The 57,671-nt window shown below is 56.2% G+C and carries 52 protein-coding genes, 2 tRNA genes, 1 rRNA gene and 1 riboswitch (2 of these 56 running past the window's edge); of the genes, 26 read left to right on the plus strand and 29 right to left on the minus strand.

The window, feature by feature from the left end; genetic code table 11:
• Positions 1 to 1,391, minus strand: partial view of an acetolactate synthase 2 catalytic subunit gene (gene ilvG, locus FHC51_RS04840; protein WP_220435006.1) — the 5' portion only. It extends 256 nt beyond the left edge of the window; the window shows 1,391 of its 1,647 coding nt (coding positions 1-1,391); the start codon lies at positions 1,389 to 1,391; its stop codon lies beyond the left edge, outside the window.
• A 139-nt stretch (positions 1,392 to 1,530) separates the two neighbouring features.
• Positions 1,531 to 1,629 (minus strand): ilv operon leader peptide, encoded by a 99-nt coding sequence (ilvL, locus tag FHC51_RS04845; RefSeq protein WP_001311244.1) that lies wholly within the window; start codon positions 1,627 to 1,629, stop codon positions 1,531 to 1,533.
• Between the two features lie 342 nt (positions 1,630 to 1,971).
• On the opposite strand from ilvL, the gene FHC51_RS04850 reads away from it, so the two are divergent.
• Positions 1,972 to 3,492, plus strand: coding sequence for a YifB family Mg chelatase-like AAA ATPase (locus tag FHC51_RS04850; RefSeq protein WP_220435007.1), 1,521 nt, complete (start codon positions 1,972 to 1,974; stop codon positions 3,490 to 3,492).
• Between the two features lie 25 nt (positions 3,493 to 3,517).
• Here the strand turns inward: FHC51_RS04850 and FHC51_RS04855 are convergent, their stop codons facing one another.
• Complete coding sequence (locus tag FHC51_RS04855; RefSeq protein ID WP_039031246.1) at positions 3,518 to 3,856, minus strand: DUF413 domain-containing protein; 339 nt, start codon at positions 3,854 to 3,856, stop codon at positions 3,518 to 3,520.
• 118 nt (positions 3,857 to 3,974) lie between these two features.
• On the opposite strand from FHC51_RS04855, the gene hdfR reads away from it, so the two are divergent.
• On the plus strand, positions 3,975 to 4,796 hold the full coding sequence (gene hdfR / locus FHC51_RS04860; RefSeq protein ID WP_220435008.1) for an HTH-type transcriptional regulator HdfR: 822 nt from the start codon (positions 3,975 to 3,977) through the stop codon (positions 4,794 to 4,796).
• 99 nt (positions 4,797 to 4,895) lie between these two features.
• On the opposite strand, the gene FHC51_RS04865 is transcribed toward hdfR, so the two are convergent.
• From FHC51_RS04865 to btuB, 5 genes are all read right to left on the minus strand, one after another.
• Positions 4,896 to 4,971 (minus strand) — tRNA-Trp (locus tag FHC51_RS04865).
• A 50-nt stretch (positions 4,972 to 5,021) separates the two neighbouring features.
• A tRNA-Asp gene (locus FHC51_RS04870) sits at positions 5,022 to 5,098 on the minus strand.
• A 55-nt stretch (positions 5,099 to 5,153) separates the two neighbouring features.
• Positions 5,154 to 5,269: ribosomal RNA gene (gene rrf, locus FHC51_RS04875) — 5S ribosomal RNA — on the minus strand.
• Positions 5,270 to 5,946: 677 nt separating this feature from the next.
• Complete coding sequence (murI, locus tag FHC51_RS04880) at positions 5,947 to 6,798, minus strand: glutamate racemase (protein ID WP_220435009.1); 852 nt, start codon at positions 6,796 to 6,798, stop codon at positions 5,947 to 5,949.
• Positions 6,743 to 8,596, minus strand: coding sequence for a TonB-dependent vitamin B12 receptor BtuB (btuB, locus tag FHC51_RS04885; protein WP_220435010.1), 1,854 nt, complete (start codon positions 8,594 to 8,596; stop codon positions 6,743 to 6,745). Before btuB ends, murI begins: the two co-directional genes overlap by 56 nt.
• Positions 8,597 to 8,661: 65 nt before the next feature.
• Positions 8,662 to 8,837, minus strand: a riboswitch (cobalamin riboswitch).
• A gap of 103 nt (positions 8,838 to 8,940) precedes the next feature.
• On the opposite strand from btuB, the gene trmA reads away from it, so the two are divergent.
• Complete coding sequence (gene trmA / locus FHC51_RS04890; protein ID WP_103825227.1) at positions 8,941 to 10,047, plus strand: tRNA (uridine(54)-C5)-methyltransferase TrmA; 1,107 nt, start codon at positions 8,941 to 8,943, stop codon at positions 10,045 to 10,047.
• A gap of 78 nt (positions 10,048 to 10,125) precedes the next feature.
• On the opposite strand, the gene FHC51_RS04895 is transcribed toward trmA, so the two are convergent.
• Both FHC51_RS04895 and fabR read right to left on the minus strand, forming a co-directional pair.
• On the minus strand, positions 10,126 to 10,485 hold the full coding sequence (locus FHC51_RS04895) for a YijD family membrane protein (RefSeq protein ID WP_103177480.1): 360 nt from the start codon (positions 10,483 to 10,485) through the stop codon (positions 10,126 to 10,128).
• A gap of 10 nt (positions 10,486 to 10,495) precedes the next feature.
• The gene (fabR, locus tag FHC51_RS04900; protein WP_032615233.1) at positions 10,496 to 11,134 is read right to left on the minus strand and encodes an HTH-type transcriptional repressor FabR; all 639 of its coding nucleotides are present in this window, start codon (positions 11,132 to 11,134) and stop codon (positions 10,496 to 10,498) included.
• 196 nt (positions 11,135 to 11,330) lie between these two features.
• Here fabR and sthA point away from each other — a divergent pair, with 196 nt between their 5' ends.
• On the plus strand, positions 11,331 to 12,731 hold the full coding sequence (gene sthA, locus FHC51_RS04905) for a Si-specific NAD(P)(+) transhydrogenase (RefSeq protein WP_220435011.1): 1,401 nt from the start codon (positions 11,331 to 11,333) through the stop codon (positions 12,729 to 12,731).
• Here the strand turns inward: sthA and oxyR are convergent.
• From oxyR to argC, 4 genes are all read right to left on the minus strand, one after another.
• Positions 12,714 to 13,631 carry a DNA-binding transcriptional regulator OxyR gene (oxyR, locus tag FHC51_RS04910; protein ID WP_103825228.1) on the minus strand — a complete coding sequence of 306 codons (918 nt, stop codon included), beginning with the start codon at positions 13,629 to 13,631 and terminating at the stop codon, positions 12,714 to 12,716. The genes sthA and oxyR overlap by 18 nt on opposite strands.
• Before the next feature lie 291 nt (positions 13,632 to 13,922).
• Complete coding sequence (gene argH / locus FHC51_RS04915; RefSeq protein WP_114388288.1) at positions 13,923 to 15,296, minus strand: argininosuccinate lyase; 1,374 nt, start codon at positions 15,294 to 15,296, stop codon at positions 13,923 to 13,925.
• 74 nt (positions 15,297 to 15,370) lie between these two features.
• A complete protein-coding gene (argB, locus tag FHC51_RS04920; protein WP_220435012.1) occupies positions 15,371 to 16,147 on the minus strand; it encodes an acetylglutamate kinase in 777 nt (258 codons plus the stop codon).
• A gap of 6 nt (positions 16,148 to 16,153) precedes the next feature.
• Positions 16,154 to 17,158, minus strand: a complete 1,005-nt coding sequence (gene argC, locus FHC51_RS04925) for an N-acetyl-gamma-glutamyl-phosphate reductase (RefSeq protein ID WP_159340314.1) — start codon at positions 17,156 to 17,158, stop codon at positions 16,154 to 16,156.
• 88 nt (positions 17,159 to 17,246) lie between these two features.
• Here argC and argE point away from each other — a divergent pair, with 88 nt between their 5' ends.
• The 5 genes from argE to FHC51_RS04950 all read left to right on the plus strand — a co-directional run bounded on the left by argE (position 17,247) and on the right by FHC51_RS04950 (position 24,075).
• Positions 17,247 to 18,398, plus strand: coding sequence for an acetylornithine deacetylase (gene argE / locus FHC51_RS04930; protein ID WP_220435013.1), 1,152 nt, complete (start codon positions 17,247 to 17,249; stop codon positions 18,396 to 18,398).
• A gap of 247 nt (positions 18,399 to 18,645) precedes the next feature.
• Positions 18,646 to 21,297 (plus strand): phosphoenolpyruvate carboxylase, encoded by a 2,652-nt coding sequence (gene ppc, locus FHC51_RS04935; RefSeq protein WP_103825233.1) that lies wholly within the window; start codon positions 18,646 to 18,648, stop codon positions 21,295 to 21,297.
• A 100-nt stretch (positions 21,298 to 21,397) separates the two neighbouring features.
• Positions 21,398 to 22,168 (plus strand): AraC family transcriptional regulator, encoded by a 771-nt coding sequence (locus tag FHC51_RS04940; protein ID WP_114316392.1) that lies wholly within the window; start codon positions 21,398 to 21,400, stop codon positions 22,166 to 22,168.
• A gap of 128 nt (positions 22,169 to 22,296) precedes the next feature.
• On the plus strand, positions 22,297 to 22,959 hold the full coding sequence (gene fsa / locus FHC51_RS04945; protein WP_220435014.1) for a fructose-6-phosphate aldolase: 663 nt from the start codon (positions 22,297 to 22,299) through the stop codon (positions 22,957 to 22,959).
• Positions 22,960 to 22,971: 12 nt separating this feature from the next.
• On the plus strand, positions 22,972 to 24,075 hold the full coding sequence (locus tag FHC51_RS04950; protein WP_220435015.1) for a glycerol dehydrogenase: 1,104 nt from the start codon (positions 22,972 to 22,974) through the stop codon (positions 24,073 to 24,075).
• A gap of 112 nt (positions 24,076 to 24,187) precedes the next feature.
• Here the strand turns inward: FHC51_RS04950 and katG are convergent, their stop codons facing one another.
• The 4 genes from katG to metB all read right to left on the minus strand — a co-directional run bounded on the left by katG (position 24,188) and on the right by metB (position 31,197).
• The gene (gene katG / locus FHC51_RS04955; protein ID WP_220435016.1) at positions 24,188 to 26,359 is read right to left on the minus strand and encodes a catalase/peroxidase HPI; all 2,172 of its coding nucleotides are present in this window, start codon (positions 26,357 to 26,359) and stop codon (positions 24,188 to 24,190) included.
• Between the two features lie 144 nt (positions 26,360 to 26,503).
• Positions 26,504 to 27,394: a methylenetetrahydrofolate reductase gene (gene metF, locus FHC51_RS04960; RefSeq protein ID WP_032615268.1), complete on the minus strand. Its 891-nt coding sequence runs from the start codon at positions 27,392 to 27,394 to the stop codon at positions 26,504 to 26,506.
• Positions 27,395 to 27,601: 207 nt separating this feature from the next.
• A complete protein-coding gene (locus FHC51_RS04965) occupies positions 27,602 to 30,034 on the minus strand; it encodes a bifunctional aspartate kinase/homoserine dehydrogenase II (protein ID WP_103825238.1) in 2,433 nt (810 codons plus the stop codon).
• Between the two features lie 2 nt (positions 30,035 to 30,036).
• Positions 30,037 to 31,197, minus strand: a complete 1,161-nt coding sequence (gene metB / locus FHC51_RS04970; RefSeq protein ID WP_103177499.1) for a cystathionine gamma-synthase — start codon at positions 31,195 to 31,197, stop codon at positions 30,037 to 30,039.
• Positions 31,198 to 31,475: 278 nt separating this feature from the next.
• Here metB and metJ point away from each other — a divergent pair, with 278 nt between their 5' ends.
• Positions 31,476 to 31,793: a met regulon transcriptional regulator MetJ gene (gene metJ, locus FHC51_RS04975; protein WP_015966498.1), complete on the plus strand. Its 318-nt coding sequence runs from the start codon at positions 31,476 to 31,478 to the stop codon at positions 31,791 to 31,793.
• 48 nt (positions 31,794 to 31,841) lie between these two features.
• Here the strand turns inward: metJ and rpmE are convergent, their stop codons facing one another.
• A complete protein-coding gene (gene rpmE, locus FHC51_RS04980; RefSeq protein WP_103177500.1) occupies positions 31,842 to 32,054 on the minus strand; it encodes a 50S ribosomal protein L31 in 213 nt (70 codons plus the stop codon).
• Between the two features lie 201 nt (positions 32,055 to 32,255).
• Here rpmE and priA point away from each other — a divergent pair, with 201 nt between their 5' ends.
• The 8 genes from priA to FHC51_RS05020 all read left to right on the plus strand — a co-directional run bounded on the left by priA (position 32,256) and on the right by FHC51_RS05020 (position 41,328).
• Complete coding sequence (priA, locus tag FHC51_RS04985) at positions 32,256 to 34,451, plus strand: primosomal protein N' (RefSeq protein WP_220435017.1); 2,196 nt, start codon at positions 32,256 to 32,258, stop codon at positions 34,449 to 34,451.
• A 134-nt stretch (positions 34,452 to 34,585) separates the two neighbouring features.
• Positions 34,586 to 35,611, plus strand: a complete 1,026-nt coding sequence (cytR, locus tag FHC51_RS04990; protein ID WP_220435018.1) for a DNA-binding transcriptional regulator CytR — start codon at positions 34,586 to 34,588, stop codon at positions 35,609 to 35,611.
• A 93-nt stretch (positions 35,612 to 35,704) separates the two neighbouring features.
• Positions 35,705 to 36,679 carry a cell division protein FtsN gene (ftsN, locus tag FHC51_RS04995; protein ID WP_220435019.1) on the plus strand — a complete coding sequence of 325 codons (975 nt, stop codon included), beginning with the start codon at positions 35,705 to 35,707 and terminating at the stop codon, positions 36,677 to 36,679.
• Positions 36,680 to 36,773: 94 nt separating this feature from the next.
• Complete coding sequence (gene hslV / locus FHC51_RS05000; RefSeq protein WP_032615282.1) at positions 36,774 to 37,304, plus strand: ATP-dependent protease subunit HslV; 531 nt, start codon at positions 36,774 to 36,776, stop codon at positions 37,302 to 37,304.
• Between the two features lie 9 nt (positions 37,305 to 37,313).
• Entirely contained in the window at positions 37,314 to 38,645 is a 1,332-nt protein-coding gene (gene hslU / locus FHC51_RS05005; RefSeq protein ID WP_103177504.1) for an HslU--HslV peptidase ATPase subunit, read from the plus strand.
• 64 nt (positions 38,646 to 38,709) lie between these two features.
• Positions 38,710 to 39,636 carry a 1,4-dihydroxy-2-naphthoate polyprenyltransferase gene (menA, locus tag FHC51_RS05010; protein ID WP_103177505.1) on the plus strand — a complete coding sequence of 309 codons (927 nt, stop codon included), beginning with the start codon at positions 38,710 to 38,712 and terminating at the stop codon, positions 39,634 to 39,636.
• A 91-nt stretch (positions 39,637 to 39,727) separates the two neighbouring features.
• Positions 39,728 to 40,213: a ribonuclease E activity regulator RraA gene (rraA, locus tag FHC51_RS05015; protein ID WP_103825243.1), complete on the plus strand. Its 486-nt coding sequence runs from the start codon at positions 39,728 to 39,730 to the stop codon at positions 40,211 to 40,213.
• Between the two features lie 92 nt (positions 40,214 to 40,305).
• Positions 40,306 to 41,328, plus strand: coding sequence for an META domain-containing protein (locus tag FHC51_RS05020; protein ID WP_220435020.1), 1,023 nt, complete (start codon positions 40,306 to 40,308; stop codon positions 41,326 to 41,328).
• An 81-nt stretch (positions 41,329 to 41,409) separates the two neighbouring features.
• On the opposite strand, the gene zapB is transcribed toward FHC51_RS05020, so the two are convergent.
• Positions 41,410 to 41,649, minus strand: coding sequence for a septal ring assembly protein ZapB (gene zapB / locus FHC51_RS05025; protein ID WP_103177509.1), 240 nt, complete (start codon positions 41,647 to 41,649; stop codon positions 41,410 to 41,412).
• A gap of 401 nt (positions 41,650 to 42,050) precedes the next feature.
• On the opposite strand from zapB, the gene FHC51_RS05030 reads away from it, so the two are divergent.
• The 4 genes from FHC51_RS05030 to fpr all read left to right on the plus strand — a co-directional run bounded on the left by FHC51_RS05030 (position 42,051) and on the right by fpr (position 46,388).
• On the plus strand, positions 42,051 to 42,905 hold the full coding sequence (locus FHC51_RS05030; protein ID WP_103825246.1) for an MIP/aquaporin family protein: 855 nt from the start codon (positions 42,051 to 42,053) through the stop codon (positions 42,903 to 42,905).
• Positions 42,906 to 42,926: 21 nt separating this feature from the next.
• Complete coding sequence (gene glpK, locus FHC51_RS05035; protein WP_103825247.1) at positions 42,927 to 44,438, plus strand: glycerol kinase GlpK; 1,512 nt, start codon at positions 42,927 to 42,929, stop codon at positions 44,436 to 44,438.
• 96 nt (positions 44,439 to 44,534) lie between these two features.
• Positions 44,535 to 45,545, plus strand: a complete 1,011-nt coding sequence (glpX, locus tag FHC51_RS05040) for a class II fructose-bisphosphatase (protein ID WP_220435021.1) — start codon at positions 44,535 to 44,537, stop codon at positions 45,543 to 45,545.
• Positions 45,546 to 45,641: 96 nt separating this feature from the next.
• A complete protein-coding gene (gene fpr, locus FHC51_RS05045) occupies positions 45,642 to 46,388 on the plus strand; it encodes a ferredoxin--NADP(+) reductase (protein WP_220435022.1) in 747 nt (248 codons plus the stop codon).
• On the opposite strand, the gene FHC51_RS05050 is transcribed toward fpr, so the two are convergent.
• Complete coding sequence (locus tag FHC51_RS05050) at positions 46,389 to 46,808, minus strand: DUF805 domain-containing protein (protein ID WP_220435023.1); 420 nt, start codon at positions 46,806 to 46,808, stop codon at positions 46,389 to 46,391.
• A gap of 113 nt (positions 46,809 to 46,921) precedes the next feature.
• Between FHC51_RS05050 and FHC51_RS05055 the strand changes: the two genes are divergently transcribed.
• Positions 46,922 to 47,518: a DUF1454 family protein gene (locus FHC51_RS05055; RefSeq protein WP_220435024.1), complete on the plus strand. Its 597-nt coding sequence runs from the start codon at positions 46,922 to 46,924 to the stop codon at positions 47,516 to 47,518.
• A gap of 110 nt (positions 47,519 to 47,628) precedes the next feature.
• Positions 47,629 to 48,396: a triose-phosphate isomerase gene (gene tpiA / locus FHC51_RS05060; protein ID WP_103825252.1), complete on the plus strand. Its 768-nt coding sequence runs from the start codon at positions 47,629 to 47,631 to the stop codon at positions 48,394 to 48,396.
• Positions 48,397 to 48,477: 81 nt separating this feature from the next.
• Here the strand turns inward: tpiA and FHC51_RS05065 are convergent, their stop codons facing one another.
• The 6 genes from FHC51_RS05065 to cpxP all read right to left on the minus strand — a co-directional run bounded on the left by FHC51_RS05065 (position 48,478) and on the right by cpxP (position 54,610).
• The gene (locus FHC51_RS05065) at positions 48,478 to 49,782 is read right to left on the minus strand and encodes an SLC13 family permease (protein ID WP_220435025.1); all 1,305 of its coding nucleotides are present in this window, start codon (positions 49,780 to 49,782) and stop codon (positions 48,478 to 48,480) included.
• Between the two features lie 58 nt (positions 49,783 to 49,840).
• A complete protein-coding gene (locus tag FHC51_RS05070; RefSeq protein ID WP_103825254.1) occupies positions 49,841 to 50,599 on the minus strand; it encodes a CDP-diacylglycerol diphosphatase in 759 nt (252 codons plus the stop codon).
• A gap of 110 nt (positions 50,600 to 50,709) precedes the next feature.
• Positions 50,710 to 51,699, minus strand: coding sequence for a sulfate ABC transporter substrate-binding protein (locus tag FHC51_RS05075; RefSeq protein WP_220435026.1), 990 nt, complete (start codon positions 51,697 to 51,699; stop codon positions 50,710 to 50,712).
• Positions 51,700 to 51,912: 213 nt separating this feature from the next.
• Positions 51,913 to 52,875: a 6-phosphofructokinase gene (pfkA, locus tag FHC51_RS05080; protein WP_103825256.1), complete on the minus strand. Its 963-nt coding sequence runs from the start codon at positions 52,873 to 52,875 to the stop codon at positions 51,913 to 51,915.
• A 175-nt stretch (positions 52,876 to 53,050) separates the two neighbouring features.
• Positions 53,051 to 53,956: a CDF family cation-efflux transporter FieF gene (gene fieF / locus FHC51_RS05085; protein ID WP_103825257.1), complete on the minus strand. Its 906-nt coding sequence runs from the start codon at positions 53,954 to 53,956 to the stop codon at positions 53,051 to 53,053.
• Between the two features lie 153 nt (positions 53,957 to 54,109).
• On the minus strand, positions 54,110 to 54,610 hold the full coding sequence (gene cpxP / locus FHC51_RS05090; protein ID WP_103177522.1) for a cell-envelope stress modulator CpxP: 501 nt from the start codon (positions 54,608 to 54,610) through the stop codon (positions 54,110 to 54,112).
• Between the two features lie 150 nt (positions 54,611 to 54,760).
• Between cpxP and cpxR the strand changes: the two genes are divergently transcribed.
• Together cpxR and cpxA are read left to right on the plus strand one after the other, a co-directional pair.
• The gene (gene cpxR, locus FHC51_RS05095) at positions 54,761 to 55,459 is read left to right on the plus strand and encodes an envelope stress response regulator transcription factor CpxR (protein WP_039032144.1); all 699 of its coding nucleotides are present in this window, start codon (positions 54,761 to 54,763) and stop codon (positions 55,457 to 55,459) included.
• Positions 55,456 to 56,829: an envelope stress sensor histidine kinase CpxA gene (gene cpxA, locus FHC51_RS05100; protein ID WP_103177523.1), complete on the plus strand. Its 1,374-nt coding sequence runs from the start codon at positions 55,456 to 55,458 to the stop codon at positions 56,827 to 56,829. The genes cpxR and cpxA overlap by 4 nt, the downstream gene beginning before the upstream one ends.
• A 26-nt stretch (positions 56,830 to 56,855) precedes the next feature.
• Here cpxA and yiiM read toward each other — a convergent pair whose 3' ends face one another.
• Together yiiM and sodA are read right to left on the minus strand one after the other, a co-directional pair.
• On the minus strand, positions 56,856 to 57,539 hold the full coding sequence (gene yiiM, locus FHC51_RS05105) for a 6-hydroxyaminopurine reductase (protein WP_114316373.1): 684 nt from the start codon (positions 57,537 to 57,539) through the stop codon (positions 56,856 to 56,858).
• A 66-nt stretch (positions 57,540 to 57,605) separates the two neighbouring features.
• Positions 57,606 to 57,671, minus strand: the final stretch of a protein-coding gene (gene sodA / locus FHC51_RS05110; protein WP_103177525.1) for a superoxide dismutase [Mn]. 555 nt of this gene lie beyond the right edge of the window; only the last 66 of its 621 coding nucleotides appear in the window; its start codon lies off the right edge, out of view; it ends in the stop codon at positions 57,606 to 57,608.

A 57,671-nucleotide genomic window follows, 5' to 3' on the forward strand; every position in this document is an offset into this window, starting at 1 on the left:
CACTGGCGAACCATGCCTAAACGTTGGTTATCCAGCAGCACGATCTTCACCGGCAACTGCTTACGCTTGATAGTGCCCAGCTCCTGGACGTTCATCATGAAGGAGCCGTCACCGGAGATACAGATGACCGTATCGTCCGGGCGCGCTACCTGCGCCCCAACGGCGGCAGGCAGACCAAAGCCCATCGTGCCTAAGCCGCTTGAGGTGATGAAGTTTTCCGGACGCGTGTAGGTCATGTGCTGGGCTGACCACATCTGGTGCTGGCCCACGTCGGTAGTGACTACGCTGTCGGCTGGCTTACGATCCGACAGCTGTTTCAGCAACAGCGGCGCATAGATAGCGTCACCCGGATGGTCATAGCGCCAGGCATGTTCGCGGCGCATCGCTGCCGCATGCTGACGCCATGCGTCAATCGCTAAGGGCTGTTGTAACGCAGGCAGCAGCGCATTGAGATCGCCCTGCAAAGCCACATGCGCCTGACGGAGCTTATTCATCTCTGCCGGATCGATATCCATATGAATGACTTTGGCATTCGGCGCGAAGGTATTCAGCTTGCCGGTGACACGATCGTCAAAGCGCGCGCCCACAGCGATCAACAGGTCGCACTCCTGCACCGCGAGGTTGGCCGCTTTCGTGCCATGCATCCCCAACATACCCAGATAGTACGGGTAGTCGGCATCCACCGCGCCCAGCCCTTTCAATGTGCAGGTCGCGGGCATTTGGGTAACCGCGATAAACTCACGCAAGGCTGGAACGGCCTGCGCCATCCCTACACCGCCGCCTACGTAGAGGATCGGCTTTTGCGCGTGGGCCAGCATCTGACTCGCTTCATCTACTTCGGTATGCGGGAAATCATCAGCGTTCTCAACGGTAGAGAAGTGAGGCTCCAGTTCGCCCAGCGCAACCTGAATATCTTTAGGAATATCAACCAGAACCGGACCAGGACGGCCTGAGTTTGCCACCTCAAATGCCTCCGCCATGACGCGAGGCAGCTCTTCGAGTGACTGGACGAGGAAGCTGTGTTTCGTACACGCCAGTGACAAACCGAGGACGTCCACTTCCTGGAAAGCATCGGTGCCGATGAAGGGAGAGGCAACCTGACCGGTGATGGCCACAACGGGAACGGAATCAAGCAGTGCGTCAGCCAGACCAGTGATCAGGTTGGTCGCGCCAGGGCCGGAAGTTGCCATACAAACACCGGTTTTCCCTGTAGCACGCGCATAACCGATGGCCGCCATTGCTGCGCCCTGCTCGTGTCGGCACAACAGATGTTCCACGCCGCCGTCATACAGAGCATCGTAAATCGGCATAATTGCACCACCCGGGTAACCGAATACTGTCTCGACTCCCTGCGCCCGCAACGCATGTACTACCCATTGTGCGCCATTCATAGTTAGTTCCCCGTCGTAAATCGGGAGAAACAGAATATTATGCTATTACTCATCATCTGCTCCTCGCTTATGTTTTAAGGTCATAAAAAAACCCCCGGACCTTTCGGTGCGGGGGTCTTAGTTCGTTAAGGCTTGATTATTAAGCCTTTCCTCGTCCAAGTGCAGCCCCGCACGGTGGGATAATAATCACCACCACGCTAATCACGACCAGGCTAATCACTCGTAGAAGGGCTGTCATTTGCTGTTCTTTTTGCATCTTGTTCGAAGGAATACCTAAAGAGTTATCACAGATATCGAATTAAACACAACATTTTTTTATAATTCATTTGCTTATTACGCTAATAATTCAGATAAAAATCATTGTTTTTTATGACAAAAATAGAAAATGAATTATTTTCATTTTTTCCAGGGTAATCGCTGTGAGAAGACAAGCTTATTACCCTTTTGCGAACAGACTTCCATGATGATGAAAACATTGCAATTCAGGGAAAATAATCAGGAACAGGCCGCGTAAAAACGCGAACTGACGGTAAAAATCGCGTCGGACAGATGACATAGTGGCACGACAAGGAGGCGATTTATGTCATTGTCGGTTGTCTATACCCGCGCTGCATTAGGCGTTGAAGCACCGCTTATTTGCGTCGAAGTTCATCTCAGTAATGGCCTGCCTGGCCTGACGCTGGTCGGCCTGCCCGAAACCACCGTCAAGGAGGCCAGAGACCGGGTACGCAGCGCGATCATCAATAGTGGTTATACCTTCCCGGCCAAAAAGATCACTATCAATCTGGCCCCAGCCGATCTCCCCAAGGAAGGCGGACGATACGATTTACCTATCGCCATCGCGCTTCTCGTCGCCTCTGAGCAGCTCTCCTCCACCCGGATAAGCGCATATGAGTTTGTGGGTGAGCTGGCGCTTACAGGCGCATTAAGAGGGGTTCCTGGCGCGATATCTGGCGCTCTGGCGGCTATACGCGCCGGTAGAGAGATTATCGTCGCCAGAGATAATGCTGCTGAAGTCAGCCTTATTGAAGAAAAAGGCTGCCTGGTTGCTGAACATCTGCAGGAGGTGTGCGCTTTTCTTGAGGGACGTCATGAGCTGGCCGCGCCCGTTGGGGAACCGTTTGTTGCCGAACATAACGAGTGTGACATCAGCGATATCATCGGTCAGGAGCAGGGTAAGAGGGCGCTGGAGATCACCGCAGCCGGTGCGCATAACCTGTTGCTCATTGGCCCACCCGGCACCGGCAAAACCATGCTCGCGAGTCGGCTCAACACTCTGCTGCCGCCACTCAGCAATCATGAGGCGCTGGAAAGCGCGGCTATCGTAAGCCTGGTCAGCGCCACATCAATGTATAAACAATGGCGTCAGCGCCCTTTCCGGGCCCCGCATCATAGTGCCTCGCTGGTAGCCATGGTGGGTGGAGGCGCAATCCCTGCGCCGGGAGAGATCTCACTGGCACATAACGGCATCCTGTTCCTGGACGAATTGCCCGAGTTTGAGCGTCGCGTACTGGATGCCTTACGCGAGCCCATCGAATCCGGACAAATTAATATCTCCCGCACCCGCGCCAAGATCAGTTATCCGGCACGCTTCCAGCTTATCGCCGCCATGAACCCCAGCCCAACGGGGCACTATCAAGGCAATCATAATCGCTGCTCGCCCGAGCAGACGCTGCGCTATCTGGGTCGCTTGTCCGGGCCATTCCTCGATCGCTTCGATTTATCGCTTGAGATCCCACTCCCGCCGCCAGGCTTGCTAAGCCAGGCACATAAAACGGGGGAATCAAGCCTCACCGTGCGAAACCGAGTGATTGCCGCGCAGGAGAGGCAGCTGGCGAGGCAGAATAAACGTAACGCGCATCTGGATAACGCAGAGATCCGCACCTTTTGCCGGCTAGCGGCAGACGACGCGCTGTGGCTGGAGGAGACACTTACCCACTTTGGTCTGTCAGTACGTGCGTGGCAGCGGTTGTTAAAAGTTGCCCGTACTATTGCCGATCTGGAGGAGTGTGAAAATATTGAACGCAGGCATCTACAGGAAGCGCTGAGCTATCGCGCTATTGACCGCCTGCTGTTACACCTGCAAAAGATGCTGGCATAAAAAAAGGGGCCGTAGCCCCTTTTTATTAATCGTCTGAATCGGTGTAGTCTTCCGCACCTTCCATCTGTGGTTTACCACCAGACAGAGTATGGAAACGCTTCGGACGCTTGATACGCGCCATATATTTGATCCATACGCGCTCCGCTTCCGTTACTGGCTCACGCTCGCCACGGCAGACGGCAACAAATGATTTTTCGTCTTCAGTGGAGGGTTCACGTTTTCCCAAATCCAGTTCATTGAAGGCATAACCATGGCGCTCAAGCAGTTGTGCCTCTTTGATGGTGAAATCACCATGGCGAGAAAATCCGCGTGGATAATTTTTGTTGTCGAAAAAACGATTAGTCGTCGTAAAGCTTTCCGCCATCCTACACGCTCCTATATCTTTGGCCGAGCTATTTATGGCGCGGAGTATTAGTTACGCTTGACAGAGCGTCAAACAAAACATTTAAATCATAACGACAAATAATTTTGCGGAGAATCCCGTGGATACGGAATTGCTAAAAACTTTTCTCGAAGTGAGCAGAACTCGCCACTTTGGGCGCGCCGCAGAAGCGCTTTATCTGACGCAGTCGGCAGTGAGCTTTCGTATTCGACAGCTTGAAAATCAGCTCGGTGTAAACCTTTTCACCCGCCATCGCAACAACATCCGCTTAACGCCAGCGGGAGAGAAACTTCTGCCGTATGCCGAAACGCTCATGAACACCTGGCAGGCGGCACGTAAAGAGGTTGCTCATACCTCAAAGCATAATGAATTCTCTATCGGTGCCAGCGCCTCGCTATGGGAGTGCATGCTTAGCCCGTGGCTGAGTCGGCTATATCGCTCTCACGGGCATCTGCAGTTTGAGGCGCGTATTGCGCAACGGCAGTCGCTGGTTAAGCAACTACATGAAAGACAACTGGATCTTCTGATCACTACCGAAGCACCGAAAATGGATGAATTCAGCAGCCAGGTTCTCGGGCAGTTCAGTCTGGGGCTCTATGCGGCCGAACCTTCCGCTCTGAAAAGCGACCTGAATTATCTGCGCCTTGAATGGGGCCCCGATTTCCAGCCGCATGAGGCGGGGTTGATTGCAGCGGACGATGTTCCAGTCCTGACAACCAGTTCTGCTGAAATAGCCTGCCAACAACTCGCAGCGCTTAAAGGTTGTACCTGGCTGCCACAACGCTGGGCCAGTAATAAACCAAATCTGTATGCGGTCACCGATTCAGCCCTGCTCCAGAGGCCGCTGTACGCTATCTGGCTTCAGAACAGTGACAAACAGGGGCAGATCAAAGATCTACTTAAAATCAACGTGATGGAGTGAATCAGCCTGTTGCAGGGACGCAATTAAAGGCTTAAAGAGGGGAAAGTTGAAATATTACAGGCAAAAAAAATCCTTCGCCGAAGCAAAGGATTCTTTATATGGCAGGGGCGGAGAGACTCGAACTCGCGACACCCGGTTTTGGAGACCGGTGCTCTACCAACTGAGCTACGCCCCTAAATTTCTTACTACTAAGCCTGCTAATGTAGCAGGCTTAGTTTAAATAAGTGGCGGAACGGACGGGACTCGAACCCGCGACCCCCTGCGTGACAGGCAGGTATTCTAACCGACTGAACTACCGCTCCACCGAATACTTCTGTAACTACCGGTTTATTGCCCCGGTTTACTACGTAATTTGATGCCTGGCAGTTCCCTACTCTCGCATGGGGAGGCCCCACACTACCATCGGCGCTACGGCGTTTCACTTCTGAGTTCGGCATGGGGTCAGGTGGGACCACCGCGCTACAGCCGCCAGGCAAATTCTGCAATCTGTATCAGCTGAAAATCTCACCTCGCCGGCGCTTTTCGCAGATTAGCACGTCCTTCATCGCCTCTGACTGCCAGGGCATCCACCGTGTACGCTTAGTCGCTTAACCTCACAACCCGAAGCTGTTTCACTTCGTGTTGTGAAAATTTGAGAGACTCGAACACACTTAACGTGTGTCGTTTCAATTTTCAGCTTGATCCAGATTTTTAAAGAGCAAATTAACCTCACAACCCGAAGCTGTTTCACTTCGTGTTGTGAAAATTTGAGAGACTCGAACACACTTAACGTGTGTCGTTTCAATTTTCAGCTTGATCCAGATTTTTAAAGAGCAAATATCGCAAACATGACTCGCAAGTCAGTTTTGAGATTAAGAATCCATGTCACTTTGAGTGCCCACACAGATTGTCTGATAAATTGTTAAAGAGCAGTGCAACGCGGCTTTCGCTCACCGTTGCGAGGTGGCGTATATTACGCTTTCCTCATTCAGAGTCAAGCGATTATTTCGCGCTTTTCTCTGCCGGGTATTCATCGCTGAACCCCGCTGACCCGGCGGCTTGTGTGCCGTTGTTCCGTGTCAGTGGAGGCGCATTATAGGGAGTTCTCCGGCGCTGACAAGAGCTATTTTAAAAAAACTTTTCAACTGCCTTTTTTTTGCACAAAAACGTGCTACACCGCTAGTTTTTCGAGCGTTTCGAAGCCATAACGATGTAAAACGGGTAAAAGTTGCTCAGTCTCAGCGGTCAATGCCATGCAATAAGCGATATTTGCGTCGGCAGATTTTGCATCTGGCGCTTCATGTTCAAGTAGCCACGCTGTGCGACGGGCAATCGCTGCCCCTGAATCCACCAGCCGGGTGCCTTCCGGAAGTACGGCCAACAGCTCTTCCTGCAGTAAAGGGAAATGCGTACAACCCAGCACCACCGTATCCGGCGGCTCCGCCATCCGCAGCCATGGACGCAGAACACGGTGCAGCTCGTCCAGCGAGACCGCTTTGCCGTGCAGTTTGGCTTCCGCCATCTCAACCAGCTCGGCAGAACCTAACATCGCAATCTGGCATTCATTTGCAAAGCGTTCGATCAGTTCGCGAGTATAAGGACGCTTAACCGTACCGCGCGTTGCCAGGAGCCCCACCACGCCATTTGCCGTCAGGCGCGCAGCAGGTTTGATCGCCGGGACCACGCCCACAACCGGGAACGGGAACTTTTCGCGTAAGGCAGGAAGGGAAACCGTACTGGCGGTATTGCAGGCAATCACCGCCAGTGCGAGGGGATACTGCTGTTGCACGGCGGTAACGATCTCAACGACGCGTTCAACAATAAACGCTTCGCTCTTTTCCCCGTAGGGGAAAGCCACGTTATCGAAGGCATAGATGTAATGAAGATCCGGCAGAAGTTGCCGAATCTCATCATAGACTGAAAGCCCACCGACACCGGAGTCAAACACCAGTACGGTGGGACGTGGGTCAGAAGGTGTAGCTGCCAGACAAGGTGTATTCCCGTCCTGCAGTTTCGTAGCCATAAACTGTCTCGTAGTCTTTATCGAACAGGTTGGCTATTTTACCACGAACTGTAAGGTGAGAGGTGACAGGATATGAAACTGCGAGATCCCACAGGCTTACCCCACCCATTTTCACTCGCTCTGAGGTGAACGTATCAGGATCGTACGCCACGTCATAACGGGTGCCCAGGTAACGGTAGGCCAGATTCCATTCGAGATCCCACACCTGCGTATCCAGCTGATACTTCACCTGCTGCTTCGAACGTCGGGCAAGCACTTCGTTCGTTTTGGCATTGCGCGGATCCACGTAGTCATAAGAAATCTGATGGCCTACCGGGCCAGTATCGAACTGCGCCGTGGCTTCAATACCTTTGATACGGGCTTTATCAACGTTGTAGTAGCGGAACGTACGCGGGTCGCTGCTGATCAGGTTGTCGATATCGTTACGATAACCCGATACGCGCCAGGTCACCGGGCCGGTCAGCCCCTCGAAACCGCCTTCCCACTGCTTGCTCTCTTCCGGTTTCAGATCCGGGTTGCCGTAGCTCGCACTGTGGATTTGGCTCATGGTCGGTGCTTTATAGGCGGTGCCGTAGGAAGCGATGATGCGATAACCGTCAATGAACTCCCATCCGGCGCTGGTCTGCCAGGTGTTATGGTTACCAAAGTTAGAGTTGTCATCATTACGCGCGGCGGCTTCCAGAGTGACGCTATCGAACTGCTGCATAGCAGACAGGAACACGCCAGTGTTGCGCTGCTCATAGCCTTTATCCAGATAACCCGTTCCCGCCTGGGTTTTTTGCTTCTGCCAGTCCAGACCGGCGCCGATATTGCCGTGGCCCACCGTGACGGTGTTCATCCACTGGGCAGTGTATTGCTTAACGTCATCCGTGGTGGCAGACGAAGCATAACGGCCTTTGCTCGGATCGTAGTTCTGGTCTTTACTGCGACCGTAACCGCCCACCAGCTGAGTCTGGTAAATCCCCTGGTGATAGCGCAGGCCGGTGTCCCAGTTCTGGCTGTAAAGCTGACGGGTGTCAGGCAGGCCATCGACCATAAAGTTGTCATCGTAGTGCTCATAGCCGTCATACGCCGTACGGTTGTCGTAGCCGAGGCCACGCACGAAACCGCTCAGGCTGTCAGTGAATTGCTGCTCAACGGAGCCAAACAGCGACTTACTCATAAAGCCGTCACGGTCGGGCTGGCGTGGCGCATCGGCCGCATCAATATCAAAGCCGCGGGTATAGGTATAGTTACCGCCCAGGGTAATTTTGGTTTTATCCAGCACCTGCTGGAAGGAGCCATCATAGGATTGATAACCTTTCGAGCCGACGCTGGCGGTGATTTCCGCCCCTGGCGTGTCCCGACCCGTAATGATGTTAATCACGCCGCCAATCGCATCTGAACCATACAGGGCCGAACGCGGGCCACGGATGTATTCAACACGCTGAATGAGTGAAACGGGGATTTGGCTAAGATCCGGTGAGTTACTGATCCCAGCGTTATTCAGTGGAATGCCGTCAATCAGCACCAGCACATGGCGGGATTCCGTCCCGCGAATAAAGGTAGAAGAGGTAGCACCCAGGCCGCCGCTTTGGGCGATATCCACACCCGGTAAGCGCGACATCACTTCAACGACGCTTTTTGCCTGCCAACGCTCGATATCTTCCCGGGTAACGACAGAACTCGGAGCCAGAACGGTATTTGCAGGTTGTGCAACACGGTTTGCCGTCACCACCAACGAGTCTGCGCCATCCTGCGCCCAGCCCGAAAATGCCGTGACGGAAAGCGCCGTCAACAGCGATACTTTTTTAATCATTGTAAAAGCATCCACAATATAAGAAGGATGCCGCAGGCCCCATCGATAGCACGCGATGATGAAACCAAATGCGACGTGATCCCGGCAGGTCTTCGGGCTAGGTGGCGTTTATTGGATGTAGACTTCCCATTTTCACAGTGTCTGTTAACTCATCCCGCCAGTCTTTACCGCTGCGCGTCAGCTCCAGATTTGCACTGGATTCCCTTTTCACTCATAAGAGACCGGAAACATAATGCTACATTTAGACACGTATAGATGTCCAGACTGCCGTTGACCATTAAGGCTGGACATCCCCTGTACAATCCCTACAATCCCCGCGTAATTCATCATCAACAGGAAGCATCATGACCCCAGAACACCTCCCGACAGAACAGTACGACGCGCAACTGGCAGAGAAAGTCGTCCGTCTGCAAAGTATGATGACGCCTTTTGCTGCGCCTGCGCCTGAGGTGTTCCGCTCCCCGGTTAGCCACTACCGTATGCGTGCCGAATTCCGCATCTGGCACGACGGCGACGACCTGTACCACATCATTTTCGATCAGCAGACCAAAAGCCGGATCCGCGTGGACAGTTTCCCGGCGGCCAGCGAGCTGATTAACCAGTTGATGACGCTGATGATGGATGGCGTGCGTAATAATCCGCTGCTGCGCCATAAGCTCTTCCAGATCGACTACCTGACCACCCAAAGCAATCAGGCCATCGTCTCGCTGCTGTACCATAAGGCGTTGAACGACGAGTGGCGCCAGGCCGCGGAAGCCCTGCGTGATGCGCTGCGCGCGCAGAACATCAATGTGCATCTGATTGGCCGCGCAACCAAAACCAAAATCGCACTGGATCAGGACTATATAGACGAGCGCCTGCCGGTTGCCGGAAAAGAGATGATCTACCGCCAGGTGGAGAACAGCTTTACGCAGCCGAACGCGGCGATGAACGTGCAGATGCTGGAGTGGGCGCTGAATGCCACCGAGGGCTCAACCGGCGATCTGCTGGAGCTGTACTGCGGTAACGGCAACTTCTCGCTGGCGCTGGCGCGTAACTTCGACCGCGTACTGGCCACGGAAATTGCCAAGCCGTCGGTTGCCGCCGCGCAATACAACATTGCAGCGAACCACATTGATAATGTGCAGATCATTCGCATGTCGGCGGAAGAGTTTACTCAGGCGATGAACGGCGTGCGGGACTTTAACCGTCTGCAGGGGATCGATCTGAAGAGCTACCAGTGTGAGACCATTTTCGTCGACCCGCCACGTAGTGGGCTGGACAGCGAAACGGAGAAGATGGTGCAGGCGTACCCGCGTATTCTTTATATCTCCTGTAATCCGGAGACCTTGTGTCAGAACCTGGAAACATTAAGCCAGACGCACAAGGTTGAACGTCTGGCTCTGTTCGATCAGTTCCCGTACACGCACCATATGGAGTGCGGGGTGTTACTGACGGCTAAAAACGCGTAGGCCGGATAAACGAAGCGCCAGCTGGCGCTTTTTGGCAGGTGGCGCTGCGCTTACCTGCCCTACAGAACGGCAAGATGATTACTCTGGCAGCTGCTGCTTACGGTTACGCATTTTAATGCCGATCCAGAACACCAGCGCCACCGACAGCACAGCCGGCAGGAAGTTAGAGCCAATGTCCGGGTACTCAGCTCGCACCACGGTGCTATACAGCAGGACGCCCAGCACAAAGAACGCCGCCGACAATGCCGGTAACCCCACCGGCATGGTGCGATTCTGATAACGCTGATGGAGACAGTACACCGTCAGCACCAGAGAGATCATCGGGAAAACCGAGAACGGTACAATAGAGCTAAAAAGCGCTGCGAACGTACCGTTAATGGATAAGCCAGCGATCAATGCCAGCAATAATGTTCCTTTATCCTGTCCTGTCTGTTTCATTACTCACCTTTCACTCATCGGATTGATGCGCCAGTTTTTCTTGTTCACGGCGATACCAGTAATAAGCCCCTTTAGAGATCATCCGCAGTTGCAATACCAGTCGCTCTTCGAGTTGCTTGCGTTGTTCAACGCTCACATCCAGTGCTTCGGCGCCCGCACTGAAGACTATTGTTACCATCGCCTCGGCCTGCGCCTCAGTGAAGGCGCGCGGCATATGGTTTTCGAGTTCAAGATAGTCGGCAAGTTCCGCAATAAAATGCTGAATCTCGCGGGCCACGGCGGCACGAAACGCGGCCGAGGTGCCTGAGCGTTCCCGTAACAATAAACGAAACGCGTTGGGATTATTGCCGATAAATTCCATAAAAGTGGAAACAGAGGTGCGGATCACGCTGCCCCCTTTGGCGATACGCTGACGCGCCTGGCGCATCAGCTGGCGCAGCATCAGCCCGCTCTCATCCACCATGGTCAGACCCAGTTCATCCACGTCACGGAAGTGACGATAGAAAGAGGTAGGCGCAATCCCGGCTTCGCGTGCGACTTCTCGCAGGCTCAGACTGGCAAAACTTCGCTCAGCACTCAGTTGACTGAATGCAGCTTCTACCAGCGAACGCCGGGTTTTCTCTTTTTGTTGTGCTCTTACGCCCATCACGATAGTTGAATCCTTCCAAAGGCCCGCAGGCACTATACCAGAGAATAAAATTAATCGGATTACCTGGCTTACAGAATGAAGGTTTACATGTTGTTTGTGCTCCACCGCGCGAAAAGAGCACAACGATAATTGGGTTATCCTGTCAATGATGTTACTATTCTGTTGCTTTTATGTATAAGAACAGGTAAGCCTTACCATGTCACATTCCTACGATTACGACGCAATTGTTATTGGTTCCGGCCCCGGCGGCGAAGGCGCTGCTATGGGACTGGTTAAACAGGGAGCCAGAGTAGCGGTTATTGAGCGCTACCATAACGTTGGCGGCGGTTGTACCCACTGGGGCACCATCCCTTCCAAAGCCCTCCGCCACGCCGTCAGCCGCATTATTGAATTTAACCAGAACCCTCTCTACAGCGATCACTCCCGTCTTCTTCGTTCCTCCTTTGCCGATATCCTGAATCACGCGGATAACGTGATTAATCAGCAGACGCGCATGCGCCAGGGTTTTTATGAGCGCAACCACTGCGAAATTCTGCAGGGCAGCGCGCATTTTGTGGATGAACATACGCTGGCGCTGGAGTGCCATGACGGTTCTGTTGAGACCATCACCGCAGAGAAATTTGTGATCGCCTGCGGCTCACGCCCGTATCGCCCGGCCGATGTCGATTTCTCCCACCCGCGCGTGTACGACAGCGACTCCATTCTGAGCCTGCACCATGAACCGCGCCATGTACTCATCTACGGCGCCGGGGTGATCGGCTGTGAATATGCCTCTATCTTCCGCGGTATGAACGTGAAGGTCGACCTGATTAACACCCGCGATCGTCTGCTGGCCTTCCTCGATCAGGAGATGTCTGACTCGCTCTCGTATCATTTCTGGAACAGCGGCGTGGTGATTCGTCACAACGAAGAGTACGAGAAGATCGAAGGTTGCGATGATGGCGTCATCATGCACCTGAAATCCGGCAAAAAGCTGAAAGCCGACTGCCTGCTGTATGCCAATGGCCGTACGGGTAATACCGATTCGCTGGCGCTGGAAAATATCAGTCTGACCACCGACAGCCGCGGGCAGATCAAGGTGAACAGTATGTACCAGACCGCCCTGCCACATATCTATGCCGTGGGTGACGTGATTGGTTATCCAAGCCTGGCGTCAGCGGCTTACGACCAGGGGCGCATTGCCGCTCAGGCGCTGGTGAAAGGCGAAGCGACAGCACACCTGATCGAAGATATTCCGACAGGCATTTACACCATTCCGGAGATCAGTTCTGTAGGGAAAACCGAACAGCAACTGACGGCCATGAAGGTGCCTTACGAGGTGGGTCGTGCCCAGTTTAAACATCTGGCGCGGGCGCAAATCGTGGGAATGAGCGTCGGTACGCTGAAGATTTTGTTCCATCGCGAGACGAAAGAGATCCTCGGCATTCACTGCTTCGGTGAACGCGCCGCGGAAATTATCCATATCGGCCAGGCGATCATGGAGCAAAAAGGTGGTGGTAACACCATCGAATACTTTGTTAATACCACCTTTAACTACCCGACCATGGCGGAAGCCTATCGGGTAGCGGCGCTGAATGGCTTAAACCGCCTGTTTTAAGGTGCTGTCGAAATGGCCATCCATTGCACCACGGATGGCCTCCGCCAGCTGCTCATAGCGGCTGCGCAGCGGTGAACCCGGACGATAAACCAGGCCAATGGTACGCCGCGGCTCCGGCTTGATGCATGGCAGATAGACCACGCCATCACGCTTATGTTCACGCGGCACGGCCAGCGCAGGCAGCAGCGTAATACCGCTTCCCGCCGCCACCATGTTACGCAGCGTTTCCAGGCTGGTTGCGCGGAAGTGGGTATCTTCATCGGCACCGGCTTCAAAACAGAAGCCCATCGCTTGATCGCGCAGGCAGTGACCATCTTCCAGCATCAGCAGCTTTTCACCGGCCAGATCGGCCATCGGCACGCGATCGCGGCTCGCCCACGGGTGATCCTCATAGATCGCCAGCATCATCGGCTCATCAAACAGCGGCACTTCGATAAAGGCTTCGCTCTCTTTGACCAACGCCAGAATGGCACAGTCGAGCTTACCGCTATCTAACTGCGCCAGCAGCTGATGGGTTTGCGCTTCATGCAGGTACATTTCGAGTTTAGGGAAGGTCTGATGCAGCAAAGGAATAATATGCGGCAGCAGGTACGGGCCAACGGTTGGGATCAGGCCAATATGCAGCGGGCCGGACATTGTCTCCCCCTGCTGGCTTGCCATTTCCTTGAGCACTTTGACCTCGCGCAACACGGTGCGCGCCTGATCCACCAGCAGCAGGCCTGCCTGGGTGAACAGCACTTTACGACTGGTGCGCTCCAGCAGCATTACACCAAGCTCGTCTTCCAGCTTACGGATCTGACCGCTAAGGGTTGGCTGGCTGACGTGGCAGGAGTCTGCCGCGCGGCGAAAATGGCGGTGTTCGGCTAACGCCACCAGGTATTCAAGATCACGAATATTCATTATTCATCCTCCGTCGCCACGATAGTTCATGGCGATAGATAGCATAGCAATGAACGATTATCCCTATCAAGCATTCTGTTGAATAATGCATCACAGAGACGAGGCGGCACCGATTACCCTTGAAGTCCTGTCCCGTCTTACGAGTTTCTCTCAAAACTCGCACAACTAAAGCCAACGTGAACTTTTGCGGACCCCGTGGTCCGCTTTTTTTTGCGTAAAAAAGCCCAACACAGGGTTGGGCTTTGGTTTGTAGGTCGGATAAGGCGAAGCCGCCATCCGACATATCAGGCATCACACCAGACGGGTTTTCGCATCCGCAATGGCCTGCGCCACCTGTTTCGGTGACACGCCGCCTTTTGCCGCACGCTTGTCCAGACAAGACTGCAACGCCAGGATCGGATAGACATCATCGCCAATCACGTTGCTGAATTTCTGCAGATCGGCAAGCGGGAGATCTTCCAGCGCTTTGCCCTGACGAATCGCTTCCACGACCGCTTCACCGACAATATGGTGCGCTTCACGGAACGGAACGCCTTTCGCCACAAGATAGTCCGCCAGCTCGGTGGAGTTGGCATAGCCCTGCTGGGCGGCTTCCTGGCAGCGCGGGCGTTTCACCTGAATGCCGTCCAGCACCAGGGTCGCCATATGCAGACAGTCCAGCCAGGTGTCCAGCGCATCGAACAGCCCTTCTTTGTCTTCCTGCATATCTTTGTTGTAGGCCAGCGGCAGCCCTTTCAGGGTCATCATCATCCCGGTCAGCGCACCCTGCACACGGCCACACTTACCGCGGATCAGCTCCAGCGCATCCGGGTTTTTCTTCTGCGGCATCAGGGAAGAGCCGGAGGTCACGCGATCAGACAGCTCAACAAATCCGGCTTCACCGGAGTTAAAGAAGATCAGATCTTCGGCGAAGCGCGACAGATGGACCATGCCGATAGAAGCGTTGGAGAGCAGCTCCAGCACATGGTCACGGTCGGATACGCTGTCCAGGCTGTTACGGGTCGCAGAGGCAAAGCCCAGCCAGCCCGCCAGCTGTTCACGGTCGATTTCATAGGCGGTGCCGGCCAGCGCGCCGCTGCCCAGCGGGCTCACGTCCAGACGCTTTAAGGTATCCTGCAGGCGGCTTTCATCGCGCGCCAGCATCTCTACATAGGCCAGCGACCAGTGAGCAAAGGTGACAGGCTGCGCACGCTGCAGGTGGGTATACCCCGGCATCACCGCATCCTGGTTATTCTGCGCGGTCTCCACCAGCGCACTCTGCAACTGACGGTTAGCCGCCAGCAGTTCCGCCACGGTCTCTTTACACCACAGCTTCAGATCGGTTGCCACCTGGTCGTTACGGCTACGGCCAGTGTGCAGCTTTTTACCCAGCTGGCCGACTTTGTCGATCAGTTTGCCTTCCACCCAGCTGTGAATATCTTCGGCATCGCTTTCAAGGATTTGCTGCGGGTTAAGGCGCACCTCTTCCAGCAGATTGTTCAGCGCCTCTTCCAGCTGCAGCTGTTCGTCTGCGGTCAGCACGCCAACGGTGACCAACGCTTTGGACCAGGCCACAGAGCCGACGATATCCTGTTCGGCCAGGCGGTAGTCGAAGCGCAAAGAGTCGTTGAACTGTTTGAACCGTTGATCCGCTGCCTGTGTAAAACGCCCACCCCAAAGTGCCATAACATCGTTCCTTTATTCGTTAGTTCTGCCGGGTGGCGTTGCGCTTACCCGGCCTACGGTCATTCATTAAAAACTTACGCTAAAATACGCGTGCCAATCGGCGTGCCGTTAAACAGCGCCGGAAGCTGCTCCGCGTGACGCCAGGAGGCGATATCCACCGGACGGCCCAACGTGCGCGCCGCATCCAGCGCGGCGTTCACTTTGACAATCATGCCGTCGGTAATAATGCCCTGATCAATCAGCTGCTCGGCTTTTGCCGCGGTCATCTCCGCAATGCGCTGGCCTTTGCCGTCCAGAATGCCGCTCATGTCGGAGAGCAGGATCAGGTCTGCGCCCAGCGTTGCCGCCAGGGCGGTTGCCGCCTGGTCAGCGTTGACGTTCATCAGTTGCCCCTCTTCGGTCACACCGATAGAGCTGACGACAGGCAGGAAACCGCCTTCCAGCAGTGTATTAATCAGTTTTGGCGAACCCGGCTGGGCCAGGCCAACGTGGCCAAGCTCTTCATCGAGCTGGGTCACCTTAACGCTGTCGCCATCGCCCAGGTAGAGACCCACGGAGGCGATATGGTGTTTCTTCGCCCATGCCAGCAGGGTTTTGTTGGCTGTCCCCGCCAGCGCACCGGTAATGATGTCGATCTGGTCGGCAGGCGTGACGCGCAGGCCGTTCTTCTTTTTCACCGGCAGGTTCAGGCCTTTCATTAACTCATCGACCACACAGCCGCCGCCGTGAACAATCACCAGCGGGCGTTGATGTGACTCGCGATAGTTAACCAGCGCGGTAAACAGACGCTCCAGCGCTTCTTCGCTGTCCAGCAGTACACCACCAAGCTTGATAATTAATGGGTTCATCATCACACCTTAAATAAGAGACTGCGTTTCAGCATAGCCAAAACGAATATTTGCGCACTGCATTGCCTGGGCGGCAGCGCCTTTCAGTAAGTTATCTTCTGCGGCCACCACAATCAGGTGCTCGCCCTGCACGGCAAAACCGATATCGCAGAACGGCAGGCCGACCACATTTTTCAGCGCGGGCACGCCTTTGTCATAGAGACGCACCAGCGGTTTATCCGCATACGCCTGGGTAAAGGCCTCGCTCACCTGCTCTTTGGTCACGCCAGGCTTCAGGCGGCAGGTGATGGTTTCGAGGATCCCACGCGGGAAACTGCCCAGGTGCGGCGTGAAAATCACCTCCGCGCCCAGATGGGTAGTGATTTCCGGGTGATGGCGGTGATTGAACACGCCATACGGCTGCAGGCTCACTTCACAGAAGCTGTTGGAGATAGCCGCTTTGCGTCCTGCCCCGCTCACGCCGCTGGTGGCGTTGATCACCGGCCACTGGTTCAGATCCAGCAGGCCCGCGTCGATCAACGGCTTCAGGGAGAGCTGCGCCGCCGTCGGGTAGCAACCCGGTACGGCAATCAGGTTCGCTTCTTTCAGTTTGTCTGCGCTCCACTCCGCCAGACCGTAGACTGCCTTTTCAAGCAGGTCCGGATGCTGATGGGTGAAACCGTAGTATTTTTCATAGAACGCGGCGTCGTTCACGCGGAACGCACCGGAGAGATCGAATACCACGCAACCGGCCGCCAGGAACTGCGGCGCCAGGTCGTGGCTGACTTCGTGAGCGGTGGCTAAAAAGACCACGTCCACGCCGTCGGTAAATTCGCTGATATCCGACATTGGCTGCAATGGCAGATCGACAATCCCTTTAAGCTGTGGATGTAAATCGGAAATTAACTTTCCTGCATCATTGCTTTGCGCTGAGACAGTCAAAGCGGTTATGGTCATATGAGGATGGCGATTCACGTAGCTTACAAGCTCTGCGCCCGCATAACCGCTAGCGCCTACAATCAGCGTATTCAACATCGGGTTCCTTTATGCTCAACGTTAATGTATTTTTATTCACATTTATTGCATGAATATTGATACTATCACGACCTAAGGTGTGTCAACAATGAAAATGAATTTACCGCCATTTATCGAGATCTACCGCGCCCTGATTGCCACGCCGTCCATCAGCGCAACGGAAGAAGCGCTGGATCAGAGTAATGAGACTTTAATCAATCTGCTGGCAGGCTGGTTCAGCGATCTCGGGTTTAAGGTGGAGGTTCAGCCGGTCCCGGGAACCCGTAATAAATTTAACCTGCTCGCCAGTACCGGTCAGGGTGCGGGCGGCCTGCTGCTGGCAGGGCACACCGACACCGTGCCGTTTGATGACGGCCGCTGGACGCGCGACCCCTTCACCCTGACCGAGCACGACAACAAGCTCTACGGGCTGGGCACCGCCGACATGAAAGGATTTTTCGCCTTTATCCTCGACGCGCTGCGTGACGTTGACGTGACCAAACTGAAAAAGCCGCTCTACATTCTGGCCACCGCCGATGAAGAGACCAGCATGGCCGGGGCACGCTACTTCTCGGAAAACACGGCGATTCGTCCGGATTGCGCCATCATCGGCGAGCCAACATCTCTGCAACCGATTCGCGCGCATAAAGGCCATATCTCCACAGCGGTGCGCGTGCTGGGCCAGTCCGGCCACTCCAGCGATCCGGCGCGCGGCGTTAACGCCATTGAACTGATGCACGACGCCATTGGCCGCATCATGACGCTGCGCGACGATCTGAAGGAGCGGTATCACTACGATGCCTTCACCGTTCCTTACCCGACGCTGAACCTCGGCAGCCTGCATGGCGGCGACGCGTCTAACCGTATCTGCGCCTGCTGTGAACTGCATATGGATATTCGCCCGCTGCCGGGCATGACCCTGAGCGACCTCGACGGCTTGCTGAACGAAGCGTTGGCCCCGGTGAGCGAGCGCTGGCCGGGCCGCCTGACGGTCTCTGAGCTGCATCCGCCAATCCCGGGTTACGAGTGCCCGCCGGACCATCAGCTGGTGGAAGTGGTGGAAAAACTGCTCGGCGAGAAAACCGACGTGGTGAATTACTGCACCGAAGCGCCGTTTATTCAGACCCTCTGTCCGACCCTGGTGCTTGGCCCAGGCTCCATCAACCAGGCCCACCAGCCGGATGAGTACCTGGAAACCCGCTTTATCAAGCCAACCCGCGAGCTGATCGCTCAGGTTGTGCATCACTTCTGCTGGCATTAATGACTGTTCCCCTCTTTCGCGAGAGGGGAAAAATCTCATGATCTTCGTCACATTCTCATAAGCATCTCTTATCTGACGCAAAGCGAATTAAATTTCGTAAATTGCCCCTATTTATTCGTTTGCTGAACCGTTTTCGCAGCAATTGACGACGGGGGTTTTACGTGGCTTTATAAAGGGAGATGACAAAATAATGTCCGCGAGATGGCTTTACGGGCATAAACAAAAATGATGGGGTGACTGGGTTTTTATGAACGAACAATATTCCGCGTTGCGTAGTAATGTCAGTATGCTCGGCAAGGTGCTGGGAGATACCATCAAGGATGCGTTGGGCGAGAACATTCTCGATCGCGTTGAAACAATCCGTAAGCTGTCTAAATCTTCCCGCGCGGGTAACGAAGCCAATCGTCAGGAGCTGCTCACCACGCTGCAGAACCTCTCCAACGACGAACTGCTCCCTGTTGCCCGTGCCTTCAGCCAGTTCCTGAACCTGGCAAACACCGCCGAGCAGTACCACAGCATTTCGCCGAATGGCGAAGGGGCCAGCAACCCGGAAGTGATTGCCCGCACGCTCAGAAAACTCAAGGACCAACCCGATCTTAACGAAGCCACCATCAAAAAGGCCGTCGAGTCCCTGTCGCTGGAGCTGGTGCTCACCGCCCACCCAACCGAGATCACCCGTCGTACCCTGATCCACAAAATGGTGGAGGTGAACAACTGCCTGAAGCAGCTGGATAACAAAGAGATCGCTGATTACGAACGTAACCAGCTGATGCGCCGTCTGCGCCAGCTGATTGCCCAGTCCTGGCATACCGATGAAATTCGTAAGCACCGTCCAAGCCCGGTTGACGAAGCCAAATGGGGCTTTGCGGTAGTGGAAAACAGCCTGTGGGAAGGGGTGCCAAACTACCTGCGCGAGCTGAACGAGCAGCTGGAAGAGAACCTCGGCTATCGCCTGCCGGTGGATTTTGTGCCGGTGCGCTTCACCTCCTGGATGGGTGGCGACCGCGACGGCAACCCGAATGTGACTGCTGACATCACCCGCCACGTACTGCTGCTGAGCCGCTGGAAAGCCACCGACCTGTTCCTGAAAGATATTCAGGTGCTCATCTCTGAGCTGTCGATGGTTGAAGCCACCCCAGAACTGCGCGAGCTGGCCGGCGAAGAGGGTGCCAGCGAGCCGTACCGTTATCTGATGAAAAAGCTGCGCGGCCAGTTGCTGGCGACACAGGCCTGGCTGGAAGCCCGCCTGAAAGGCCAGCGTCTGCCGAAGCCAGAAGGACTGCTGAGCCAGAACGAGCAGCTCTGGGATCCGCTGTATGCCTGCTATAAATCGCTGCAGGCCTGCGGTATGGGCATCATCGCCAACGGCGAACTGCTCGACACCCTGCGCCGCGTGAAGTGTTTTGGCGTGCCGCTGGTACGTATCGACGTGCGTCAGGAGAGCACCCGTCACACCGAAGCGCTGGGCGAGCTGACCCGCTATCTCGGCATTGGCGACTATGAAAGCTGGTCAGAAGCTGACAAACAGGCCTTCCTGATCCGCGAGCTGAACTCCAAACGTCCGCTGCTGCCGCGCAACTGGGAGCCAAGCAACGAAACCCGCGAAGTGCTCAACACCTGCAAAGCGATCGTTGATGCGCCGAAAGGATCGGTGGCCGCCTATGTGATCTCCATGGCGAAGACCCCATCCGACGTGCTGGGTGTTCATCTGCTGCTGAAAGAAGCGGGCATCGACTATGCCCTGCCGGTGGCGCCGCTGTTCGAAACCCTTGATGACCTGAACAACGCTAACGACGTAATGACCCAGCTACTGAATATCGACTGGTATCGCGGCTTTATTCAGGGCAAACAGATGGTGATGATTGGCTATTCCGACTCCGCAAAAGACGCGGGCGTAATGGCAGCATCCTGGGCGCAGTATCAGGCGCAGGACGCACTGATCAAGACCTGCGAGAAAGCCGGTATTGAACTGACCCTGTTCCACGGTCGCGGCGGCTCTATCGGTCGTGGCGGTGCGCCAGCGCATGCGGCGCTGCTTTCCCAGCCGCCGGGCAGCCTGAAAGGCGGTCTGCGTGTGACCGAACAGGGCGAGATGATCCGCTTTAAGTACGGCCTGCCGGAAGTGACCATCAGCAGCCTGTCGCTCTACACCAGCGCGATCCTCGAAGCCAACCTGTTGCCGCCGCCAGAGCCGAAAGCCGCCTGGTGCCATATTATGGACGAGCTGTCGGATATCTCCTGCGATATGTATCGCGGCTACGTGCGTGAAAACAAAGATTTCGTGCCTTACTTCCGCTCGGCGACACCGGAGCAGGAGCTGGGTAAACTGCCGCTCGGTTCCCGTCCGGCCAAGCGTCGCCCGACCGGTGGCGTAGAGTCTCTGCGTGCCATCCCGTGGATCTTCGCGTGGACGCAAAACCGCCTGATGCTCCCGGCCTGGCTGGGTGCCGGTGCCGCGCTGCAAAAAGTGGTGGACGACGGCAAGCAGAGCGAACTGGAAACCATGTGCCGCGACTGGCCGTTCTTCTCTACCCGTCTGGGCATGCTGGAGATGGTCTTCTCCAAAGTCGACCTGTGGCTGGCGGAATACTACGACCAGCGCCTGGTGAAACCGGAGCTGTGGACGCTGGGTAAAGAGCTGCGCGAACTGCTGGAAGGCGACATCAAAGTGGTGCTGGCTATCGCCAACGATTCCCACCTGATGGCCGATCTGCCGTGGATTGCGGAGTCTATCCAGCTGCGTAACATCTACACCGACCCGCTGAACGTTCTGCAGGCAGAGCTGCTGTACCGTTCGCGTAAAGCGGAAGAAGAGGGTCAGGAGCCAGATCCGCGCGTGGAACAGGCGCTGATGGTCACCATCGCGGGCGTTGCGGCGGGGATGCGTAACACCGGCTAATGGGTTCCGCCGGGTGGCGCTTGCGCTTACCCGGCCTACAAAGGCATCACGCAGGCCCGGCAAGCGCAGCACCGCCGGGCATTACCTCAGAACCTCCACTATGCACCACGATATCACCTCTATTCTGACTGACCTGATAAAGGGTACGCCGCCGCTGCGTCAGGTGCATTTTGCGCCTTTGGCCGAACGGGTTCCGCATACTTCTCCTCGTCTGGTCATTGTTCCTGAAGGCGAAACGCATGATGCGGTCTTCTCTTCCGTCGGGTTTATTGACGATCTTCCGTCCGTCACCCTACTCAGCATCAGCTTCGGTAAGCAGCAGCTGACGATTCAACTCCAGCGTGACAGTACCGTTTTATGCCAACAGCAGGTTGCCAGGCGCGGCCCGAGAACGGGTGCCTTTCTGCTGCAAACGCTCGCGGAGTTGCAGATGCAGCCGGATGAACAGGAGACGGCCAGACTGGTGGTGTTAAGCCTGCTAAGTCACTGCCGCGATCTGCTGGGCAGCGATATCCACACCGCCTCCCGCAGCCGGGCGTTGTTCGAAGCCCTTCGTCGCTATATCGAAGAACACCATGCCTCCCCACTTACCCGCGAGTCGGTGGCACAGGCGTTTTATATTTCACCGAACTACCTTTCTCACCTTTTTCAAAAGACCGGCAGCGTTGGGTTTAATGAATACCTGACCCACGTTCGTCTCGAACATGCCCGGCATTTGCTCAAAGGCTACGATCTGAAAATTAAAGATATCGCCGCGCATTGCGGCTTTGCCGACAGCAACTACTTCTGTCGACTGTTTCGCAGGCACACGGAGCGCTCGCCTTCGGAATATCGCCGCCAGTATCACAGCCAGCTCACTGCCAAAAACTAGCATTGTGATCGTCCTCTCACTTCGCTAAGGACCTTACATTTGTCCAGTATTTGGCAAATTTGACTTCTGGTTCACGCCATCTGGCCCGCCGTATCCTTAATTCATACCCGCTGACTTAAGGAAAAATAATGGAACTGTATCTGGATACCGCCAACGTGGCGGACGTTGAACGCCTTGCCCGCATCTTTCCCATTGCCGGTGTGACCACCAACCCGAGCATCATTGCCGCCAGCGGAGAGCCGCTCTGGGAAGTCCTGCCGCGCCTGCAGAACGTCATCGGCCCGCAGGGCATCCTGTTCGCCCAGACAATGAGCCGCGACGCCGAAGGGATGATTGCCGAAGCCAGACGCCTGCGTAAAGCGATCCCCACTATTGTGGTCAAAATTCCGGTTACCGCTGAAGGACTGGCCGCGATTAAAGCCCTTAAAAAAGAGGGTATTACTACGCTCGGCACCGCAGTTTACAGCGCCTCACAAGGTTTGCTGGCGGCGTTAGCCGGGGCGAAATACATCGCGCCCTACGTCAATCGCGTGGATGCCCAGGGGGGCGACGGGATCCGCACGGTACAGGAACTGCAAAGCCTGCTGGAAATGCATGCGCCAGGGAGCAGCGTGCTGGCCGCCAGCTTCAAAACGCCACGTCAGGCGCTGGACTGCCTGCTCGCCGGTTGTGAAGCGATCACCCTGCCGACTGATGTAGCGCAACAAATGCTCAATACGCCAGCGGTAGAGTCAGCCATAGACAAGTTTGAGCAGGACTGGAAAAACGCGTTTGGTAGCCTCAACCTGTAAAGGAGACATAGGATGGATCGTATTATTCAATCGCCTGGCAAATACATTCAGGGTGCAGATGTGCTCTCACGCCTCGGCGACTACCTGAGACCGCTGGCGGCGCGCTGGCTGGTGGTGGGCGATAAATTTGTGCTGGGCTTTGCGGAAGAGACGCTGCGTCAGAGTTTTAAACAGGCGGAACTGTACGTAGAAATTGCGCCATTTGGCGGCGAATGTTCGCAGAACGAGATCGACCGGCTGCGCAAGCTGGCGAAAAGTGCAGATTGCCAGGCAATCCTCGGCATCGGCGGCGGTAAAACGCTGGATACCGCCAAAGCGCTGGCGCATTTCATGGATGTCCCTGTCGCCATTGCCCCGACCATTGCCTCTACTGATGCACCCTGCAGCGCGCTTTCTGTTATCTACACCGACAGCGGGGAGTTTGATCGCTACCTGATGCTGCCGCATAACCCGAACATCGTGATTGTGGATACCAAAGTGGTGGCAGGGGCGCCTGCACGTCTGCTGGCAGCTGGCATCGGCGACGCGCTGGCAACCTGGTTTGAAGCCCGGGCCTGCTCACGCAGCGGCACCACCACCATGGCGGGAGGCAAATGCACCCAGGCCGCACTGGCGCTGGCCGAACTGTGCTACAACACCCTGATTGAAGAGGGTGAAAAAGCGATGCTGGCGGCAGAGCAGCATGTGGTGACCCCTGCCCTTGAGCGGGTCATTGAAGCCAACACCTATCTGAGCGGCGTCGGTTTTGAAAGCGGTGGTCTGGCAGCGGCCCACGCCATTCATAACGGCCTGACCGCCATTCCGGATGCCCATCATTACTATCACGGCGAGAAAGTGGCGTTTGGCACGCTGACCCAGCTGGTGCTGGAGAATGCCCCGGTTGAAGAGATTGAAACCGTCGCGGCACTTTGCCACAGCGTAGGGTTGCCCATCACGCTGGCGCAGCTGGATATCACCGAAGATATCCCCGCCAAAATGCGCCTGGTGGCGACAGCAGCCTGTGCGAAAGATGAAACCATCCATAACATGCCGGGCGGGACAACGGCGGATCAGGTGTATGCCGCCTTGCTGGTGGCCGACCAGTACGGCCAGCGTTTTATGCAGGAGTGGGAGTAGCCTTTATTGCCGGGTGGCGGCTGCGCCTTACCCGGCCTACAAAACCCGTAGGCCCGTGCAAGCGTAGCGCCGCCGGGCAAAAAAAATCCCCGCCGGAGCGGGGATTTTGTGTTTACAGCAGATCGAACCGGTCGAGGTTCATCACTTTCACCCATGCCGCGACAAAGTCCTTCACGAACTTCTCGTGGGCATCGCTGCTGGCGTAAACCTCCGCCTGGGCACGAAGCACGGAGTTAGAACCGAACACCAGATCGGCACGGCTCGCCAGATATTTGACTTCCCCGCTCATACGATCGCGCCCTTCGAACAGCTCGCTGGATTCATCGGTGGCTTTCCACTGCGTGCCCATATCCAGCAGATTGACGAAGAAGTCCGTGCTGAGCACGCCCACGCGGTCGGTAAAGACGCCGCTCTTACCGCCATCAAAGTTAGCACCCAGTACGCGCAGCCCGCCCAGCAACACCGTCATCTCTGGTGCGGTCAGCGTCAACTGCTGCGCTTTATCAATCAGCAACGATTCGGTGGTGGAGACGTCGATCGCCGCCCGGTAGTTACGGAAGCCATCGGCAACCGGCTGCAGCAGCGTAAACATGCCGATATCGGTCTGATCCTGGCGCGCATCAACGCGGCCTGGCGTAAACGGTACGGTAACGTTGAAGCCCGCCGCTTTCGCCGCCTGCTCAACACCCACCACACCGGCCAGCACGATGATGTCCGCCAGCGATGCTTTATGCGCCGATTTATAGATCCCTTCCAGCACCGGCAGTACACGCGCGGCGACGGCGTTGACATCCCAGCTACGCTGTGGCGCCAGCGCCAGACGTGCGCCGTTGGCCCCGCCACGCTTATCGCCACCGCGGAAGGTGGAAGCCGACGCCCATGCCACCGACACCAGCTCGCTCACCGACAGGCCAGAAGCCGCAATGTCCGCCTTCAGGCTTTCGATATCTTCAGCAGTCGGGTGGAAGAACGGCTGCGGCAGCGGATCCTGCCAAATCAGCTCTTCTTTTGGCACCTCCGGTCCGATATAACGGGAAATCGGCCCCATATCACGGTGGGTCAGTTTGAACCACGCGCGGGCGAAGGCTTCGTTAAAGGCCTGCGGATCGTTGAGGAAGCGACGAGAAATTTTGTCGAATTCCGGATCGAAACGCAGCGTCAGGTCGGTCACCAGCATGGTCGGTTTACGTTTTTTCGACGGGTCGAAGGGATCCGGCATGATTTCCGGCGCATTCGACGCTTCGAACTGGATAGCACCAGCCGGACTGCGGGTTTGCACCCAGTCGTATTTGTAGAGATTCTCGAAGAAGTAGTTGCTCCACTGGGTCGGCGTCTGGGACCAGATCACCTCCAGGCCGGAGGTAATGGCGTCTGCCCCGATACCGGTACCGTGGGTGCTGGCCCAGCCCAGGCCCTGAGCTTCAAGCGGGCCGCCTTCCGGATCGACACCCACATGGCTGGCTTCCCCTGCCCCGTGGGTTTTACCCAGCGTATGGCCGCCTGCGATCAGCGCGACGGTCTCTTCATCGTTCATCCCCATGTTGCCAAAGGTGGCGCGGATAGCCGCCGCCGCCGACAGCGGTTCACCGCTGGCGTTGGGCCCTTCAGGGTTAACGTAAATTAGCCCCATCTCGGTGGCGCCAATGGCGCTTTTCGCCAGGCTTTCCGGGTGACGATGCTCCAGCCAGGCTTTCTCATCGCCCCAGTTAACGTCCAGATCGGGTTCCCAGACATCTTCGCGTCCGGCACCAAAGCCAAAGGTTCTGAAGCCGGAGTTCTCCAGCGCCACGTTGCCCGCAAGAATAAACAGATCGGCCCAGGAGATTTTCTGGCCATATTTTTGTTTGATCGGCCACAGCAGACGACGCGCCTTATCGAGGCTGACGTTATCCGGCCAGGAGTTGAGCGGAGAGAAACGCTGTTGACCGCGGCCTGCGCCGCCGCGCCCGTCTACAGAGCGATAGGTGCCCGCGCCGTGCCACGCCATGCGAATGAACAGACCGGCATAGCTGCCCCAGTCTGCAGGCCACCACGGTTGAGAATCGGTCAGGAGCGCTTTCAGATCGCCTTTCAGAGCGGAGTAATCCAGCTTGCTGAATTCTTTGCGGTAGTTGAAGTCTTTGCCTAGCGGGTTGGAACGTTCGGAATGCTGGTTGAGAAGATCAATACGAAGTTGTTTAGGCCACCAGTCCCGGCTGTTGGTGCCGGCACCGGCACTCTTGTCATAACTGCCCTGATGGAAAGGGCACTTACCTGAATTCTGGTTCTCGTCGGACGTACTCATCGCTCTGCTCCCTCTATGGTTTTATCGTTAGGATATACACCACCGGGAATAAGAGATAATTGAAACAATCCACAGATTTGATAGTTAATACCGTTGTTATCCACCTGAAATATAAAAGCCCTCATATTATTGAGGGCTTCGTCTTTACAGACCCGGGCGAACCCCTAACGTGTGGCAGATCGCGTAGCTCATTTCGGCGCGGTTGAGGGTATAGAAATGGAAATCCTTCACCCCTTCACGGCTTAAAATCTTCACCATATCCATGGCGATGCTGGCACCCACCAGCTTGCGGGTTTCGGCGTCATCGTCCAGGCCTTCATACATCTTCGCCATCCAGTGCGGGATGCGCACGTTGGTCATGTCGGCAAATTTCTTGGCCTGCTTAAAGTTAGAAACCGGCAGGATACCAGGGATAATTTCCACGTCGATACCGGCGGAGACGCAGCGGTCGCGGAAGCGCAGATAGCTTTCAACATCAAAGAAGAACTGGGTGATGGCACGGTTGGCACCCGCATCCACTTTGCGTTTCAGGTTGAGCAGATCCGCCTGGGCGCTTTTCGCTTCCGGGTGCACTTCCGGGTAAGCCGCCACGGAGATGTCGAAATCGCCCACCTCTTTCAGCAGCGCCACCAGATCGGTCGCGTACATATCCGGCTTACCGCTGCCCGGCGGCAGGTCGCCACGCAGGGCCACGATGTGGCGGATACCGTTATTCCAGTAATCCTGGGCGATGGTGCGCAGCTCGTCGCGGGTGGCGTCGATACAGGTCAGATGCGGGGCAGCTTCCAGACCGGTACGATCCTTAATGCCTTTAATGATGCTGTGCGTGCGGTCGCGCTCGCCGGAGTTGGCGCCGTAGGTCACGGAGACAAATTTCGGTTTCAGGCTGCTCAGGCGATCGATAGAGGCCCACAGGGTCTGCTCCATTTCACTGGTGCGCGGCGGGAAAAATTCAAAAGAGACGTTAATCTGGCCGTTTACTTCAGCCAGGCTCTGATTCAGGGCTTCCCGCTGGTTGGCGTGAAAAAAGCTCATACCTTACCTCATCAATCGCGTGTCGTTGTTTGTTATGCTTCGAACTTCTATACGTTTAGACGTCCAGATGTAAAAATGACGGAAAAGCGGACTGGCGTCAACTGAAAATATCATCATTGACGGTGAGGAATGCTCAGGGAAGATGAAAAAAGTTCAGGATGGGAAAAAAGAAGGCCCGGTAAGCGTTGCGCCACCGGGCATAGGGTTTTACAGCAGCTGCGCCAGACGGTTGATATCGGACTGGATCGCCCCGGCGGTGACGTCGCGGCCCGCACCTGGACCACGGATCACCAGCGGGTTATCGCGATACCAGCGGCTTTCGATGGCAAAGACGTTATCGCACGGCAGCAGCGCCGCCAGCGGATGTTCCGGGCGGACAGCCTCAACCCCAACGCGCGCCTTGCCGTTGGCATCGAAACGCGCCACGTAGCGCAGCACCAGACCCATTTCGCGCGCCGCTTCCAGACGCTGTAACATCTGCTCGTTCAGCGCTTCACCGTTCTCGAAGAAGTGATCGACAGACCCCTCTTCACAGCCCGCTGGCACCAGCGACTCCACGCGCACCTGATTCGGCTCGATGTCGTAGCCCGCTTCACGCGCCAGGATCACCAGCTTACGCATCACGTCTTTGCCAGAGAGGTCAACGCGCGGGTCCGGCTCGGTCAGCCCCTGCTGCCACGCCTGATCCACCAGGTCGGTGAAGGGTACGGTGCCATCAAACTGCAGGAACAGCCATGACAGGGTGCCGGAGAAGATACCGCTGATCGCCAGGATGCTGTCGCCGCTATCGATCAGATCGCGCACGGTGTGGTTCACCGGCAGACCGGCACCGACGGTGGCGTTGTAGAGCCAGTGACGGCCCGTTTTTTCAAAGGCGTCGTGGATCTGACGATAGTTGCGGGTGTTGCTGGCCCCCGCCAGTTTGTTAGCGCTGATGACGTGGAAGCCGTGGCTGGCGAAATCAAGATACTGATCGGCCAGCTGCTCGCTTGCGGTGACATCCAGCACCACCAGGTCATCATAGGGGTGGGCGCGCATCCACAGGAACAGCGACTCTTCATCCTGTTCGATGGCTTCATCGTTGAAGAAGGCCAGCGCACGGCTGGCGTCCAGCCCTTCATAACTGAGCAGGCTGCGGCGACTGTCCACCACGCCCGCCAGTACAAATTCAAAACCGGTACGCGCCGAGAGCGTGGTTTGCTCGCGGGCAAACAGCTCCAGCCAGCGGGAACCGATATTCCCTTTCCCAAACAGCATCAGACCGATGCGTTTTTCGGCGCGGAACAGCGACTGGTGCAGGCCCTGGATCAGACTCTCCGTTGGCCCGGTACGCATCACCGCCACCAGGCTGATGCCCTCTTCAGACTGCCAGGTAAATTCAACCGGCTGCCCTTTCAGCTGCTGCCAGAAACGGTGGCAGTGCAGCGGGTTACGGGTGACGCCCGCGCCCACCATCGCAATCAGCGCCAGCCCCTGACGCAGACGAAGCTCGCCCGGCAGGCCCGCTTCATCCAGAATCTTCAGCGCGCTGTCGGCCACTTCGGCGGTGTAGCAGAACTGCAGCAGGTGACGATCGGTATGCACCCCCACGGCCAGCGGGCGCACCTGGGCACGCTTGAGGATCAGGTCGATCTCTTTATGCGCCAGTTTGAAATCCTGACCAGCAGGAACGAGGAACTCAATCAGGCAGATATCGTCATGGCTGGTGACAATACGCGCCCCGGTGCCGGAAGCCAGCACGCGCTCAATGCGGGTGGAACCCTGATCCGGCGTGTAGCTGCAGCGCAGCTGCAGATCGATATCGCTGCCGGAAACCGGCTGCAGGGTACGGGCGTGGAGAACCGGGGCCGCCAGACGGGCCAGCTCGCTGGCTTCATCGAGACGCAGCAGCGGCAGCAGGCAGGCATCTTTAACCTTGCGCGGGTCGGCGCTATAGACGCCCGCCACGTCGCTCCAGATGGTGACGCGCGACACACCGGCCAGCGCACCAATCTGCGTTGCCGAGTAGTCGGAGCCGTTACGCCCCAGCAGCACGGTTTCACCCGCATTGCTGCGGCTGATAAAGCCGGTCACGACAATACGTTTATTCGGATGCTGCACCAGCAGCTGCTGGAGCAGCGGATAAGAGAGGCCTTCATCAACCTGCGGCTGAGCGCCACGCTCGGCACGCAGGAAGTCCCGCGCGTCCAGCCATGCGGCCTCCAGCCCCTGCTGTTGCAGAACCGCCGCCATCAGACGGGCAGACCACACTTCACCGTGGCCCACTACCTCGGCGTAAACGGCATCGGTCACGCCGCTGTCGAGTAAAGCGGCCAGCCGCTCCAGATCCTGGATAAAGTTGCTGATCAGGCCATCGGCCACGTCGGCAGGCAGTAACCCGGCGATCAATTCACTCTGATAACGGCGTAACGCTTGTTGAACCTGATGCGCAGAGAGACGATCGGTCTGGCTCAACTTCAGCCAGCTAATCAACTGGTTGGTGGTGCTGCCCGCCGCAGAGACAACCATCATGTCCCCCGGCATCGAATACTCTGCCATGATCCCCGCGACCCGCAGGTAACATTTCACATCAGCAAGACTACTACCACCAAACTTGTGCAGCTGGCGACCCTTCGCCCCTGCCTGCGCTATCACACTCATGATTACCCCTTGGCTGCGATCCGGAAGCCATTTTCCAGATCGGCAATTAAATCTTCACAATCTTCAATACCGGTTGAGATACGCAACAGCGTCTCGGAGATCCCGGCGGCGGCACGCGCTTCTGGCGCCATGCCTGCGTGCGTCATGGTGGCGGCGTGGGAGATCAAACTTTCAACCCCACCTAAAGATTCCGCCAGCGTAAACAGTGACAGCCCGCTCAGGAAGCGACGCAGCGTCTGCTCATCGCCATCCAGCTCAAAACTTAACATCGCGCCAAAACCCTTTTGTTGACGCGCAGCAATCTCGTGCCCCTGATTCTCCGGCAGCGACGGGTGATAGAGCTTTTTCACCAGCGGCTGGGTCTTCAGGAAATCGACAATCGCCTGGGCATTACGCTGCGCCACATCCATACGCGGCGACAGGGTGCGCAGCCCACGCAGCAGCAGATAGCTGTCGAACGCGCTGCCGGTGACGCCGATGTTATTCGCCCACCATGCCAGTTCGGTGACAACCTCCGGATCTTTCGCAATCACCACCCCGGCAACCACGTCCGAGTGGCCGTTCAAATATTTGGTGCATGAATGCAATACCAGGTCTGCTCCCAGTGCCAGCGGGTTCTGTAGCGCCGGACTGAGGAACGTATTATCCACTACACTTATCGCTCCCGCATCCCTTGCAAGCTGACAAATTTTTGCAATGTCCACGACGCGCAGCAGCGGATTGCTCGGACTTTCGATTAATACCAGCTTCGGTTTTTCTGCCAGCGCCTGTTTCAGCGCCTGCTCATCACCCTGATCGACAAACAGCACGCGATAGCATCCGCGCTTCGCCAGGCTGTCAAACAGGCGGTAGCTGCCGCCGTAACAGTCGTGCGGGGCCACCAGCAGATCGCCAGGTTTCAGGAACACCGTGGTCACCAGATGAATAGCCGACATGCCGGTATTGGTCATCACCGCACCTGCGCCACCTTCCAGCTCCGCCAGCGCGCGCTGGGTGACATCACGCGTAGGGTTACCACGGCGCGAGTAGTCATGGGCGCGTGGTTCATTAAATCCGGTGAAGTTATAGGTACTGGAGAGGTGAATCGGCGGGACAACGCAGCCGTACTGTTCGTCATCATTCAATCCGCTACGCACTGCGATGGTGGCCTGTTTACGCGTCATGGTGAAGGCTTCCTGGCTTAATGGATGAAAAGTCAGGCACCAGAGTAAACATTGATTATATGGACGTCAATACATCTGGACATCTAAACTTCTTTGCGTATAGATTGAGCAATGCGCAAATAGCCGTTAAAATTATATGCTTTAGCGCATACCGCAGAGGCAATATCCGTGTCACAACGGCATCTCTACGGTAAACTACGCGCGATTATGGCTCGAACCCCGGCGTATCGCTGCGGTGTCAGCCTCATATTAATGACAGAGAGGATTAAAGGTATCTCATGGCTGAATGGAGCGGCGAATATATCAGCCCATACGCTGAGCACGGTAAGAAGAGTGAACAAGTAAAAAAAATTACGGTTTCCATTCCTCTGAAGGTGTTAAAGATCCTCACCGATGAACGCACGCGTCGTCAGGTGAATAACCTGCGTCACGCTACCAACAGCGAACTGCTGTGCGAAGCGTTCCTGCACGCGTTTACCGGTCAACCGTTGCCGAACGATGAAGACCTGCGCAAAGAGCGTAGCGATGAAATTCCGGAAGAGGCAAAGGTGATCATGCGTGAGCTGGGTATCGACCCGGAGACGTGGGAATACTGATTTACAGATACAAAAAAAGCGCCTTGCGGCGCTTTTTTTTCGGGAAACTTACTTGGAACCCGGGATGCTGAAACGCTTGTTGAAGCGGTCAACACGGCCACCGGTTGCAACGTCACGCTGCTTACCAGTGTAGAACGGGTGGCACTGGCCGCACACGTCCAGGTTCAGATCGTGACCCACGGTGGAGCGGATCTGGATAGAGTTACCGCAAGAGCAGTTTGCAGTAATCATTTCGTATTTAGGATGGATATCTTTTTTCATGGGAGAACCTCAGTTAAGGCCGCGTCGCTCTTCCAGCCCTAACGCCAGACACCACGCGATGTTGAATGTAAGTTCTTTGATGCAAAGTGCACCAAAGGCGGCGAATCATACAGAATTTAACCAGGGTATGCAAACTGATCCGCACGCCGCCTTTCACTAATGTGTATACTAACGCGCCACTTTTCAAGTCAGGAAGATTCGATGCCCGTTGCTCACGTTGCCCTGCCCGTTCCGCTTCCCCGTACCTTTGACTACCTGCTGCCAGACAATATGCAGGCTGAGGCGGGCTGTCGCGTGAATGTGCCGTTTGGCAAACAGCAGCGGGTGGGCATTGTGGTCTCCATAAGCCAGCACAGCGAGTTACCTCTCAGTGAACTCAAAAGCGTGGTTGAGGTGCTGGACAGCGAGCCGGTCTTTTCCTCTAGCGTCTGGCGACTGCTCCTGTGGGCGGCCGACTATTATCATCATCCCATTGGCGATGTGCTGTTTCACGCCTTACCGATTCTGCTGCGACAGGGCAAAAGCGCCAGCCATGCGCCGATGTGGTACTGGTTTGCCACTGAACAGGGCCAGGCGGTAGATATTAATAGCCTGAAACGCTCCCCGAAACAGCAGCAGGCGCTGGCGGCGTTACGCCAGGGCAGGATCTGGCGTCATCAGGTTGAGAGCCTCGACTTTAACGACGCGGCGTTGCAGAGCTTACGTAAAAAAGGGCTGAGCGAACTGGCCTGCGAAGCGCCGGCGCTTATCGACTGGCGCGACGGCTTTAGCGTCGCGGGCGACCGTCTGCGGCTCAATACCGAACAGGCGACCGCCGTTGGGGCGATCCACAGCGCGTCCGATCGCTTTTCAGCCTGGCTGCTGGCAGGCGTGACCGGTTCCGGTAAAACTGAAGTCTATCTGAGCGTACTGGAAAATGTACTGGCTCAGGGCAAGCAGGCCCTGGTGATGGTGCCGGAAATCGGCCTGACCCCGCAGACCATCGCCCGTTTTCGCGAGCGCTTTAACGCCCCGGTCGAGGTGCTGCACTCCGGCTTAAACGACAGCGAGCGCCTCAGCGCCTGGCTGAAAGCGAAAAATGGCGAAGCGGCAATCGTGATTGGCACCCGCTCATCCCTGTTTACACCCTTTAAAAATCTCGGGGTGATCGTCATCGACGAAGAGCACGACAGCTCTTATAAACAGCAGGAGGGCTGGCGCTATCACGCCCGCGACCTGGCGGTCTATCGCGCCCACAGCGAACAGATCCCAATCATTCTCGGCTCCGCGACCCCTGCGCTGGAGACGCTGCACAATGTGCGCCAGCGAAAATACCATCTATTACGCCTGACGCGGCGGGCGGGTAATGCCCGTCCTGCCATGCAGCATGTACTGGATCTGAAAGGTCAGCCGGTGCAGGCCGGGCTAGCCCCGGCGCTGATCGCCCGCATGCGCCAGCATCTGCAGGCCGACAACCAAGTGATCCTGTTTCTCAACCGGCGCGGTTTTGCCCCGGCGCTGCTGTGCCACGACTGCGGCTGGATCGCTGAATGCCCGCGCTGCGATCACTACTATACCCTGCATCAGGCCCAGCATCATTTGCGCTGTCACCACTGCGACAGCCAGCGACCGGTGCCGCGCCAGTGTCCTTCCTGCGGCTCGACCCATATGGTGCCGGTCGGTCTGGGCACCGAGCAGCTGGAGCAGGCGCTGACCCCCTTCTTCCCGGGCGTGGCTATCTCACGTATCGACCGCGACACCACCAGCCGCAAAGGCGCCCTTGAGCAACAGCTGGCGGAAGTGCATCGCGGCGGGGCGCGGATCCTGATCGGTACCCAGATGCTGGCGAAAGGGCACCACTTCCCGGACGTGACCCTGGTGGCGCTGCTGGATGTCGACGGGGCGCTCTTCTCGGCTGATTTTCGCTCCGCGGAGCGCTTTGCCCAGCTCTATACCCAGGTGGCAGGCCGTGCCGGACGCGCCGGTAAACAGGGTGAGGTGGTGCTACAAACCCACCACCCCGAGCATCCGCTGCTGCAAACCTTGCTGCATAAAGGCTACGACGCCTTCGCCGAACAGGCGCTGGCGGAGCGTCAGACCCTGCAACTCCCACCATGGACCAGCCATGTGATTATCCGCGCCGAGGATCACAACAACCAGCAGGCGCCGCTGTTCCTCCAGCAGCTGCGCAACCTGCTGCAGGCCAGCCCGCTGGTGGATAATCAGCTGTGGATTTTAGGTCCGGTTCCGGCCCTGGCCCCCAAACGCGGCGGACGCTATCGCTGGCAAATCCTGCTGCAACACCCTTCTCGGGTGCGGCTACAGCATATCGTCAGCGGCACGCTGGCGTTGATTAACACCCTGCCGGAAGCGCGTAAAGTGAAGTGGGTCCTGGACGTTGATCCTATCGAAAGCTAAAAAAGGGTGGGAGGCGGATCGAAAAATTAAACACGACTCACACTTTTTATGAAAATTCTGTAACCGCTTCCATTCGCAATCTGATAAAACTGACTCAGTCAGAAGTGCGGTGATACGCCTGCGAGGAGAAGAAGTTGAAGTCCAGGAAAGAGGTTGCCTCGGCGACCATGAAAGATGTTGCCCTGAAAGCAAAAGTCTCAACGGCAACGGTATCCCGAGCATTAATGAATCCCGACAAAGTCTCTCAGAGCACGCGTAACCGTGTTGAGCAGGCTGCGCTGGAGGTAGGTTATCTGCCCCAGGCTATGGGCCGTAACGTCAAACGAAACGAATCCCGCACCATTCTGGTCATTGTGCCCGACATCTGCGATCCCTTTTTCAGCGAAATCATTCGCGGTATCGAAGTGACCGCCGCCGCCCAGGGCTACCTGGTGCTGATTGGCGACTGCGCGCACCAGAACCAGCAGGAAAAGACTTTTATCGACCTGATTATCACCAAGCAGATCGACGGCATGCTGCTGCTCGGTTCCCGCCTGCCCTTTGATGCCAGCATTGAAGAGCAGCGCAATCTGCCGCCGATGGTGATGGCCAACGAATTCGCGCCTGAGCTGGAGCTGCCTACCATTCACATCGATAACCTCACCGCTGCCTTTAACGCCGTGAATTATCTGCAGGAGCTGGGCCATAAACGTATCGGCTGTATCGCCGGACCGGAAGAGATGCCGCTGTGCCACTATCGCCTGCAGGGCTATGTTCAGGCGCTGCGCCGCACCGGGGCGACGGTGGATCCGCACTATATCGCCCGCGGCGATTTTACCTATGCCGCAGGCGGCCTGGCGCTGGAAAAACTGCTGTCGTTGCCGCAGCCGCCGACCGCGGTGTTCTGTCACAGCGACGTGATGGCGTTGGGCGCGCTCTCCTATGCCAAACGGCGCGGTCTGAAAGTGCCGAAAGACCTCTCAATCATCGGCTTCGATAATATTTCTCTGTCTGAATTTTGCGATCCTCCGCTCTCGACGGTGGCACAACCCCGCTATGATATTGGCCGGGAAGCGATGCTGCTGTTACTGGATCAGCTGAACGGACAAACAGTTAGCAGCGGCTCCCGTTTACTGGACTGTGAATTGATCGTCAGAGGTTCAACCCAGGCCCTGACTTAAAGTAAACGCCTTTCAGACGTCCTCATCTGGTCAAAGGCCCGTCGCTTAAGTAACATGACGGGCTGACAAACGAAAAAATACAGCGAAACGATAGTGGCACAACGAGATTATGTACGTCGCGGCCAGCCGGCACCTTCGCGACGCAAAAAGAGTAGCTCACGGAAACCGCAACGCAGCAGCCTGCCCGCAGTCTCACCGGCTATGGTGGCGATCGCGGCGGCGGTCCTGGTGGCATTTATCGGCGGCCTCTGGTTCATTACGCACCATAAAAAAGAAGAAGCAGAAGCGCTGCAGGGCAATAAAGTGGTCGGCAATGGCTTGCCCCCTAAACCGGAAGAGCGCTGGCGCTATATTAAAGAGCTTGAGAGCCGCCAGCCGGGCGTGCGTGCGCCTACTGAACCCTCTGCCGGTGGCGAAGTGGTGGATCCTAACCAGTTAACCAACGAACAACGTCAGCTGCTGGCACAGATGCAGGCCGATATGCGCCAGCAGCCGACCCAGCTCAACGAAGTGCCGTGGAATGAGCAGACGCCGGCACAGCGTCAGCAAACGCTGCAGCGTCAGCGCCAGGCGCAGCAACAACAGCAGTGGGCGCAGTCCCAGACGGTACAGCAGCCGAAAACACAGCAGCGGGTGACGGAACAACCGTACCAGCAGCCTAAGGTGGCACAGACGCAACCGGCGCAACAGCCGAAGACGCAGCCTGCGAAGCAAAATAGCAACACGCAGCCGTATCAGGATCTGCTGCAAACCCCTGCGCATACCACCGCGCAGCAGCCGAAAGCCGCGCCGGTCACCAAAGAGACCGAAGCGCCGAAGCAGACGGCTGAGAAGAAAGACGAACGTCGCTGGATGGTACAGTGCGGTTCCTTTAAAGGCGCAGAGCAGGCGGAAACCGTACGTGCCCAGCTGGCCTTTGAAGGCTTTGACTCACGCATTACCACCAATAACGGCTGGAATCGCGTAGTGATCGGCCCGGTTAAAGGCAAAGACAATGCCGATGGCACCATCAGCCGTCTGAAGATGGCAGGTCACACAAACTGCATTCGACTCGCTTCCGGGGGTTGAAACCCCCAAAATCCCCCCCATCTATCATTCTATTCAGCCCTGAGCACTGGCTCAGGGCCTCTATTTTCCGAATGTGTAACCAGGGGGTCTGCTCGTGACAACAATAGTAAGTGTACGCCGTAACGGCCAGGTGGTGATTGCCGGTGATGGCCAGGCCACGCTGGGTAATACCGTCATGAAAGGCAACGTGAAAAAAGTGCGTCGTCTGTATAACGACAAAGTGATCGCCGGTTTTGCGGGCGGCACTGCGGACGCCTTCACGCTGTTTGAGCTGTTTGAACGTAAACTGGAAATGCATCAGGGCCATCTGGTGAAAGCTGCCGTTGAGCTGGCGAAAGACTGGCGTACCGACCGTATGCTGCGCAAGCTGGAAGCACTGCTGGCGGTGGCCGATGAAAATGCCTCGCTGATCATCACCGGTAACGGTGACGTGGTGCAGCCAGAAAATGACCTGATTGCTATCGGTTCCGGTGGCCCGTACGCCCAGGCCGCCGCCCGCGCGCTGTTGGAAAACTCCGATCTGGGCGCACGCGATATCGCTGTGAAGGCGTTGGATATTGCAGGTGATATCTGCATCTATACCAACCACTTCCACACCATCGAAGAATTGCCGTCTAAGGCGTAAGGATTTCTCATGTCTGAAATGACCCCACGCGAAATTGTCAGCGAACTGAACAAACACATCATCGGCCAGGATAACGCCAAGCGTTCTGTGGCGATTGCCCTGCGTAACCGCTGGCGTCGTATGCAGTTGGATGAAGTGCTGCGCCATGAAGTGACGCCAAAAAACATTCTGATGATCGGCCCGACCGGCGTCGGTAAAACCGAAATCGCCCGTCGTCTGGCTAAACTGGCCAACGCGCCATTCATCAAAGTCGAAGCGACCAAGTTCACCGAAGTGGGCTATGTCGGTAAAGAAGTGGACTCTATCATCCGCGATCTGACCGACTCTGCCATCAAGATGGTCCGCGTCCAGTCCATCGAGAAAAACCGCTATCGCGCTGAAGAGATGGCGGAAGAGCGCGTGCTGGATGTGCTGATCCCACCGGCGAAAAACAACTGGGGCCAGGCCGAACAGCCTGCTGAGCCGTCCGCTGCGCGCCAGGCGTTCCGCAAAAAACTGCGTGAAGGCCAGCTGGATGACAAAGAGATTGAGATCGAGCTCGCCGCCGCGCCAATGGGCGTGGAAATTATGTCTCCGCCAGGTATGGAAGAGATGACCAGCCAGCTGCAGTCCATGTTCCAGAACCTGGGCGGGCAGAAGCAAAAGCCGCGTAAGCTGAAAATCAAAGACGCGATGAAGCTGCTGATTGAAGAAGAAGCGGCGAAGCTGGTAAACCCGGAAGAGCTGAAGCAGGACGCTATCGACGCGGTTGAACAGCACGGTATCGTGTTTATCGATGAGATCGATAAAATCTGTAAGCGCGGCGAATCCTCCGGCCCGGACGTTTCCCGTGAAGGCGTACAGCGCGACCTGCTGCCGCTGGTTGAAGGCTGCACCGTCTCCACCAAGCACGGCATGGTGAAAACCGATCACATTCTGTTTATCGCCTCTGGCGCGTTCCAGGTTGCCAAACCGTCGGATCTGATCCCGGAACTGCAGGGCCGTCTGCCGATCCGCGTTGAGCTGCAGGCGCTGACCACCGAAGACTTCGAGCGCATCCTGACCGAACCAAACGCCTCCATCACCGTGCAGTACAAAGCATTGATGGCGACCGAAGGGGTGAACATTGAGTTCACCGAAGACGGGATCAAGCGTATCGCCCAGGCCGCATGGCAGGTTAACGAAACCACCGAAAACATCGGTGCGCGTCGTCTGCATACCGTGCTGGAACGCCTGATGGAAGATATCTCTTATGATGCAAGCGACCTGAATGGTCAAAGCATTAAAATTGATGCCGACTATGTGAGTAAGCACCTTGATGCTTTAGTAGCAGATGAAGATCTGAGCCGTTTTATCCTATAATCGCGGCAATTGCATTTTCATCACAAATGATGGGGCTGAAAGGCCCCATTTTTATTGGCACATAATTACTATGACTGAAATCAGCCGCACGCAGGCCTGGCTGGAAAGCCTGCGTCCTAAAACGCTCCCTCTCGCTTTCGCCGCCATCATTGTCGGCACCACCCTCGCGTGGTGGCAGGGACATTTCGACCCGCTGGTGGCTGCCCTGGCGCTGCTGACCGCCGGGCTTCTGCAAATCCTCTCTAACCTCGCCAACGATTACGGGGATGCCGTCAAGGGCAGCGACAAGCCCGACCGCATCGGGCCATTGCGAGGAATGCAGAAAGGGGTGATCACCCAGGAGGAGATGAAACGGGCGCTGATTATCACCGTCGCGCTGATCTGTCTTTCCGGGATTGCGCTGGTGCTGGTGGCCTGTAAAACCCCGGCGGATGCGGTTGGCTTCCTCGTGCTCGGTCTGCTGGCGATTGTCGCGGCCATCACCTATACCGTCGGCACCCGCCCTTACGGTTACATCGGGCTGGGGGATATCTCCGTGCTGGTCTTCTTCGGCTGGCTGAGCGTGATGGGCAGCTGGTATCTGCAGGCGCACTCGTTAATTCCTGCTCTATTCCTGCCAGCCACCGCCTGCGGCATGCTGGCGACGGCGGTACTGAATATCAACAATCTGCGCGATATCGACAGCGATCGTCAGAACGGTAAAAACACTCTGGCGGTGCGGTTAGGCGCGGTGAATGCGCGCCGCTACCATGCCTGCCTGCTGATGGGTGCCCTGCTCTGTCTGGCGCTGTTTAACCTGCTTTCCCTGCACAGTCTGTGGGGCTGGCTGTTTGTGCTCGCCACGCCGCTGCTGGTTAAACAGGCGCGCTACGTGATGCGCGAGCAGAGCGCCTCGGCCATGCCGCCAATGCTGGAACGCACGGTAAAAGGCGCACTCCTGACTAACCTGTTGTTCGTGATAGGGATTATTCTTAGTCAGACGCTAAATTAGCTGACAAATATCAATTAACAATTGATGATTTTGCCAACAATGCAATTCGCGCGATATACTGAAAACACTCGCAGCAACTGAACTTAAGCCTATGAAATACGATACCTCCGAGCTTTGTGACATCTACCAGGAAGATGTGAACGTCGTAGAACCGCTGTTTTCCAACTTTGGAGGACGGTCGTCGTTTGGCGGACAAATCATTACGGTGAAATGTTTTGAGGACAACGGGTTGCTGTACGATCTGCTCGAACAGAACGGCCGTGGACGCATTCTGCTGGTTGATGGTGGCGGCTCCGTGCGTCGCGCATTAGTTGATGCGGAACTTGCCCGTCTCGCCACCCAGAACGAGTGGGAAGGCATTGTGGTCTATGGCGCGGTGCGTCAGGTGGATGACCTCGAAGAGCTGGACATCGGCATTCAGGCGATTGCGGCCATTCCGGTAGGTGCCGCAGGTGAAGGCATTGGCGAAAGCGACGTGCGCGTCAATTTCGGCGGCGTGACCTTCTTCTCCGGCGACCATCTCTATGCCGATAACACCGGCATTATCCTCTCTGAAGATCCGCTGGATATCGAGTAACACGCAGTAAAAAGGCGGAGATTACCGCCTTTTTACTGTGCCTGACAGCCAGGATGGCTGTCGTTAAATGATACAAGCAAAAGGAACCTTGTTTGCGCGGCATTCTCTATTTTCTCAGTTTCGTTTCTATCCTCTGGTTACTCTATCGCTCGTTTCGCCTTCTGTTTTTTGCGCCTCCGCCGTTTATGCTGGCTGTCACCTTGCGTCTGGGTCTAGCGTTACTCATCTTTCTTGGCGCGGTGAACTTGCCCCGTAATCTGGCAACGTTTGATAAGCAATTTAAAGAAACTGTGGGTTATCCCTCCTCCCTTCTTACAATGCGATTCATTCATCTTGACGATGTTAAAAAACAACGGATTATGCGGGAAGCTGAGATCTATTTTTCCGATATCCAAAACGTGATTACCGTTGAAAATATCCCGACGCGTCATCGAACAGAGTCATACCTTGATCACCAGAGAAGAATTAAGATCCAACAAGATATCCTGCCCAATCGCTATCGCTGGCAGGGTGATCAGCTCACTATTGCCAGTGGCAGGCCATTAACTGACGAAGAAGCTGCCCGGCTGGAAGCGACCCTGATGCAGGCTTTAAACGGCATCACGTCACACTCAAGACTCGAGTCTCGTTTTGTTTTATCTCCCGCTATGCCAGGCAGCGCTAATCTGTGGCAAATACTGCTTGCTGAAGAAACGGATACCTTAGCGTTAACCTTCTCTGCCAGTGTGCATCCGAAGGTCTTTACTGCAACGTGCCCCAAAAATATGACGCTCTTATGCAGTAAAGCGCGCTTTTTCTGCCTGCTGCCGGTCGCAACGACGTTACCAGACTCTCTCACCACGCAATGGTTGCAACTGAATCATGATGAACCCATAAAGCTTACGGGGTCGCTCGGGCAGGAAAAATATCAGCTCTGGATAACCAAAGAGCGAGAACAAATAGCGCCATTTTTGGTGTTGTCATCGGACAACTTGGAGGTTGAGCGAGAGCGGTTTTGTCAACGGGAAAAAAGAAATTTTATGATGCGCCACTTTAGCCAAGGTACAGATTTAAGCCAAATAAGTCAGTCACTTGAGAGTTTTAAGCTGGAACGCAATGTCCGGTTTCATCCGTAAAGAGAGGAAATAAAGCGAGGGGGCCGAAGTCCAAGAGAATGGTGAATGACATAAAGCGCCTTTCGGCGCTTTATTCTGGAATCAGACCTCTTCCATGCGCCCGAGCAGGGCATGCAGACGATCCTGCCAGCCGTTCTGCTGTTCGCGCAGCTGGTGGTTTTCACGCTCCAGCTCTTCACGTCCGTGCTGAGCAGTCTGAATTTCCTGCGACAGCGCGTTGTTTTTTTCTTTCAGCTCTTCGATTTCCATCTGCAGCAGGGTGATGGTATCAATCGCCTGCTGTACTTTCGATTCCAGTTTCTCAAACACTTCTAACGACATAATGCTACCTCTCCTGAATTTGCAAGGCGACGCTTGACGTAAACGCGCACAACACTTGGTGTCGATTGTATGGAGCCCCGCCCTCCCTGTCCAGCGGCAGACCGCGCAGATTGCGGTTTGCAACACTTTTCAGTCTCCTCCTGGTGCGTTTGTGCCATATACCCCTAAATTGTTAACACTTTAGTTAATAGAAAGCTTACTCCCCCTTTCGCTTACAGCAATTCTTGCCCGCTTTATGGCGCGTTATCGCTCATTTTGTTGACGCGGCACACACATTTTAAGTTCGATATTTCTCGTTTTTGTTCGTTAACGATAAATTAACACTATGTCTACAGGACATCGTGCCGGTCATGGCGACCGTCGCGCCAACAATAACCATTAATCATTTTCAGGATCCGATTATGAGTGAAACATCAACCTTAAAAGGCCAATGCATCGCAGAGTTCCTGGGTACTGGGTTGTTGATTTTCTTTGGCGTAGGATGTGTGGCTGCACTGAAAGTGGCGGGTGCCAGTTTCGGTCAGTGGGAAATCAGTGTGATCTGGGGTCTGGGCGTGGCGATGGCCATCTACCTGACGGCGGGTGTTTCGGGTGCGCACCTCAACCCTGCGGTCACCATCGCGCTGTGTCTGTTTGCCTGCTTCGACAAACGCAAGGTTGTGCCTTTTATTGTGGCGCAGTTTGCTGGTGCGTTTTGTGCAGCGGCGTTAGTTTACGGGCTCTATTACAATCTGTTTATCGACTTCGAGCAGACGCACCATATGGTGCGTGGCAGTACCGAAAGCCTTGAGCTGGCGGGGATCTTCTCCACCTATCCGAACCCGCACATTAACTTTGTGCAGGCCTTCGCGGTGGAGATGGTGATTACTGCCATCCTGATGGGTACCATCCTGGCGCTGACCGATGACGGCAACGGTATTCCGCGCGGTCCGCTGGCGCCGCTGTTGATTGGCCTGCTGATAGCGGTGATCGGCGCATCGATGGGGCCACTGACCGGTTTCGCCATGAACCCGGCACGCGACATCGGCCCGAAAGCCTTCGCCTTTATTGCCGGATGGGGTGACGTGGCCTTCACCGGCGGCAAAGATATTCCTTATTTCCTGGTGCCGCTGTTCGGCCCTATTGTAGGTGCTGCGCTGGGTGCCTTCGGCTATCGTAAATTGATTGGCCGCCACCTGCCGTGTGACACCTGTGTCGTCGAAGAGGCCGAAGAGAAGGAAACCACCTCTGGCGCACACCAAAACGCTTCGCTGTAATCTGACTACGGGACCACAACTATGACCGACAAAAAATATATCGTTGCGCTCGACCAGGGCACGACCAGCTCCCGCGCTGTCGTTATGGATCATGACGCGAACATCGTCAGCGTGTCACAGCGCGAATTCGAGCAAATCTATCCTCGTCCAGGCTGGGTTGAACACGACCCGATGGAGATCTGGGCGTCACAAAGCTCAACACTGGTAGAAGTACTGGCGAAAGCTGATATCAGTTCCGACGAGATTGCAGCGATTGGCATCACCAACCAGCGTGAAACGGCCATCGTCTGGGAACGCGAAACCGGTAAGCCGATTTACAACGCCATTGTCTGGCAGTGCCGCCGTACAGCGGATATCTGCGAGAAGCTCAAGCGCGACGGCATGGAAGAGTACGTGCGTAGCGCCACCGGCCTGGTGGTAGACCCCTACTTCTCCGGCACCAAGGTGAAATGGATCCTCGACCATGTCGAAGGCTCCCGCGAGCGGGCAAAACGCGGCGAACTGCTGTTCGGTACCGTAGATACCTGGCTTATCTGGAAGATGACTCAGGGGCGCGTTCACGTCACCGATTACACCAACGCCTCGCGCACCATGCTGTTTAACATCCACGATCTGGACTGGGATGACAAAATGCTGGACGCGCTGGACATCCCGCGCGCCATGCTGCCGCAGGTGCGTAAGTCGTCTGAAGTTTACGGTCAGACCAACATCGGCGGTAAAGGCGGCACCCGTATTCCTATCGCCGGGATCGCCGGTGACCAGCAGGCAGCGCTGTTTGGCCAGCTGTGCGTAAAAGAGGGGATGGCGAAGAACACCTACGGCACCGGCTGCTTTATGCTGATGAACACCGGCGAGAAGGCGGTGAAATCGGAGCATGGCCTGCTGACCACCATTGCCTGCGGCCCACGCGGCGAGGTGAATTACGCCCTGGAAGGCGCGGTGTTTATGGCCGGCGCCTCTATCCAGTGGCTGCGCGATGAGATGAAACTGATCAGCGACGCCTTCGACTCGGAATATTTCGCCACCAAGGTGAAAGACACCAACGGCGTGTACGTCGTGCCGGCCTTTACCGGCCTGGGCGCCCCCTACTGGGACCCCTACGCCCGCGGCGCGATTTTCGGCCTGACGCGTGGGGTAAACTCTAATCACATCATCCGCGCCACGCTGGAGTCGATTGCCTTCCAGACCCGCGATGTACTGGAAGCGATGCAGGCCGACTCCGGCATTCGTCTGCACGCCCTGCGCGTGGATGGCGGCGCGGTGGCGAACAACTTCCTGATGCAGTTCCAGTCCGACATTCTGGGCACCCGCGTGGAACGCCCGGAAGTGCGTGAAGTGACGGCGCTGGGTGCGGCCTATCTTGCCGGTCTGGCGGTCGGTTTCTGGCAGAACCTGGACGAACTGCAGGAGAAAGCGGTCATTGAGCGCGAATTCCGTCCGGGCATCGAAACCACCGAGCGTAATTACCGCTATAGCGGCTGGAAGAAAGCCGTGAAACGCGCGCTGGCCTGGGAAGAGCACGACGAATCATAACACCTCCCCCTCACCCCGTCGGGGTGAGGGGTCCAAACCGCCTCCCCCACTCTGTGATAAACTTCGTGCAATTCCTTTTGATTGCACGAGTATCTGATGAAACGTGAACTTGCTATCGAGTTTTCCCGCGTAACCGAAGCTGCCGCTCTGGCAGGCTACAAGTGGCTTGGCCGTGGTGATAAAAATACCGCTGACGGCGCAGCCGTCCATGCCATGCGCATCATGCTTAACCAGGTCAACATCGATGGCACCATCGTGATTGGTGAAGGTGAGATTGACGAAGCCCCCATGCTGTTCATCGGCGAAAAGGTCGGGACCGGCAACGGCGATGCGGTGGATATCGCGGTAGACCCCATTGAAGGCACCCGCATGACCGCTATGGGTCAGGCTAACGCCCTGGCGGTACTGGCGGTGGGCGATAAAGGCACCTTCCTCAACGCGCCCGATATGTATATGGAGAAGTTGATTGTCGGCCCTGGCGCAAAAGGGGCCATCGACCTTAATCTGCCGCTGGCGGAAAACCTGCGTAATATCGCCGCCGCGCTCAATAAACCGTTGAGCGAACTGACAGTCACCATTCTGGCGAAACCGCGTCACGATGCGGTCATCGCCCAGATGCAGCAGCTGGGCGTGCGCGTCTTTGCCATTCCCGATGGCGACGTGGCGGCCTCCATCCTCACCTGCATGCCGGACAGCGAAGTCGACGTACTGTACGGCATCGGCGGCGCACCGGAAGGGGTGGTTTCTGCTGCGGTCATCCGCGCCCTCGACGGTGATATGCATGGCCGTCTACTGGCCCGCCATGACGTAAAAGGCGATAGCGAAGAGAACCGCCGCATCGGTGAGCAGGAGCTGGCCCGCTGCGCGGCGATGGGGATTGCAGCCAATACCGTGCTGCGTCTGGATGATATGGCGCGCAGCGATAACGTTATCTTCTCGGCGACCGGCATCACCAAAGGCGATCTGCTGGACGGCATCACCCGCAAAGGCAATATGGCCACCACCGAAACGCTGCTGATCCGCGGTAAATCACGCACCATCCGCCGCATCCAGTCGATTCACTATCTCGACCGTAAAGATCCGGACGTACAGACCCACATTCTGTAAAACCGTTTGATCAATTGAGCTTTCCGGCCCGCACGGGCTGGAAATCTCCCTCTCAGGTAAGGAAGATAGAACCCGAGATCAGTACAGGAGAACATCATGGCAGACTGGGTAACAGGTAAAGTCAAAAAGGTAGAGTTCTGGACCGATGCGCTATTTAGCCTCACCGTTCATGCACCCATCCAGCCTTTCACGGCCGGGCAATTTGCCAAGCTGGGGCTGATGATCGACGGCGAACGTGTACAGCGCGCCTACTCCTATGTCAACGCGCCGGATAATCCGGATCTCGAGTTCTACCTTGTCACCGTTCCCGATGGCAAACTCAGCCCGCGCCTGGCGGCACTTAAACCCGACGATGAGATCCAGATTGTCAGCGAAGCCGCAGGCTTCTTCGTGCTGGATGAAGTGCCAGACTGCGAGACGCTGTGGATGCTGGCAACCGGTACCGCCATCGGCCCTTACCTGTCGATCCTGCAATATGGGCATGACCTGGATCGCTTTAAAAATATCGTTCTCGTGCATGCCGCGCGCTACGCCGCAGACCTGAGCTACCTGCCGCTGATGCAGGAACTGCAGAAGCGTTATGAAGGGAAAGTGAAAATCCAGACGGTGGTGAGCCGTGAAACGGTGCCGGGGTCACTCCACGGACGCGTACCGGCTCTGATTGAAAATGGCGAGCTGGAAGCCGCCGTGGGTCTGAAGATGGAGGCCGACACCAGCCACGTGATGCTGTGTGGCAACCCGCAAATGGTGCGTGATACCCAACAGCTCCTGAAAGAGACCCGGCAAATGACCAAGCATTTACGCCGTCGGCCGGGCCATATGACCGCAGAACACTACTGGTAATTAGCGGTACTTTACCTCGATCGTATCTTTACCGTATTTATTCTCGCCCTGGGTGCCCACAAACGCGCCCAGGTCGACAATGATCATCACAAAAATAATGGTAGGGATCAGCCTGCCCACTACCCACGGCAGCATGGAGGGCAGCATCGACCAGTTGCCTGCCAGCAGCATCCACGCCAGTATCACCAGCAGCGCCCACAATCCCGAACGTCCACGATCGTGCAGACGTTTTACTAACACCGCCGCGGTCGGCCACAGCAGCGACACCAGCGCGAAGGCCGCCGTCTGGGTGTTCAACCAGGCGTTATTGGCAAAAATAAACAGAGCCAGCATGGCGACAATCCATACGCCAATCCAGATCCAAAAATCACGGCGTCCAATACGCCCTTTGAATGAAAACAACCACTGCTGTATGGTCATGTCAGGTTCCTAAAAGTCATCGCGGCGCGTAGTTTACCCTGGAGTCGCCTCCTTTTGACAAGCCAGCCGGATCCCGTTTTAATCGTGGGCAGTAACATTCAGAGACTTTATTGATGAAGATGTGGTTTCACCTTATTTGGCTGGGTTTAACGCTGTTAAGCGCAAGCGCACCTCTGCGTGCTGCTGAGACTTCCGTATCGGCTACCGCACCCTATGTGATGCCGGGCGCGCCGACCTTTGATCAGTCGATCAGCCTGTTCCGTGAAGCCTTCAATCAGGACAATCCAAAGCTGCCGCTCAATGAGTTTCGCTCCATTGATGGCACCCGCGACACCCCGAACCTGACCCGGGCTGCCAGCAAAATTAATGAGAATTTGTACGCCTCGACGGCGCTTGAGCGCGGAACCCTCAAAATCAAAAGTATGCAGATTACCTGGCTGCCGATTCAGGGGCCGGAGCAGAAAGCCGCCAAAGCCAAAGCGCTGGAGTATATGAGCGCCATTTTACGCGCCTTTACCCCTGCCCTGACCAAAGCGCAAAGCCAGCAAAAGCTGCAAAAGCTCCTCACAGCCGGTAAAAACAAGCGTTATTACGCCGAAACGGAAGGCGCGGTTCGCTATGTTGTGGCAGATAACGGCGAAAAGGGGCTGACCTTCGCTGTTGAACCGATTAAGCTGGCGCTATCTGAGGCACTCGGCGGGGCGAATTAATGACAAAAAGCAAAGCCTTTCGAGGGAAAATCTCTATACTGATTCACAGACCATGCTGCCCTGTCGGGCGGCCATATTCCTTAATTCGCTCTTGAGCGTGGAGAATTGAAATGCGACATCCTTTAGTGATGGGTAACTGGAAACTGAACGGCAGCCGCCACATGGTAAACGAGCTGGTAACTAACCTGCGTAAAGAGCTGGCTGGTGTGACTGGCTGTGCTGTTGCTATCGCTCCGCCGGACATGTACCTGGATATGGCTAAGAAAGCGGCTGACGGCAGCCACATCGTTCTGGGTGCCCAGAACGTTGACGTTAACCTGTCTGGCGCGTTCACCGGTGAAACCTCCGCTGAAATGCTGAAAGATATCGGCGCAAAATACATCATCATCGGCCACTCTGAGCGTCGTACCTACCACAAAGAGTCCGACGAGTTCATCGCGAAGAAATTCGCTGTGCTGAAAGAGCAGGGTCTGATCCCGGTTCTGTGCATCGGTGAAACCGAAGCAGAAAACGAAGCGGGCAAAACCGAAGAAGTCTGCGCACGTCAGATCGACGCAGTCCTGACTACTCAGGGCGCAAGTGCGTTCGAAGGTGCGGTCATTGCTTACGAGCCAGTATGGGCGATCGGTACCGGCAAATCTGCCACCCCAGCACAGGCTCAGGCCGTTCACAAATTCATCCGTGACCACATTGCGAAAGCAGACGCGAAAGTTGCTGAGCAAGTGATCATCCAGTACGGCGGTTCCGTAAACGCCTCTAACGCAGCAGAGCTGTTCACCCAGCCGGACATCGACGGCGCTCTGGTTGGCGGCGCATCCCTGAAAGCAGACGCTTTCGCGGTGATCGTTAAAGCAGCAGAAGCAGCGAAACAGGCGTAAGAGCATCTGTGGCGGGTGGCGCTTCGCTGACCCGCCCTACGATACTCCAGGCCCGGTAAGCGCCAGCGCTACCGGGCTTTTTTACAGCCGTCCCAGCAGGCTAAACCACAGATAATCCAGCGGCAGCAGCACCAGATAGGTTGCCACCGCCAGCGCCAGACAGAGCAACATCCCCGCTCGTGCAGGCACTCTTCCCAGCCCCATTGCCACCACAATCGGCGACGCCTGATACGGCAGCAGCGGCGTGGAATACCCCAGCACCTGAATCATAATCACCGACAGCAGCGGAAAGTCGGTGGCGTCCGAGAAGCTTTGCGCCAGGGTGGTATACAGCGCCGGTACGCCGTTGGCGGTCATAATGAAATTCAGGGCGGTGGTGATGCCGGTCAGGGCCAGGAAACTGGTGAACGGCGCATCGGCATCCAGCGGCATTACCCGCATCAGCGCCTCGCCCACCGCACTGCCAATACCGGTTTGCGTCACGGTGATCGCCAGCCCGAGAATACCCGCCACATAAATACAGGTGCGCATATTCACCCCCGCCGAGAATTCGTCCCCGGTGATAAAGCCAACCCGCGGCAGCATCACCACAATCGACGCCGCAAGCCCGGTCCATGCCGGTCCAATGCCGTGCCAGCTTTCGGTTACCCACATTACCAGCACCACCGCCAGCAGCCAGGCGAGGCGTTTTTCGTCGCGGCCCATCGGCTCCGGCGGAGTCAAATCCTTCGCCGGTTTTGGCGCGCCGGGGAACAGCCAGCAGATCAGGCCGATAAGGATCAGACCCTTGAGAATACCCAGCACCGGGGTATGCAGTAGCAGGTACGGAACATAGTTAAGATGGATGCCGTACGAGCCTTCCGCCGCCCCGCTCATCACCAGATTAGGTACGTTGGCCGGAAGGATGGTGGCCGATAGCTGGAAGGTGCCAAACCCCACCGCCAGCGCCAGGCCGAACCACGCCCGCGTACCGTCCGCAATGCCCGCCCGCTTCGCCATCGCCGCCACGATGGGCATCAGCAGCGCGATGCGCCCCATGTTGGAGGGCATCACAAACGCCAGCGCATAGGTGAGCAGCACTACGCTTGCCACCATCAGCGGCCAGGAGTCGGTCAGCCTGGCCGACAGCGCCCGCGCCGCCCTGTCCGCCAGCCCGGTTTTGCGGATCGCCACACCCAGCACAAATCCGCTGAACACCAGCCAGAATGCCGACGAGGCAAAACCGCCGAAAATCACCTCCGGCGGCGCAATTCTGGCGATCATCGCCGCGGTAAAGAACAGCAGCGCGGTGAGGAATTCCGGCAGCAGCGAGGTCGCCCACAGGATGATAGTGACGACGATAATCAGCGAGGGCAGAAACAGCGGGTGAGTAAACCAGAGCGACATGCCTGTCTCCTGTAGAATTTTTCAGCAAGTCTACGGCGACAGGCAGGGCGAGTAAACGCTATTTATGGTGGGGTTCATTCAGGATAGTGCATTGATGATCCTGTAATTCCTCAGCGGAAGCGAGGTTAAACGTCAGCAGGTTGCGCTCGGTTGCCAACAGGATAAACGATCCGTCCGCCTGCTGCGCCATCGCCAGCGCAAAGCGTCCCATATGGTCGCGCGCTTCCGGCAGCTCTTCTGCCAGCATCATAAACGGGCTGCGTTTCACCAGCTCCGCTTCCGTCACCCGACGCGCCAGGTATTCATTCCCCTCCAACCCGCCGGGGAACGGCAGCCACTGGGTGCTGATTTGCCCCTGACTGGCATTGAGCTTCTCGCGCACGTCCGGGCGCAGGCAGGAGATATGGATATGAAAATGATTTTGCGTGCGACCGGTCGGGGAGTTGATGGTCAGTGAAACTGCACTGTCGGGTACGTTGCTTCCCCGCTTCATGCTCATAAAGTGTCGCGACTGCCACGCCAGCCAGAAGAAATTGGGCGTCTGAGCCTCGGTCAGAAGCGGGCTTTCGGTACCGTTGATGCGGTACGTGGGCATCAGCAGATATTGCAGCGGCCCGTTGCGATCTTTAAACACCACATATCCCGCCTCCGTTTTTACCAGCGCACAGGGCGACGGGTTACGGTTCTGCATCTGACCAGGCACACACTGGTCGAGAACGATATGCCGCAATGCGTTTGGGTTACCCGCTTTCAGCCAGAACCCGACACCTGCCGCGAGCGCAATCACAACCAGTACCAGCACGATTATTTTTTTCACAGCGCATTCCCTGTATCCACCTGACGCCAAAGAGTAACGCATAAAAATGAACAAATAAAAAACCCGGTGGATTTCTCACACCGGGTCCCGTGTCGTTCTTCAAAAAATGCTTAACGCTTGCTGATCTGATCGAAGGTGCCGCCATTCGAGAAGTGATCTTTCTGCGCTTTCGTCCAGCCGCCGAAGACTTCATCGATAGTGAAGAGCTTCAGTTTCGGGAAGGCGTTCTCATGTTTTTTCGCCACCGCCTCATCACGTGGACGGTAGAAATTCTTCGCGGCGATCTCCTGGCCTTCCGGGGAGTAAAGGTATTTCAGGTAGGCTTCCGCCACGGCCTGGGTGCCTTTCTTATCCGCTACTTTATCGACAACGGAGACGGTTGGCTCAGCCAGAATGGATTCGCTTGGGGTGACAATTTCAAACTTGTCTTTACCCAGCTCGTTCGTCGCCAGCAGCGCTTCGTTTTCCCACGCAATCAGCACATCGCCAATGCCGCGTTCAACGAAGGTGTTGGTTGCGCCACGCGCGCCGGAGTCCAGCACTTCGACGTTTTTGAACAGCGCTTTCACGAAATCCTGCGCTTTGGCCTGATCGCCATTGTTCTGGTGCAGGGCGTAACCCCAAGCTGCCAGGTAGTTCCAGCGTGCGCCGCCAGAGCTTTTTGGGTTTGGAGTGATGACCGATACGCCCGGCTTAACCAGATCGTTCCAGTCATGGATCTGTTTCGGGTTGCCTTTGCGAACCAGGAAAACGATGGTGGAGGTATACGGCGCGGAGTTGTCCGGCAGGCGTTTGATCCAGTTTTTATCGATACGGCCGCGTTCCGCGATAGCGTCCACGTCGTATGCCAGCGCCAGGGTCACGACGTCGGCTTCAATGCCGTTAATCACCGAGGTCGCCTGCTTGCCGGAGCCACCGTGGGACTGGCGGATCACGACGTTATCGCCGGTTTCCTGTTTCCAGTGTGCGGCGAACGCTTTGTTGTACTGCTCGTACAGTTCACGCGTCGGATCGTAAGACACGTTCAGTAACTGAATATCCTTTGCCAGAACGCTGGTCGATGCCAGCAATAACGTTAAACCCACGCCCCATTTATTCATCGCCCAACTCTCTTAATGTTGTGTTTGATGAGTGCAGGGTGCCAGAAAGCGAACCAATGATTAAAGAATAAAAAAAGATTGGCTATAACACAGGGGAATAAAAAGAGGGTATGAGCGCACAAAAAAGCCGGGTGGCAGCTACGCCTTACCCGGCCTACGAACCATGCTTTTGTAGGCCCGGTCAGCACAGCGCCACCGGGCAACAGCCGCCGATCAGTACAGCTTTTTCGCGCACTCCAGCCAGTCACCTTTGAACGGACGCTTCATGTTTTCAATAGCGTCGATGATGTCATGGTGAACCAGTTTTTCGTTCTGAATACCGACGCAACGACCGCCAAAGCCCTGCTGCAGCAGTTCAATCGCGTAAGCGCCCATACGGGATGCCAGAATACGGTCGTAAGGACCCGGAGAGCCGCCACGCTGGATGTGGCCAAGAACGGTCGCGCGGGTTTCGCGTTTGGTTTCAGCTTCGATGTACTTCGCCAGCTCGTCAACGTCGCAGATGTGCTCGGTGATGGCAACGATGGCGTGTTTCTTACCTTTGGCGATACCGGCTTTGATTTCTGCCACCAGATCTTCACGGCTGAATTCCACTTCCGGCACCACGATGAACTCACAGCCACCCGCAATCGCCGCCGCCAGGGTCAGGTCGCCACAGTAGCGGCCCATCACTTCGACGATAGAGATACGCTGGTGAGAAGAAGAGGTGTCGCGCAGACGGTCAATCGCCTCTACAACGGTGCCCAGCGCAGTGAAGTAACCGATGGTGTAGTCGGTGCCTTTGATGTCGTTGTCGATGGTGCCTGGCAGACCGATGCACGGGAAGCCCATTTCAGTCAGGCGTTTTGCCCCCATGTAGGAACCGTCACCGCCGATAACAACCAGCGCGTCCAGGCCGCGTTTTTTCATGTTCTCGATAGCCACTTCACGGATGCGCTCATCGCGGAATTCCGGGAAACGCGCGGAGCCCAGGAAGGTACCGCCACGGTTAATCATGTCGGACACGCTGTAGCGGTCGAGCTGCACCATGCGATCTTCATACAGGCCCAGATAACCGTCATAGATACCAAAAACTTCCAGACCTTCCGTCAACGCTGCGCGCACTACACCACGAATTGCTGCGTTCATGCCGGGCGCATCACCGCCGCTTGTCAACACACCGATTTTCTTAATCATGACTACCTCTGAACTTAGGAATGCAAAAATGAAATCTGTTGCCGGAAGACGTCCTATCGACCAACGAATAGTGCAAATAGTATATCAATCACTTCCCGCTGAATTGATTCAGGTCAGACCAAATGGCGGTTATTTTTCCACAAAATGCTGCCCCGGTTCACTTTTTTACAACGAATTACGAAAGCCCAAAATGTCCAGTACCTGGCTTAGGCACGACTGAGCAGGGATCCTGGTGAATAATGACATCTGACCCCGGGAAACGCTGCAAAATCGCCTGTTCAACCTGTTCCGCCACCAGATGGGCCTGAACGAGCGGCAGGTTATCTTCCATTTCTAAATGAATCTGAATAAAGCGGGTCGGCCCTGACTGCCGCGTGCGAAGATCGTGAGCGCCGCTGACGCCGGGCCAGGAGGTCACAATTTCAAAGATTTCATGCCGTTCTGCGTCTGGCAGTGCGCGATCGAGCAGGGATTGCACTGCATCGTACCCCATACGCAACGCACTGTATAAAATATAGAATCCAATCCCTAACGCAAATAACGCATCGGCCCGGTGCCAGCCATACCAGGCCAGACCGAGCGCAATAAGAATCGCACCGTTCATCATAACATCAGACTGATAATGAAGCATATCTGCCCGTACCGCCTGACTCTGCGTTTTACGCACCACCCAGCGCTGGAACGTTACCAGAACTAATGTGCTTATAAGTGCAATAACGGTTACCACCACACCGACGCCCGGATCTTTCATCGGCGACGGGGTATACAGATGCTGAATGCCGGTCAAAAAGAGGAACAGCGCTGAACCGGAAATAAACATGCTTTGCGCCAGCGCCGCCAGCGACTCCGCTTTACCATGACCAAAGGTATGCTCTTCGTCTGCCGGCTGTAACGAGTAACGCACCACCCACAGGTTCGTCACCGAGGCGGCAATATCCACCAGGGAGTCCACCAGCGCCGCCAGAATACTGACCGAACCGGTATACCACCACGCGAAGATTTTAATGACTAACAGGCACGACGCCATGACCGTCGCGGCGATTGCGGCCCGGCTCACCAGCCGTCCATAGGATTGATTCATAAACACTCCTGTCACGCTATGCCGCTAGTATAACGGATGCAGAGGAGTCAATAAGATGAATAAACGGTTAACGCATTTTAATGATGGGCAAAAAAAACCCCCACATCATGTGGGGGAAGACAGGGATGGTGTCTATGGCAAGGAAAACAGGGTTTACTGGTTACTACGGGTGTTGCTACTAAAAAGCGTCGATTCAGCGTTCTTCTGCATCCGTGCAACCTCGCGCAACTGGTCCATACGTTGCTGGTGTTTCTGGTTCAAAACCGCTTGCTGCTCTGGCGTTAGCAGGTGAAACATCTGGTTGCGGACCCGGGCCATTTCGACCTGGCGGGCAACCTGTTCCTGCGCCATTTTGTTTGCCTGAGCGCGCACAGCGTTTTCGTCAAAATTTTCTGCGGTGACAAGGCGGTGCATTGTCTCCATTTCGCTAACATTAACAGGGGGCTGGTCATGACGAGCCCGCTGCATCAGATCTCGCATCTGTTGACGCTGATGTTCGGTTAAACTTATGCCGTCAAACATGTGGCCCTGGCCGTTTTGCTGCGCAATGCCCTCTGCTGAGGAACGGTTATCGCCGGTGATAGCTCCAGCAGCCTGGCTAAATGCACTAAACGCCAGCGTTGAGGCCATGACGGCAGCGGTAACTATGCGCATCACTTACTCCCAAAATCTTTCGTGTCGCGATTCAACGAGAGACAGTCTACGATTCAGGCTGCAAACATGCGTCAGGGGGTGTAAAACAACGTAAAGTCATGGATTAGATAGCCTTGATGACGTAATTTCTGCCTCGGAGGTATTTAAACAATGAATAAAATCCTGTTAGTTGATGATGACCGAGAGCTGACATCCCTTTTAAAGGAGTTGCTCGACATGGAAGGCTTTGACGTGTCGGTTGCCCATGATGGGGAGCAGGCGCTGAGCCTACTCGACGATAGCATCGACTTGCTTTTGCTCGACGTCATGATGCCGAAGAAAAACGGTATCGACACCCTTAAAGAGCTGCGCCAGACACACCAGACCCCCGTTATTATGCTGACCGCGCGCGGCAGCGAACTTGACCGCGTACTCGGCCTTGAGCTGGGCGCTGATGACTATCTGCCAAAACCGTTTAACGACCGTGAACTGGTGGCGCGTATTCGGGCGATCCTGCGCCGTTCCCACTGGAGCGAGCAGCAGCAAAACACCGACAACGGTTCCCCTACTCTGGAAGTGGACTCCCTGAGCCTCAATCCAGGCCGCCAGGAAGCGAGCTTTGACGGCCAGGCGCTGGAGCTGACCGGCACTGAATTCACCCTGCTTTACCTGCTGGCGCAGCATCTGGGCCAGGTGGTATCGCGTGAACATCTGAGCCAGGAAGTGTTGGGTAAACGCCTGACGCCGTTCGACCGCGCCATTGATATGCACATCTCGAACCTGCGCCGTAAGCTGCCGGAGCGCAAAGATGGTCACCCGTGGTTTAAAACCCTGCGTGGCCGCGGCTATCTGATGGTTTCCGCTTCATGATAGGTAGCTTAACCGCCCGCATCTTCGCCATTTTCTGGCTGACGCTGGCACTGGTTTTAATGCTGGTTTTGATGTTGCCAAAACTCGACTCACGCCAGATGACGGAGCTCCTCGACAGCGAGCAACGTCAGGGTGTGATGATCGAGCAACACGTAGAAGCAGAGCTGGCCACCGATCCACCCAATGATTTGATGTGGTGGCGCAGGCTGTTTCGCGCTATCGAAAAATGGGCGCCTCCCGGACAACGCCTGCTGCTGGTGACCAGCGAAGGTCGCGTGATTGGTGCGGACCGCAATGAAATGCAGATCATCCGTAACTTCATTGGCCAGGCGGATAACGCCGATCACCCGCAAAAGAAAAAATATGGTCGGGTGGAGATGGTGGGGCCGTTCTCCGTCAATGACGGGGAGGATAATTACCAGCTCTACCTGATCCGCCCGGCGAGCAGCTCCCAGTCCGACTTTATCAACCTGCTGTTTGACCGCCCGCTGCTGCTGCTGATTGTCACCATGCTGGTGAGTTCACCGCTGTTGTTGTGGCTCGCATGGAGCCTGGCGAAGCCGGCGCGCAAACTGAAAAACGCCGCGGATGAAGTGGCGCAGGGCAACCTGCGACAGCACCCGGAACTGGAAGCCGGGCCGCAGGAGTTCCTGGCGGCAGGGGCCAGCTTCAACCAGATGGTGACGGCGCTGGAGCGGATGATGACGACCCAGCAGCGTCTGCTCTCTGATATCTCCCACGAGCTGCGCACCCCGCTGACGCGTCTGCAACTGGGCACCGCCCTGCTGCGCCGCCGCAGTGGTGAGAGCAAGGAGCTGGAGCGTATCGAAACGGAAGCCCACCGTCTGGACAGCATGATCAACGACCTGCTGGTGATGTCGCGCAATCAGCAGAAAAACGCGCTGGTCAGCGAAACGATGAAGGCTAACCACCTCTGGGGCGAAGTGCTGGATAACGCCGCCTTCGAAGCGGAGCAGATGGGTAAATCGTTCACCGTTAATTTCCCGCCGGGCCCGTGGCCGTTGTACGGCAACCCGAATGCGCTGGAAAGCGCGCTGGAGAATATCGTCCGTAACGCCCTGCGCTACTCGCATACCAAAATCGAGGTGGCGTTCTCGGTGGATAAAGACGGCATCACCATTAACGTGGATGACGATGGTCCCGGCGTCAGCCCGGAAGATCGCGAGCAGATTTTCCGTCCGTTCTACCGTACTGACGAAGCCCGCGACCGTGAATCTGGCGGCACCGGGCTGGGTCTGGCAATTGTCGAAACCGCCATTCAGCAGCATCGCGGCTGGGTGAAAGCGGACGACAGCCCGCTGGGTGGGTTGCGTTTAACCCTCTGGCTGCCGTTGTATAAACGTTCGTAGTTATTATGCCGGGTAGTGGCTTCGCCTTACCCGGCCTGGTTTCCCCACAATCTGCGGGAATTATTCTCGATCTTCCCGCTTAAACGCCGTTTCTGCATGGTTCTGGTCCAGCTTGTCGACAGGCCCGCCGCCGCCAGCAGACGCTGATACTGTTCGTCGTCAAACGGCATATGCCAGGCGATAGCGCAGGCATCCTGTACCGATACATCGCTCAGGCGTGACGCCAGCTCCAGGGGCGCATCCGCCGATACCTCTCCTGCCAGCACCACCCGATAGAGCCAGCCGGTTTTCGCCGCGTTCTGCATCTGCGTAGCCATATCGCTGATGCCGAAATGGAAGTTGAGTTTGAAGCACGGCGAGCGCGGCTGGGTCACCTGGATCAGGGCATCCCCCCAGCGAAAGATGTCGCCGATAAAGACGTTCTTCTCCGTCAGCCCCTCGGTTGAGAGGTTTTCGCCAAACGCCGGGGCGACAAAGAGATCGGCCTGAGCGGGAAATTCCCTTGCCCAGTGCTGATAGTGCTCTCGCGGATAGTGGCACAGCGCGCGATCGGGCCCGCCATGGATCTTCTTTTCCGCCTGCTCGTCACCTGCCAGTCCAAGGTCGGTTAAGGTCAGCTCACCGTCGACCTGCACTTTAGCAATTGCGCTCGGGCGGCTGCCGTCGTAGTCCCTTACCTTGCCTGTAAACACGTTCACCGGGTAATGCATCTCTACTCCTTCAGATACAAAAAAAGCGAGTCATCAGACTCGCTTCTCACAGAAGGCTTTGCAACCTTATTTTTTAGCAGCGAAACGTGCCGCAGCTTCGTCCCAGTTGACGACGTCCCAGAAGGCTTTGAT

The organism is Leclercia sp. EC_58 (assembly GCF_019584355.1).
Lineage (GTDB): Bacteria > Pseudomonadota > Gammaproteobacteria > Enterobacterales > Enterobacteriaceae > Enterobacter.

Coding starts and splice junctions, on each gene's coding strand:
- rraA (WP_103825243.1), top strand. CDS start 39,728: ATGAAATACGATACCTCCGAGCTTTGTGACATCTACCAGGAAGATGTG.
- btuB (WP_220435010.1), bottom strand. CDS start 8,596: ATGATTAAAAAAGTATCGCTGTTGACGGCGCTTTCCGTCACGGCATTT.
- argE (WP_220435013.1), top strand. CDS start 17,247: ATGAAAATGAATTTACCGCCATTTATCGAGATCTACCGCGCCCTGATT.
- murI (WP_220435009.1), bottom strand. CDS start 6,798: ATGGCTACGAAACTGCAGGACGGGAATACACCTTGTCTGGCAGCTACA.
- trmA (WP_103825227.1), top strand. CDS start 8,941: ATGACCCCAGAACACCTCCCGACAGAACAGTACGACGCGCAACTGGCA.
- FHC51_RS04965 (WP_103825238.1), bottom strand. CDS start 30,034: ATGAGTGTGATAGCGCAGGCAGGGGCGAAGGGTCGCCAGCTGCACAAG.
- zapB (WP_103177509.1), bottom strand. CDS start 41,649: ATGTCGTTAGAAGTGTTTGAGAAACTGGAATCGAAAGTACAGCAGGCG.
- argB (WP_220435012.1), bottom strand. CDS start 16,147: ATGATGAACCCATTAATTATCAAGCTTGGTGGTGTACTGCTGGACAGC.
- FHC51_RS04895 (WP_103177480.1), bottom strand. CDS start 10,485: ATGAAACAGACAGGACAGGATAAAGGAACATTATTGCTGGCATTGATC.
- FHC51_RS05030 (WP_103825246.1), top strand. CDS start 42,051: ATGAGTGAAACATCAACCTTAAAAGGCCAATGCATCGCAGAGTTCCTG.
- ilvL (WP_001311244.1), bottom strand. CDS start 1,629: ATGACAGCCCTTCTACGAGTGATTAGCCTGGTCGTGATTAGCGTGGTG.
- FHC51_RS05075 (WP_220435026.1), bottom strand. CDS start 51,699: ATGAATAAATGGGGCGTGGGTTTAACGTTATTGCTGGCATCGACCAGC.
- hslU (WP_103177504.1), top strand. CDS start 37,314: ATGTCTGAAATGACCCCACGCGAAATTGTCAGCGAACTGAACAAACAC.
- glpX (WP_220435021.1), top strand. CDS start 44,535: ATGAAACGTGAACTTGCTATCGAGTTTTCCCGCGTAACCGAAGCTGCC.
- fpr (WP_220435022.1), top strand. CDS start 45,642: ATGGCAGACTGGGTAACAGGTAAAGTCAAAAAGGTAGAGTTCTGGACC.
- yiiM (WP_114316373.1), bottom strand. CDS start 57,539: ATGCATTACCCGGTGAACGTGTTTACAGGCAAGGTAAGGGACTACGAC.
- FHC51_RS05055 (WP_220435024.1), top strand. CDS start 46,922: ATGAAGATGTGGTTTCACCTTATTTGGCTGGGTTTAACGCTGTTAAGC.
- metJ (WP_015966498.1), top strand. CDS start 31,476: ATGGCTGAATGGAGCGGCGAATATATCAGCCCATACGCTGAGCACGGT.
- FHC51_RS05065 (WP_220435025.1), bottom strand. CDS start 49,782: ATGTCGCTCTGGTTTACTCACCCGCTGTTTCTGCCCTCGCTGATTATC.
- cpxA (WP_103177523.1), top strand. CDS start 55,456: ATGATAGGTAGCTTAACCGCCCGCATCTTCGCCATTTTCTGGCTGACG.
- priA (WP_220435017.1), top strand. CDS start 32,256: ATGCCCGTTGCTCACGTTGCCCTGCCCGTTCCGCTTCCCCGTACCTTT.
- pfkA (WP_103825256.1), bottom strand. CDS start 52,875: ATGATTAAGAAAATCGGTGTGTTGACAAGCGGCGGTGATGCGCCCGGC.
- FHC51_RS04950 (WP_220435015.1), top strand. CDS start 22,972: ATGGATCGTATTATTCAATCGCCTGGCAAATACATTCAGGGTGCAGAT.
- FHC51_RS05050 (WP_220435023.1), bottom strand. CDS start 46,808: ATGACCATACAGCAGTGGTTGTTTTCATTCAAAGGGCGTATTGGACGC.
- FHC51_RS04855 (WP_039031246.1), bottom strand. CDS start 3,856: ATGGCGGAAAGCTTTACGACGACTAATCGTTTTTTCGACAACAAAAAT.
- fieF (WP_103825257.1), bottom strand. CDS start 53,956: ATGAATCAATCCTATGGACGGCTGGTGAGCCGGGCCGCAATCGCCGCG.
- FHC51_RS04850 (WP_220435007.1), top strand. CDS start 1,972: ATGTCATTGTCGGTTGTCTATACCCGCGCTGCATTAGGCGTTGAAGCA.
- metF (WP_032615268.1), bottom strand. CDS start 27,394: ATGAGCTTTTTTCACGCCAACCAGCGGGAAGCCCTGAATCAGAGCCTG.
- sthA (WP_220435011.1), top strand. CDS start 11,331: ATGTCACATTCCTACGATTACGACGCAATTGTTATTGGTTCCGGCCCC.
- katG (WP_220435016.1), bottom strand. CDS start 26,359: ATGAGTACGTCCGACGAGAACCAGAATTCAGGTAAGTGCCCTTTCCAT.
- argC (WP_159340314.1), bottom strand. CDS start 17,158: ATGTTGAATACGCTGATTGTAGGCGCTAGCGGTTATGCGGGCGCAGAG.
- ppc (WP_103825233.1), top strand. CDS start 18,646: ATGAACGAACAATATTCCGCGTTGCGTAGTAATGTCAGTATGCTCGGC.
- metB (WP_103177499.1), bottom strand. CDS start 31,197: ATGACGCGTAAACAGGCCACCATCGCAGTGCGTAGCGGATTGAATGAT.
- FHC51_RS04940 (WP_114316392.1), top strand. CDS start 21,398: ATGCACCACGATATCACCTCTATTCTGACTGACCTGATAAAGGGTACG.
- rpmE (WP_103177500.1), bottom strand. CDS start 32,054: ATGAAAAAAGATATCCATCCTAAATACGAAATGATTACTGCAAACTGC.
- cpxR (WP_039032144.1), top strand. CDS start 54,761: ATGAATAAAATCCTGTTAGTTGATGATGACCGAGAGCTGACATCCCTT.
- argH (WP_114388288.1), bottom strand. CDS start 15,296: ATGGCACTTTGGGGTGGGCGTTTTACACAGGCAGCGGATCAACGGTTC.
- fsa (WP_220435014.1), top strand. CDS start 22,297: ATGGAACTGTATCTGGATACCGCCAACGTGGCGGACGTTGAACGCCTT.
- glpK (WP_103825247.1), top strand. CDS start 42,927: ATGACCGACAAAAAATATATCGTTGCGCTCGACCAGGGCACGACCAGC.
- tpiA (WP_103825252.1), top strand. CDS start 47,629: ATGCGACATCCTTTAGTGATGGGTAACTGGAAACTGAACGGCAGCCGC.
- cpxP (WP_103177522.1), bottom strand. CDS start 54,610: ATGCGCATAGTTACCGCTGCCGTCATGGCCTCAACGCTGGCGTTTAGT.
- oxyR (WP_103825228.1), bottom strand. CDS start 13,631: ATGAATATTCGTGATCTTGAATACCTGGTGGCGTTAGCCGAACACCGC.